Below are 57,671 nucleotides of genomic sequence, written 5' to 3'. Positions count from 1 at the left end.
CAGTTCCTCGACGATCTTATACACTCCGACAAAAGGAACAATCTGCAACAGACTCGACAGGGTCGAGAAGATACTTGCTGTAATCAGCAGACCTTTGCGCTCCTTCGTTACTTGCATTAGTCCCGACACTTCAGATGTGTTGTTCATCTCACCCCTCCTGATATTAATAATCATTCTCAATATAGCTCAGTGCTATATACGCACATTAATATCTCATAGAGCCCTGAATGATCACTACCTCTTCACGGAGCAATAATACCTCATCACGGATTATTGTTGTCTCACAGCATCTTATAAGCCCTATTGGACATATGACCTCGTCGCGTAACTTGAGAATGACTGGTGAAGTATTTACATTCTCGCCAAGCAAAGAAAATTGTTGTTGGAGAAAGTTTTCGTTTTTGATTGTATAGATAAATATGACTTCTTTGATCTGTAACTCCCGTAATATTTTCCATTTTGTATGGATAAATATGTGAAGTAGTTACTTACATCATTTAACTGCCGCCTATTGAACTCAACTATAAGTATGTTATATTAAATTTTATAATGCTATAACATACAAAAGGAGTGATGCAATGCAATCGCCAGTATTAACTATTGGAGAACGGTTAAAAGAAATACGAGCAACGAGAAATCTTACACTTGAAGATGTTTCTAAACTTACTGATGTAAGTAAGCCTATGCTTGGACAGATTGAAAGAGGACAGTCTTCACCAACGATTACAACTCTTTGGAAAATCGCAGTGGGCTTAAAAGTTCCTTTATCTTTATTATTGGAAGAGCTAGAAGATGAGTGCAATGTGGTTGATACACGGTCCAAAGACGCTATCATTGAAAATGATGGAAAAATGAGAGCATTTCCTGTTTTTCCTTTTGACCCTACCCGTAACGTTGAAATATTTTATATCGAATTTGATCCTGGATGTCACCATCCATCTGAAAGGCACCTTGATGGTGTGGAAGAATATGTTTTTGTGGTACAAGGTATGTTAGAGCTGGTAGTCAACACAAAAAAAATTGTTCTAAAAGAAAATCAAGCACTCCGCTTTCGTGCTAATGTTTTTCATTCCTATAATAATCCCTATCAAGAACCATGTGTCATTTACAACATGATTTTTTACCCAAGAACATAGGCAAGTTTCATCTATAATCTTCTAGAAAATATTTAAAAATGAGGTGTGATGATTATGGCAATTGAAAAAGTAAAAGATTTTTTTAAACAATATGGTATGGATTCTGAAATTATCGAATTTGAAGTATCTAGTGCAACCGTGGATTTGGCTGCAACTGCATTAGGTTGTGAGCCAGAGAGAATCGCAAAAACACTTTCTTTTATGGTGAATGGACAAGCTGTTTTAGTAGTTGCTGCCGGGGATGCAAAAGTGGATAACAAAAAATTCAAAGAGTATTTCAAAACAAAAGCAAAAATGCTTTCTCCTGATGAAGCCATTGATATGGTTGGTCATGCCATTGGAGGTGTTTGTCCATTTGCTATTAAAAATGATGTTTCTGTTTATCTAGACATATCTCTAAAACGTTTTGAGACAATCTATCCAGCTTGCGGGAGTAGCAATAGTGCTATTGAACTTACAATAGAACAATTAGAAAAATACTCTAGTTATTCAGAGTGGATTGATGTATGTAAAGGATGGAATGATTGATTTATAGTAGTTCTATATGGGGTAGCGCCAACATTTTGACTGTTATATAAGCTAAGCATCAGCGGACATTTGCTTAAAGCAGGAAAAATCCGCTGTCTTTGTGCCTTAACGTCCCTAGCGTATATTTTCGTTAAAATGTTGGCTGTACCCTCAATCACTCATGGAAAGCTTTCCAGAACGAACCTTCTGTATTAATGATATCCTTGATCTGGACAAAAGGAATCGTAAACGTTGGAAACCCTGCCGCATAGGGTGCGATATCATACGGGTTGAAGTAGAGATGAAGAGCATCCGCTGTGACAAAAAACGGCTGATCCGCACTAATCCCCGTATAGGTGTCCGGAAACACATACGAGTATTGAGGATCATTTTTGATCTGATCCCCCACAATCTGGCTCAACACTTTTACATAGTCACTATTTGGTTTAAATAAATCCTTCAACTCATACAACTGACCATTCGTCAGATTAATGATCGCATAGATCATCGTAGGCATACCATGCGCTGCACCCGCCGGGTAGTTATAACCTGTGAGTTGCAGTTGCAGCAATTGCTGCTGATAAAACGTAATATCAAAATCACCTGTATACGTATAATCCAGCTGCTGATCGGCAGGGATCGGTTTAACTTGGGAGAGTTGCTTCAATTTGGCATTTAGCGCAAGCTGCTCCGCTTGGTTCGTTAATCCCTCCACCTGCGGATAATATACGAGATAGTCCCTGTTTGGTTTGTACTTCTCTTCGCGTACACGGTACGGCGGATGAAGTGGAACGATTGTATTTTGCCGCCAGATGATCTGTCCGGCCCGGTTCACATACGATAAGCGCTGGTCTACATAGGCCTTAATCAGATCTGGTGCCACGACCTCCAGCGTACCCGAACCTTCTACATGTGGATACCCAGCGGCAGGTCTTCCACTCAGATCCAGCAGATAGGTTTGTCTGCCATCCGATGCGGAAGCAAGACCGTTTTTGTAATTGCCTACTTCGCGATATAGGAACTCCGTAAGTCTTCTACCGTTGGTATCTGCAATCGCATACACAGAGCCGATATAAGGCTGCTCCGGGTTAATCGCTTGCCCCAGCGCATAACGATGCTCGCCTAGTTCGCGGATGTCATTATACGCGGGTTGAATGATAAACGATCCTTGCGTATTAATAACACCGTAGATCGATTTGTAATCCTCTGCTGTATTAACAATCGCTTGCCCGTCGTTAAAAGGAAATGCCGATGAAAACTTGGGCTGAATGCGAATATTACCCCTTTCGTCGATGTACCCATATTTGCCCGAGGTTTCTTTTTGAAAAGCAAGCAGTCCATCCCCTAGTGGTCCCACATAGGCATATGGATACGTTGCGAGCCGATGTCCATTGCGATTAATGAGCGCATATTCATTGTCCTTGATCTGCACAACCGCTTTGCCATCTTGAAAATCGTTCGCAGAAGCGAACTGTGCCGGAATCACCTCATTGCCCGACGCATCCAAATAACCATACCGACTCACCGATCCATCTGCCTGACCAGGATTAGAATCGTAAAATAACGCTCGACCGTCGTTCATATTTGAGATATACGGGTACGCCCGTTTGGTCAGGACTGTACCTTGTTCATTAATCATTTTAAATCCTTGAGAATCAATTGTTATCGCCCGTTCTTCGGAAAAGGAATTGATGGAATCGTATACAGGTTGAACGACATACTGCCCTTGAAGATTAATAACGCCGGCACGACCGTCCTTCACAACCACAGCCAATCCATTCGGCTGAAACTCTTGCGCGTCATCCAGTACCGGTTCAAGCCGAATGTGGCCTTGTGCATCCATATACCCCCAACGCGTCCCACTCGTGGTTCGAACGGAGATTGGATATAACCATGTCGCTACCCGGGCATGGCTTACAGGGACCATCGCCTGCTTAATTTTCTTTTCCAGCTCCTGTAGTACCTCTCTGGAAGGATAAGCTTCCGGGAAACTGAGTGCCTTCTGAACTGAAGCGAGAGCTGCCGGATACTGGCCCGCGTGGTACTGAGCATCCGCAAGGTAATACCAGTAAAAGATATAATCAGGATATTGCTGGGTTAGTTGCTCGTAATATTGCACCACTTTTGGATAATAGGTTGCATATACGTCCGGTGCAGGAACCCATTTCCCATTCTGCCATCGGATAATCTCCACACGATAGGCTTCACCTGTGTCATGTATCCAGAGTGCAATCTCCACTTTCCCATCTCGACCATTCGGACCAGGCATATCTATAATCTCTGCATAGCTATAATATAGATCGTCAGGCGCCAGATCTTTGAGCCCTGATTCCGTCCACTCATATACGGCAAGCTTAGACCAAATAGAACCAATCCGCCAACCGATAATAAGATTGTTCCTTGCCGTTGAAGTTACAGGGGCAGCAGTCATTAAAGTCACCCCATACCCCAATCCCTTAATTAGTGCCATCTTGATCCAATGTCCTTGAACAAATTTCAGAATGAGCAAATACAGCTCACCATTCAACTGATAGACTGCAGCAATCTCCGGCATACCGTCACCGGTAAGATCGGCCGCATAGATCGCTGGATGTTGAACAGGTTTATCAATAGTGACGACCGTTGCGCCAGCCGGAATATGTTGATTCACAATTTGCGTTAACAGCGGTTCGCTCATGGACATCTCAGTTTCCTCCCTTATGACCGCATTCGCCTAATGGTATGCGTCATAAATCAGGATATGACATGTAATTCATTTTATATAAGTTGAACTAAAGAATATTCACACTTACCACTCCGTTAACAGAACAGCCTTCTGATTGCACTTATTCCCCGATTCTTTGATTCACTTTTTATATTATCTATCTTGCAAAGTTACTTTCTCTCCATTGATTAGCAGGTAGCTCACATCATTCACCGGAATGGTCTTAGGCGAAATCCACTTAATGAGATCCTGATCCAGCTGGAGGAAACCGGATTCGCCAGTCAACTTTGTACCATCCTTCAGGTGCACTTCAATACTCAGATCCTCCATCCGAATCATACTCAGTGCCTCACCTGTAAGTGTGACACCAACCGGGGAAAGAGTAACATTTGCCTGTAAGCCTCCATTTGTATCAAGCTGAATGTTTCCTGTTTTACTCAAAGCATTTTGACTCAAGTTAAAGGTCGTTTTCCAATTTCCCTGCACAACTTCACTTATGCTCGTAAAGCTGCCTTGAATTCTCAGCTTATCTAAATTGTCAACAGCAGACAGATCATACACATACTCAATGTAATCCCCACCAATGTCTACTCCATTTTTCATGTATCTCCCGTAGCTAATGGAATATTGGGGAATATCGAGCTTTTGGCCTTGCTCATCCGTGAAGTAGAAGTATCCATGATTATACTCGCCAATCTCATTATTGGGATTAATCTGAATGTGTAACTTGCCCTCCACAAAACCTATATTGGAAATATGCATCCAATCAATACCGGAAACGGGGACATTCGTTACATCTTGATGCAGTACGGGAATTGGATCGGTTTCCAATTGAATATCAATTTCACCTCCCAAGCCACTTATACGATCTCGCTCCAGGATTTCATAACTATTGTTTTGCTTTTCTTGTAACAACTGCTTCCAGTCCACTTGTACGTTGTAACCATCTTGTCGAGATGCACCTGACATCAGCGTATTGATCTGAACGGTAATTCGATTTTTGCTGACTTTTCCTTGAATGAGGAATCGGACAATAGCCGTTTGATTCGCATCATCATAATGAATAATCTGAGCGTTGTTTGCATTACCTCCGGTTATCCTGTAATCATATACATCCAGTGTATCGTCAATGCGATGACCCGTCAGATCCGACAATGAAACATAGATTTCCGTTGTATCTCCGTCCCTGACAGCACCTATAACCTCCATTCGAATCCCTTGATCTTCACTCACCTGATGAACAGGCTGAAGAATGCCAATCCGATCTGCACCTAGAAAATGAAGAACAGTAGACAGATCAATGATGCCCACCGATGCAGCTGCCCCTGTAACAAGACATAACGATAACGCAGCGGTTACAGGAATATAGATGGCTTTGCGATACCTTTTTCTTTTATTCATGGACTTCTTTGTCTGTGCGGATGGAACGGATGGATATAATATAGGTGGATACAATGATGAATCTGATCCCGTAAGGGTTTGTGGTTCATTCATCGCCAATTTATCATAGAACAACTTTTTAATATTAAAGAGGTTCTGCTCAGTGAATTCTTTTTCGGATTTTCGCATTTGATCGCCTCCTTTATTTCCTGTTCATCCACCATGTCCTCAATCGTTGCCTGGAGCGATAAAGCTTGTTATGGACTTGCCTAACGTGTAAGGACAATGCTTCCGATATCTCATGGGGTCTCTGTCCTTCGTAAAACCGACGTTTCATAATCTCCCGTTCCGGTTCTGGAAAAGATTCAATCATTTGATTAAGTTCCGTATATGTCTCTTTACTGATCATCTGAACCAACAAGTCATCCGTTTGCACCGAATGAATCTCCTCTTCATATGTAAGCTCAGTTCTTCGATTAAATTTCCGGTAGCGATCAATCGCTTTATGTTTTGTGATTGTTGCAAGGTAATTTTTCAGGCTACTTCGCCCAGACTGGAATGCATCCGGATTCTGCCAAAAAGCAAAAAATGTATCTGCTACGCATTCTTCAATCTCTTCTGTCGATGCATAATGTAGGATGGAATGAGCAATCTTCCATAACAAACCTGCGTAGTGGTTCATCACCCATTCCATGGCTTCAGGATCACGATTCGCTACTGCCTTCCGTATCTGTTCTTCTTCCACGATTAGATGTCCCCTCCCTTCCATGCTCATATGATCACGAGTGCTCGTGTTGATCCGTGCTTCCTACCTATATTCGTTTGGCAAATGACTTTTACTTACTCCACGATAAAAAAAGATTTGCAGTGACCTTGTGGTCTTCTACAAATCTTTTTTTATCCTATAATACATCTTGTAATACATCTTGTTTACTACATCATATCGCTCTCATTGGCCTTCGCTTCGATTACTACCCAATATCACGCCTCTTCTTGTACACTGAGCTGTACATATTGGGTAAGACGACAATACTGAGATAACAGCAGCTCTTCATCCACTTGTCCAAGAGCCACGCTACGCCCTTCCTTGATGAGGTGATTCAACAACTCATGCAGGAAACTCATCTGCAACCGCAAGGATTCCGCTGTGAGCTGCTCAAGTACCTCAATATCCCGGATCGTAAACTGAGATAACCCGCGCAGCAGCAACTCTTCTGACCAGCCGTTAATTTTCTGCATGAACTGATTATATTCTTCCAAGTCTGCCCATCCTCCCATTACCGATATCCAGTTTCAGACTGAGCACCGTTTTGCCCTTCAGGAAACTGATTGGGCTAATCCGTTTTGGTTCCACACGCACAAAGGCATAGAAGTGTTCAAGCGATTGGGAACCATATCCTGACTCCAGTCTTTGGATCATCGCCTGCCAATCAGATGAATACGGGAGAGTGAGTGCCAATCGTTCTCCTTCGGCACTCTCAACCGTCAGGACAAGATCCTGCGTTTGTTTGACAAAGTTATGGTCCACGATTCGAGCAACTTTGATCACTGCCAATCGTTCTTTGGGAGCAGCAAACAAGTCGAATGATCGCGATTCCTCTTGAAGTACTGACGTTACGTCTTGCATGGTTTTGCCCATATTCAACGTTTCCACACCCGTTCGTGGCAAAATCGCAAGCTTGGCACCTTCCCCGGAAGAGATCCGGCGTTCTTCATTCACTTTTACTGAATAGAATTGAACTTCTTCACCCACAAACTGGCGAAAAGTCAGATTAAGCAGCCATGGTGTGAATGCACCATAATGCTCTGTATATGAGAACTGCTGATCATCATAATATACAGCACGTACATCGCTATAGGTGTAGATTTCCTCATCATCGAAACAATAGAAATAATAAGTGATTCCACGAAAACCGGATCGTGTCTCCCAAGCGTCAGCTCCCAGTCCATACAGGTGAAGTGAAGGAACCGTAAAGTATTTACTTCGAAAATTGCCAATGAGCTGACTCTGCTGAATGACAGACACCTTTTCTTCTTCAAGAACCTGGAGTGCAAGATATAGCTTGCTTACCCGATCCAACATGGATTGCATGGAGAAACGTATATGTCTGTTGAAAAACAACTGTAGTTCTCCTTGAATCCCTCGTAAACTGCGTTCTATGTCAGGCAGGTTGCCACTATGAGCAGCGATTGCCAAGGTCTCCAGTTGTGCCATATAGGACTGAGGAAGGCGGGCCAGTCCCGTCTTCAACAATCCTGCCAGCATAACCCGACATTCCTGCACCGTCTGAAGAGAGAACTTGGCTTCGTACACCCGTCCACTTAATGCATCCCTATCATCTAGGCCTTTTAGGTTCCGGTACCGTAACAAAGCTTCAAGCTTGGCCATTTTCCCGGCTGTCTGCTGCACCTTACATAGTGCTTTTGCAAGGTTCGCTTCCTCAGTAAAAGACACCTCGATATTCTGGGTGGTCAGATGAACCGTAAGAAGTGAATCTTCAAAGATCTTAATTTCCTCTGGGTATCTCAGTCGGAAAACAACTTCCTCAATCATGGAAGAACTATACGATTTAATTAACACGGGAAGGTCAGACTCTGTCATCCAGCGGAAGCGAGACTCGATCTCACGTGATACTGTATGCGGAATTTCGCTTGGATCGTCCACGTTTGATACTAAGTTTGATGCTGATTCTGTTACTGATACGTTTTTTGGTACGTCCAACGGATCATTATCCGATATCCCTGAGTCCTTATCCAGCGCATGCTTCTCGTCTGCATTCATTGAATCCTCTGCCGTATATTCCCGTTGATCATACAGAATTGCAATAAGCACATGCTTGCAGATATGATCGGCCGGGCAGGAGCATTCCCAATGATCCAGCGTATTTTCAAGCGTACATTGTGTCCCGTCACTGAGCTGACAACTCACAGATGATGCATTCCATGTGTACGTTACACTTACACCATTGTCCAACTCTTTCAAAGACCTTTTGTACAACCCCTTGTTGGCATACCGAATCAAATAATCCTCCGTACACAGCTTCGAAAAAATCCGGAATTTTTCCTTGAATCCATTCACGTCATCAACGCCCCGTTGCTCTCAGAATGTCGTAGATCGTTTCACTGAACACGCGACCTGGAACGTTGCCTAGAGCAATGGGTTTGTTGTCACCATAGTAATAATATTGCTTGTTATTCGGTTTGAAGAAATGAAGGGATTCCAGGGTAATGTCATCCAATCCCTCGTAATACGTGATGCTCGTACCGCTGAATTGCAATTCTGCAACAAGATCTCCGTACTCTTTATAAAATTCATGATACCAGCCGCCGTCCTGTGCCGGTCCTTTGATCCAACCGTATTTCTCCAGTGCTTTGGGGAAAGCCGTTGGTGAAAAATCAGACTCGGGCAGATGATCGTATTCATTCTTCGTTTTATCCTCATCTTCTGGCTGGTGAATCTCACGATTCAATTGCTCGAATGGCTGCTTGATCTCGTAATCCTCCAACTGCGTTGTCCAACCTTCAAGCGTTGCCTGATCCAGTTCCAACGGGTGTATAAGTCCCACTTGCGCATCCGAAGGCAGATCGACCTCATCTTCATCCACAGAATTGAAGGTGCCGTCCTCCATATAACGGAAGGTGCTGATCAGAGCGCCATCCTCATACGTTCCCCAGATCAGACCAACAGCAAATTTTTGCATGATTACATTTTGTACAAACAATGCTTTCCACTCATCGGCAGACCACAGACGTTGCTTGGACAATGACTCTTCCAGACGTTGTGCCTGAATGTTAACCATGGATTTGAGATCTTTTTTCAGTTGTGTGAAACGTGCCTTGGACTGCGCTGCCAATTCAGGATCATCTTTCTGTGCAGGAGCAGGCAGACTCTTCACGGATTTGCCCGTTTCTTCATTTAAGACAACGACTTGTAAGTCTCCATTGACCTTAACCAGGAAGGAACGCTCTCCGTAACTCAGCTGCATGGTTCCTTTTTCATCAAAACCAAGTGTGGTGACCAGCCGATCCTCCAGTTGTTCCGAGGTAAGTCCCATATTATCGGCTGCCAGTTGCAATGCTTCTTCTGCTGCACCTTTCACCTGACGGTTCTTCACACCACGTTTGATCTTGTCAATCGCCATAAGAGCGGATGGATCTTTCAGATAAGCGAGTACTTTTACAGCATCTGCTGCAATCGCGCCACGACTGTTTTCTGTCCATTCCTTAATTTGCGGAGCCAGAATATTCACAATGTGAATATCGCCAAAGAGTGCTGATACATACATCACCCATTTCTCTTTTGCAGGAGCACCTTCCTGAATCCAGACCTGAAGCAGTTCACTTGCAAAACGAGCGAGCGATGCCTCACTTACGTAATCTCGTAATTCATTCAACCGTTCATTAGGACCGGATGTATGATCCAATGATTGGACCAAAGCATACTGTTTAATCCGCTCATCTAAAGGCTGATTGTCTTCAATACGTATCAGTGAAGGGAGATCTTTCAAGGACAACCAGCTCAGTCTCGACAACTTTTTGGCATCCGCCTGATCAGCGAGTGCAGCATGGGCATACTCTGGACTTAGATCTGCGGTATCCAGCAGAATTTGGATCAAGCTCTTCCAATCGTCGGACTTCTCTTTCTTCAAAAGTTCACCGTACAGTTCCTTGCTGTTTTCCAGACTGCGGATTGCAGTCAGAGCCATTTCTTTGATCGCCACTTTTTTCTCCGAGAGGTATATGAGCGTATACAAGTCCTGATCAGGAATTCGGTTGAATTCCGCTAACGCCACGCCGTTGGCCTTTTTGGAAGAATCCTGCAATCCGGCACGAATCGCTTCGGCCAATATTTTCTTCGATAACTCATCACGCTGTTCAAAGGTAATCTCCAGAATTAAAATGCGTGTATCTGTTGGCAGTTTCTTGTACTGTGTCAGTGCATAGTCCAGATTCTGCTCAATGATTCGGCGGTATTCGTCATGCGGCATCGATTTGTATCTGTAGTCGGTCATGCCATTAAGTGAGATCAGGCTGGTTAGCAATTTCTCACGTTGCACCTCAAGGTCTTGCCCGTAACGTTGAAGCAGCTGCTCTCCACTAAAAGCGTATGAATTGTACATGTCCGAGATAATATCCAGTGTCCAATCGGGATGAGTAGTCAGGATTGCAAACCTGCGCATCGCCTCCGAATCCAAGGGCAGAAAACTAATACTAATGAGGTTGTGAACACGCTTCTTATCCCGATTCAGTTGATTAAACAACCCGCGACTATTTGGGTCCTCCCAATATTCCTCCAGGGTGTTTTCCCCACTTAAGTATCTTGCAATCGCAAGTCCTTGACGTCCCCCGTCCAAAGGATGCCGAAGAGCGTTAAATACCGCTTGCTCCAGTGACCCCTCCGCATTAGGCAATGTCAATCCTTGATCCTCCATGAATCTCTGAATGCAGAGTTTGAGGAATGGCGGTTTGATAATCTCGTATGCTCGAATCGCTTGTTCAGGACGATTCGCGATCGCGGATTGTAACATGTTCCAAGATACCGTGTACGAATTAAGCTCGTCCCGCAACATTTCAACCAACTGATAAGGTTCATCCAGAGGCACAAGTCCAGCAAGCAGATCATTTGGACTCTTGGCTCTAGGGTCCATACTCAGCAAGTAACGGCGAACTTCAAGTGGATAAATCTCATGTAATTGATGTACTGTGTGAAGCAAAACATGCCCAATCTCACTATTTGTATCAAGGAACCGTTGTTTACCTCCACTAATGTTAATCAGGTACAACAAGGCACCACTCACAAGTACCATAGTTTGATGGAATACTGTGTTTGAACATTGCTCTTTTGAAGAGAAAGACGTATTGGGATACAGTTCAGCTATGAGCTGACTACGCTTCTCCTTGAGGAATTCATCCTTCAATTCTTGGGAAGATCCGTTATGCTTTCCTTGAATATTACTGACCACTACAGGTTCAATCAACGTATGTAGCTCGTCCCGCAACTTATCTGGATCATTTGCCATTACATGTTGAAACAACACTGGTAACGATTGAACAGAAGATTGAACCTCTGCAAGATGAGAAGCCGTGTCACTGAGTCTTGAATATAATTGCAGCAGCATTAATGCATTAATTACATCCCGGTAATCCCCTTGACTGTCCGCTTTTTTGGAATCAAAAAGCCACTGGGCACGCTTTAATTTACTCTTTAATTCAGTCAGAATTTCGTTCTCGCCTGCAAACTGTTTGATCTTCTCCAACCGGGCCAACAATCCATCCATGCGATCAGCGCTTTTGCTCTTCCCGCTTAATCCGTAGGCTTCGGAGTCATTTCCCATACAGACAGTAAAGGCATCCGTTCTCCATGAATTTCTTTTGGAATAATTGGATTCCAGATATATCACAATAGCCCCGGCACGGTAAAAGATATCTCCATCGTCTTTTTTGGCAAGCTTCATGAGCAGATCAATCGTTTGATACACATAATGACTCGAATTTCCCATCATATCCGGAAACTTGTCTGTCGTTCCCAAAACGTAATCAATAATTTCGGAGCTTCGATCTGTTTTTAATGAATACTCGTTTGAACAAGTTACTGCGAATTTCTCCACCAAAGTTTCAACTGCGCGGTCTGCGGTAAGCATTACACATTCCTCCTTGAATTTAAGTGATGATCTCGCCAATCCAATCCGCGAGTTCGTTAGGCGTAATTGCTGCTACATGTGCCCCCATATTGGTTAATGTCTGTGCGGCATGTTTGTTATAGACTGAATCCCCGTTAAAATCGAGCGCGGTGAGAACCAGTAGCTTGCATCCTGCATCGATAATATCTTTACAGGCTTTATACATTTGCGCGATCGGGTACCCTTCCTCCAGATCACTGACCAGAATAAAGATGGTTTTGCCTGGATTATCGATTAACGTCTCGCCATATCGCAACGCTTTGGTAATATGTGTCCCCCCACCGAGCTGTACATTCATGAGCACGTCTACGGGGTCTTCCAGTCTATCGCTCAGATCAACAACCTGCGTATCAAATATGAATAATTTCGTGCGCAACGCATTCAAACGGTAGAAGATGCTGGCCATCACCGAACTGTAGATGACTGAATCCAGCATACTGCCACTCTCGTCCACACCAATGATGATGTTCCACTTGTTATGGGGCTGGATATTCCCGTCGAAATACAGACGATCAATTACAAACCTGCGCTTGTTTTTATCGTAATTCTTCAAATTCTTGGTGATGGTTCGCTTGAAATTCAGATTGCGCAATGATCGTACTGAACTCGAGGTATAGCGACTGCGCTTGCCCATGATACTCGCTCGGGTCTGAGATTCCAGCTTGCTGCGTAGCTCTTCAACCACGGTTCGTACGATCTCCTTGGCGCTTTTTAACACCTCACCTTTCATCCGTCCTTTGAACTGCATAATATTCTTGAGCAGATTCATGTTGGGTTCAAGGGATTCAAGCAGCTTTTTGTCCGTTAACAATTCTGTCAGCCCATAACGATCAAGCGCCTGTTTCTCCAATATTTCGACCGTTGGTTTGGGGAATAGGTCCCTGACTTTGTGCAGCCATTTTGGTACAGTCAGGTTAGACGCACCGCGTCCTCCCTCTTTTCGGTAACCTTGTTCTTCACCGTATTCACGGTTATACAGATACCCCAGAATCTCATCGATTTCCGTATATTGAAATTCAGCCGAAGTGTATTGGTCTGTATTACACAACCCTTCTTCCGCCGATTCACCTAGAATCAGACGCCATCGATTTAAGGTTTCAGCAGAATGTTGATCGCCTCGGTTGCTTCCATCTGGATTGGAACTTTCATTGATTTCTCCGGTTCCTTCCGTTGTCCGATTCGCTTCATTCATATTAGCTTCCATGCGCCAAACTCCTTTCGAAGCGCTTCGTCCCATGCTTTGGACTGAATCAGCATCTGCTCATCAACCGCAGGCCTCAACATTTCCTCTGGCTCAACCTGATGCAGACTCGCCACACGCTCGGCAATCAAGCCCGTTTCCATTGGTGTAAAGTAGGTGAATGCCAACCGAAATTCCGGTACCATACTGATGAAATCGTCGTATGACAGCTGTTCAATCAGATAATTCAACTCAGACAACAGCTGATCCTCATATAAAAAAGCGTCACGTGCTACAGTGAATACTCCCTGTAAAAAAAGTGCCGTTTGACGGGTCTGATCCGGTGTACCATGGATATATCCGCGAGCACGATCAACAATCTCATCCCTGGGCCTGTCACCAAGCCCTGAGGAAATAGCCACACACACACCCTCCAGCTGAGCCGGAAGCTGGTGATCCGACAGAAGCTCATTCAGATGTATTCGGAATGTCTCATCCTGAAAATACCCCTCTGATGACTCCGCGAGCATAGCTAGTAGCTTCAATCCCTGAATAATGGCCTCATGTTCATCCGGGTTGGCTCTGGAGAGCTGTAGCAGCTTGTCTACGGCATTCCTGTAGGCCTCGGATACCAGATCAGGGAGATGTTGCTCGTCAGATAATCCCAGCAACCTGCGGTGTTGATGTATTCGGTTCAAGACATGTAGACTGTTACATAAGGAAAGGAAATTCCCGTCGGTTCTCAGCGCTGAGCGGACCTGTTCATAGAGTTTCATCGCTGTGTCTTGAAGCCCCATGAGCAACGCTTGAAGCATGAGTCGGGCAAGTTCACCGCTATGATGATCCGGTATTTCTTGCATCTGTTCTTCCATTTTGCGTGTGGCTGCTCCTACAAGTGTTCCGCCATAGAGGGAGTTCTCTATCAATCTGGCTTCAATGCGGGATGAGTACATATAAACCCAGGTTTCGCGTACGAGATTCATATCACGCTCTGCGATCCAGTCCGGTCCCGATTGCCGTTTCGCGAATTCCGGAACCAGATAGGTGATGCATTGAATCAATTGGCTTATCTGACGATGCTCCGGTTTTGCATACAGATCCAGCACTTTCTTGTGTTGACCTGTTGTGCGAATCTGCAGTTTGTACTCTGTACAACTCGCCTTGAAGTCCTCCACGATGGGAATACTGAATGAATTGGGAGCCACTCTTCCAATGACGTCTCCTGTCAATAAATGCTGCAGCTCTTGCAGCGGTTTATCGGTCGCCAAGGTAAGCTCCCCCTTCACAAAGGAAGAGAGTGCTGCATCCATTAACTCATAGACGCCGCCTTCCCTTTTACCCCGAAGCCCGGCAAGACCTTGAATCATGCTGTACGCCTCAATCGCATCACTGGTTGATACATGCTCGTGTCCGTCCCGTAATTGGCGCATCAGCCGGGATAACAAGTCCAGAGCCGTTAGATTATACGGTGTACTCTTTTTGCGAAGCAGCTGGTTCCAGATCTGATCGTAATAATTCACATAAGGCATGCCGCTCGCATATCCATTGAGCCGATCCGCTTCAGCAAAGGTATAGACCATCGGGTACATTTGTTGGTGAACCGTATCTGGATTAACCGCACTTTGTTGAGACGTTCCTGGTTTACCTTGTCCATCCAAACGTTGGTCTGTATGCTGTTTATCCAATTCTGGCTGTTCCAATTCCGATTCATGTTTCTCTGACATCAATAGTCCATACGTATGAAATCCACCGGTAATGACAAGCACACGGTCATGCTCCTGCACCGCTTGATTAATACGTTGTCTCATATGTGCTTCTCTTGCCAGATCACCTGAAGACTGTAATCGTTCCGTGGAATAACACATTCGGGATAAGGTACAATACGTGAATACATCCTGCACGAATGCCTGAGTGGATTTTTCCAGACCGCCAATTTCAAACACCTTTTCCCACAATTCATCAAAACTGCGACAGTTTGTTTTTTGACACAACCGGTTAATGAAGTCAGACCCCGCAAGCAAGGTTTCGTCCTGGATGGAGATCTCCTTTTGTTCTGTCTGGTCGGATTTGGATGCACGAGTGGAGAAGTGTTGATAGTCCAGATCAATAAACTTCGCCGGAATGTTCAGGCGTTTTGCTTCTTTCAAAGCTACATATTCAGGCGAATACCGAAGCATCGGATAATAGCAGGCTTCTCTCTCCAATTCACTCTCGTAGGTATAGTACAGACTGACAGGAGGTAAGGTTGCCTCATCACTCAGCACCGAAATTAATGGATTACCACTCTCCGGTCCTTCAATCAAAATGATATCCGGATTGTACTCCTCAATTAATCGTAACAAGTGATACGAACATGCAGGGCTATGGTGTCTAATAGGATAATAGACCGTATGACTACTCAGGTTATATACCTGGGACTCGAACAAGGATTGTAACTGCTCAACATCAGGGTCCAGTACTGCTCTTAACCGATCCATTTTCTCTCCTCATAATAGTCCTTCCACATTCCCTCTTCTCTGGAACGTTCTTTTACGACCTTGGAGAAATAGGTTTTGAGAATGGACAGATCCTTGTCGTTTTCCTTTGCAATGGTCCCCAGCATGTTCTGCACCAACCGATCCAGCCCAATAGCTTTATCTTCGTAATAATAGGAAGTCATCGCACTCTGGACATAGACAGACACCGCTTCCGCCGTACTCATGGATGCTTGAGGGGTATCGAGCTTGTACCCTTCCCGTGTCATACCGGTGCGCAGTTCCATGAATGTTGTAGCCAGCAATTCAACCACATCCGGGTTAATTTCAATATCAATTCCACTATGTAACAACAGGCTTCGTGCCTGGGATTCAATGATTTTGGCTTCCATCTTTACGTTATGAATGGGCTTGATCGTTTCAAAATTGAACCGACGTTTCAATGCACCACTCATTTCGTTAACACCTTTATCCCGAATATTGGCTGTAGCAATAACGTTAAATCCCGGTTGGGCAAACAATACACCACCATCCAGTTCAGGAATGCTCATGACCTTGTCACTGAGAATACTGATCAGACTATCCTGCGCTTCAGCTGGACAACGTGTAATCTCTTCAAAACGGGTAAGAATGCCTTTCTTCATGCCGTTATATAACGGTGATGGCACAAGCGCAGCTTCCGAAGGGCCTTTATCGAGCAGCATGGCGTAATTCCATGAATATTTGATCATATCTTCTGTTGTGCCTGCTGTACCTTGAATCGTGTTTAGACTGGTTCCGGATATTGCTGCGGTCAGCAGTTCGCTAAGCATGGTCTTGGCTGTCCCGGGTTCTCCCACAAGCATTAATCCTCGATTGCCTGCCAGAGTAACCACTACACGTTCAATTAACACGTCATTGCCATAGAATTTGCGGGTAATCGTGATCTCTTCTCCATTTAATAACGCAGGCTTATCCCTGCCTATAATAAAATCGCGCACATAGGCGGGAGATAACAGCCAGTTCGGGGGACGTTTCCCCTGATCTTCCTCTCGCAGCGCACGTAATTCAACCTCGTATAATGTCTCGGCGGGTGGTTTAAGCATCTCCATCGTCAAGGTGTCTCCTCTCACGTAAACAGATCGTATGTTCTTATTCCTATCATTTTATCACAGCACTCCAGCAACTACCCGGTAAAACGATAAAAATGGTTGAAACGTCCTTCTTATCAGCACTCTTCCTAAGTCCATGGACATAGCCTCTAGCGCAAATATGAAGGTGAAACATCCTTACAGCCGTGCCAACAGATTGGTTTCGGATCCGAATCAGCATGCTTATTACCCATGCAAACGCATTGTAGGCCATATGACCTTAGGAATCATTACACTTTCCATAATGTGTTTCAACCAAATGAAGCCCATTATTACAAAGAAGACACAGGCCATCAGCAGCCTGTGTCTTCTTATATGTCAAATTTCACCCAACATCTATGAATTTTGATCGAAACAACCAATCTCTTAGAAGTTCCTACTTACATTCTACGCCCGCATGAGGCGGAATACAGCTCGTACCACTCATAACGGGTAAGTTCAATATTCGTTGCATCACGACAGGCCAGAATACGTTCTGGTCGAATCGAACCAATGACAGGTTGAATCCCTGCTGGATGCTTCATTAACCAAGCCAATACAATAGACTCCGGTGTAACTCCACGCTCCTTAGCCATTCGATCAACTAATTGAGCCGTATGCTCAAGTTCAGGACGCTGTCCCTCAACTACCCTGCCAGTAAATCGCCCCTGAGCAAGGGGACCCCAAGCTTGCAGTTGAATATGCTCTGCCTGACAATATTCCATCGTGCCATAGGGAAACACGTTGTCTCTGGCTTGAGGACGATTTACCGTCACACCAGCCTCTACGAATCCGATTTTGTCCAGACTCATCTCCAGCTGGTTCACAATCAGAGGTACTTTACTATGAAGCTGAAGAAGACGAATCTGTTCAGAACCCATGTTGGACACACCAAAATGGCGCACTTTACCGGAATGATGCAGCTCAGCCAGTGCTTCTCCAATCTCTTGCGGATGGGCAAGTGGGTCAGGACGATGTAACAGCAAAATATCCAGATATCCGATTCCGAGCCGTTCCAGGATACCGTCCACACTCGCCAGGATATGTGCACCTGAGGTGTCATAACGCTGCGGTCCTTCATCATCACCCACAAGACGTATACCGCACTTCGACTGTATAATGATCTGTTCACGCAAACCGGGAGTTTCGGATAAAACTCGTCCCAAGACATGCTCTGCCTTACCACGTGTGTAAATATCCGCCAGGTCAAAGTGATTAATGCCGATTTCAATAGCTGCCTCTACCGCTCGATGACCTTCTACGACAAGATCTGAAGTAATGGGGAACCCATCCCATTCACCCCCAAACCGCATACAGCCAAGAACCATTCGACTTGCCGGAATCTGGTGATGATGCAAAGGAAGTTGTGCGTAAGACATGTCAGCGTTCACCTCATTTTCATTTTTACCAAGCATAATAACCGATTCTCTCTACCATGTCTTCTTCCATCTTCCTCTATTTTCCTGCTCTATCATCCATATGAAGAAAAAACAAGGTTTCAAAAGCTTGTGTATTGAATATATAGAGGGTGCAGGTATTATGCAGGAATATGAGAGGAGATTTTGCATTTGAACCCAAATGAACCAAACGAGTCCTCAAAGCCAGCGTTTTTCACCAAAGAATTCACATACAACCCTTACCCGGTATATGAAATGTTAAGAAAAGAGGAGCCTGTTTTCAGACTCATGTTTCCTCACGGGGAATTCGGCTGGATTATTACGCGATACGAGGATGCAGTCCAGATCCTGAAAGATCCTCGCTTCAGCAAAGATATGGTCCGACGTTACGGCGCTGACAATCAAAGCATCTTCTCCAAAAATATGTTGTTCTCCGATCCGCCGGATCATAAACGTCTTCGGGGACTTGTGCAGAAAGCATTCACACCCAAACTGGTCGCAGACATGCGGAGCCATATTCAGGACATTGCTGATGAACTGCTGGACAACCTCCCGTCACAGGAAAAAATGAATCTGATCGATGACTTTGCCTTCCCGCTGCCCATCATTGTCATTAGTGAAATTCTGGGAGTCCCTCTTCAGGATCGTGACAAATTCCGCATCTGGTCCAATACGATAATTGATGCTTCCATAGCCGAGAGCGCCGAGCTGTTTGAGCAGCATGCCAGAGAGTTTACGGATTACCTGACGGCCTGGTTTGCGAAAGTTCGCCAAGATCCCGGCACTGATCTGATCAGCCAGCTCGTCATTGCGGAAGAATCCGGGCAGCAGTTAACTGAACGAGAACTGCTTGGCGTTGTCTCCTTATTAATTATTGCCGGTCATGAAACAACCGTGAATCTGATCGGAAATGGGATTCTCGCCCTGCTGGAGCATCCGGAGCAACGCGAACTGCTCATCAACCAGCCCGAGCTTATTCACAATGCCATTGAAGAGATGCTTCGCTATAACGGACCGGTGGAGTTCAGCACATCCCGCTGGGCTCTGGAAGATATTGAATTCCGTGGACAACGTATCGCTCAAGGTGATCTTGTCATTGTTGCGCTTGATTCCGCCAACCGGGACGAACAGCAGTTTAAGGATGCTGATATTTTCGATATCACACGCGAGAAGAGTTCGCATCTGGCTTTTGGCAAAGGCATTCATCTCTGCCTGGGAGCACCGCTTGCTCGTCTGGAAGGTGAGATTGCAGTCAGCACACTTCTGAATCGTTTTCCAAATATACAGCTTCAGGCAGATGTGAATGAACTGGAATGGAGACCTGGTATGAATGTTCGTGGTGTCAAGGAAATCCCGGTTCAACTAAAATAATGGCTAAATATGAATAAATGAAAGTGAGGCACCTTACATCATGGAAATGAACACCTTGGTATGGATCGTTTTGCTGCTTCTGATCTTTGTGTTACTGGTCAGAGTCACCAGCCTGCAACGCCAATTAAATGAATTGAAAAGAGATGTCGAGCGTCTGGAGAACGGTTCAACCGACAGCGTCCGATCCGACTTCAATTACACCTTGTCGCCGAAAGAAGCATCTCTTTCCCACACAAGCCAACCAGCCCAAACGGATCTGGATCAGGAACTGCTTACACTGATACAACAAGGGAAAAAAATTATGGCGATCAAACGACTGCGTGAAGCCAGAGGTCTTTCGTTGAAGGAAGCCAAAGACTATGTTGATTCTCTCGATCGGTAATATACAACTCACATAACTCTCGGGGGAAGTTACTCCAGACTTTCGGCTGTTAACACAGACGCAGTAGAAAGTCTGGAATCTTCACCGAGAGTTTACTTTTCAAACGACATATGCTACTGTTATTTCTATATTACTAGAAATAAGAAATAAAGACGAAAGGACCGATCATTATGCAATCAAACTCAAATGAGATTGAACAAGTCGTCAAAATTCATAAAGCACTGGGCGAGCAAACACGCTACAAAATCATTCAGATTTTATCGGGCGAAAGCAACCTGTGTCCTGCTGATCTGGAGAGCCGCCTTGTTACGGTTGCGCTATCAACTCTGTCTCATCATCTGAAACAGCTATCCGATTGCGGCCTGCTCACATCGCAGAAGAAGGGTACGTATATCTACTACAGCCTAAACACGGAGACCGCACAAAAGTTTGTTCCCTATCTACTAAATAAATAAAAAATTTGATTTATATTTCTATATAATTAGAAATATTGAAACAATGTACAATATTTATTAGTAAAACTAGGTCACCTAAGTTTACGCTTATACCAATATTCATTATCTAGGTTGTAGCATTACCATTCGTGCAGATGGGGTGCATTCAGAGCATTCATGTCTGGTTCTATCGTCTTTATTTCTATATTTCTAAAAATATAATAATAATCAGAAAGAGGTTATGTTTCCATGTCTTCTACGCTCAAAATCTATGTTCTTGCCTTGGTCAGTTTCCTTGTAGGAACGTCCGAATATGTCATTGCCGGCATTTTGGATCGCATTGCAGATACCATGAATATCTCTTTAATCGCTGCCGGACAGCTCATTACGATTTTTTCACTCGTATATGCGCTCGGTACACCTGTCATTATTGCACTGACTTCGCGCTGGGACCGTCGCAAGCTGTTGCTATACTTCCTCGGTCTATTCGTTGTGGCTAATGTTCTTGCTTACCTGTTGCCGGGTTATGGACTGTTCGTCGCAGCACGAGTGTTGATGGCTTTAGGCGCGGGCGTTGTTGTTGTCACGGCATTAACGGTTGCTTCCCAAATAGCGGCGGAGGGCAAACAAGCTAGTGCAATCGCCACAGTAATCACTGGATTTACGGCTTCTTTGATCGTTGGCGTTCCGCTCGGAAGGCTTGTAGCTGCATCTTGGGATTGGAAGCTTGTTTTTGCCGGTATCGCCGTTCTTGGAGTTCTCGCCATGCTGGTAATCGCGGCCGCCATTCCGCCTTCCAAAGCAGAAGCGCCTGTTCCGCTGAAGAAACAACTGTCTTTGCTCAAACAGCCACGAATTGTTTTGGCACTGCTGGTGACATTTTTCTGGTTAGGTGGTTATTCCATTGCCTACACGTACATTTCACCTTACCTTGTATCCGTTTCAGGAATGAGCGAAGCACTACTCAGTTCAGCTTTACTCGCATTTGGCATAGCAAGTCTGATCGGTTCAAAAGTTGGAGGATTCAGTGCTGACCGATTGGGTGTCAAACGAACACTGATCACAGGCATGACATTGCATATCGTAAGTCTGGTCCTGTTGAATATAACGGCAAGCTCTCATCTCGCTGTCTTCCTTGTTCTAATTTTGTGGTCTTTTGCCGCCTGGTCTTCGGGTCCAACTCAGCAATATAACCTGGTCACCATGGCTCCGGAATCCTCTGGCATTATGCTAAGTCTGAATAGTTCGGTTATGCAATTAGCCATGGCTGCCGGCGCAGGTATTGGCGGAATCGCGGTCAGCAGCGTTTCATTATCATCCATTACCTGGATTGGCGCTGTCGGGGTTGCTGTTGCCGTCATCATCGTTATAGGCTCGTATCGTTCAGCACCTCTCAAAAGTACACAAACCAATACATCGCACAACGTTGCATGATATGAATTTGTAGTACAAAAAACAAACCAAAAAGAGAGGCACTGTACGTATACAGTGGCCTCTCTTTAACCATTTTAACGGCTATTCTATTACCGATAAGCAGGACTCTTATTGGGCCGTAACTGCACCATCGATCGGATATACTGCACCATTGATATAAGGCGCTTCATCTCCAAGCAGGAAGGAAACCAAGTTCGCGATCTCTTCCGGTCTGCCCAGACGTCCGGATGGAATGCTGTCAACAGTTGCCTTGAACACTTCAGGATTGTCTTTACCGAACTGAATGACCATCGGTGTCTCAATTGTACCTGGGGCAATCGCATTTACACGAATGTTGTCCTTGCCATATTCAATCGCAGCTGTGCGGGTCAAGCCCACTACGCCATGTTTGGTTGCTGCGTAAGGTGCAACTGCGGGTACACCAACAATACCGGCCGTAGAGGCCGTGTTCAGAATGGAACCTCCACCTGTTTTGAGCATTTCAGTAATTACATACTTCAACCCGTAGAATACACTTCTCAGGTTAATATCAATAATCTGGTCAAACTGCTCAATTGTATGTTCGATCAGCTTGATACCAGGACCTGCAATACCTGCATTATTAAAGAACATGTCGATTCGTCCGAACTCTTCGACTGTTTTTTTCACATAATTCTCAACTTCAGGTGCTTTACTTACATCTGCTTGTACAAAAATAGCTTTACTTCCCAGCTTCTCAATCTGCTTAACCGTTTCAAGACCTGTCTCTTCGACAAGATCCACAACGACAATGGATGCACCCTTCTCAGCCAGCTTCAATGCTGCTGCTTGGCCCAATCCACTTCCTGCTCCAGTAATAATGGCTACTTTTCCTGCGTGACTCATGTTGATCTCCTCCATGTGTGTGTGTCATCTTGTGATTGGATCGATGAATACGATATGAAACGTACTTACATGCAATGATGCAATATGTAGGTCAAAAATGGCATAAAACCTTCCTGACTTTACCTATTCTAATAGACTTTCGACATAAAAACAAATCATATAATATGTATTCATACTATATCACCTGTCACATTTTCAGCATTTTTATTGAAGGAGCACACAACTATTACGTCTTGTTGCATGCTCCTCTTTTACATATACAATACTTTTTAAGTCGGTATCTCTACAACTTCAAACGGTGCATATCCGCTTTTTGAAACACTTTAACGCAGCAAATTTGTTTTTGCCAATTCAATAATTTCGTCCCCTCGTCCGTTGAGCACGGCTTTCATCATCCATAAGGTGAATCCTTCCGCCTGTTTGATATCAATCTTCGGAGGTAAGGACAATTCCTGACGATTCACCACCACGTCAATCAACACAGGACCATCATGCTGAAGCGCACGCTGTACAGCTCCTTCGAGTTCATCCGGATCCTCAACCCGAATCCCTTCCATGCCCATGGCTTGAGCAACCATCGCAAAGTTGGGATTGACAAGCTCTGTTCCCGATTCCAGGAATCCGGCAGCTTTCATCTCCAGCTCAACAAAACCGAGTGCTCCGTTATCGAACACCACAACTTTAATCGGCAGATTATGCTGTTTCAATGTCAACAGATCACCCATCAGCATCGTAATACCACCATCACCCGACAACGAGATGACTTGTCTGCCCGGATCAGCGACCTGAGCACCAATTGCCTGTGGCAAAGCGTTTGCCATCGTACCATGACTGAATGAACCGAGCAGCCTGCGATTACGAGACATCTCGATATAACGGGCCGCCCATACTGTCGGAGTTCCGACATCACAGGTGAAAATGGCATTTTCAGCTGCGGCATCACTAATGACCTTGGTCAGGTACTGCGGATGAATGGGCTTTTTACCCGGTTTTCCAACGGCCAGCTCGTCCAGATCTTTGCGTACTTTCACATAACGATCCACACTTTTACGCAGATGTTTGTCACTGTGTTCTTCTGTCAGATAAGGAAGCAAAGTTTCAATGGTCGCTTTCACATCCCCACATACGCCGTAATCCAGCTTCGTGCGCCGACCCAGATGGGAAGATTGAATGTCGACCTGAAGGACTTTCGCATCTTCGGGATAGAATTGGCGATATGGGAAATCCGTTCCCAGCATTAATAATACATCACAGTCCATCATGGCATGATAACCGGATGAATACCCAATTAGACCCGTAAGACCCACGGAATAGGGGTTGTCATACTCCAAATATTCCTTGCCTCGTAGCGCAATAACCATCGGGGATTTCAAGCGATCACAGAGCTGCATAAGGGGTTCCCGAGCGCCCGCGCAGCCTGCACCGCACAACAACGTAATTTTTTTGCCTTGATTCAGATACTCCGCCAGTTTAACGAGTTCCGGCTCAGAAGGATGTACCACGGGGTTGGTTGCGTGATACACATGCTCAGGTACAGGAAGATCCGCTGCTTCAAGTCCTGCTACATCCCCCGGCAATACAACGACGGACACACCCGAACGTGCAACTGCTGTCTGAATGGCCATCGTCAGAGAACGCGGCATCTGTTTGGCTGTTGTAATGACTTCACAATAATGACTACATTCCTGAAACAGATACTCCGGATGGGTCGCCTGAAAATATTCACTGCCAATCTCGTCACTTGGGATATGTGCAGCGATAGCGAGTACAGGAACACGATTGCGGTGACAGTCATACAGACCATTAATCAGATGCATATTACCAGGACCACTGCTACCTGCGCAGACAGCGATACTTCCACTGACCTCAGCGTCCGCCCCAGCAGCAAATGCAGCTACTTCTTCATGTCGTACATGAATCCATTCAATCTTCCCAGAACGACGAATGGAGTCGAGTACCGCATTCAAGGAGTCTCCAACAATGCCATATATACGTTTGATGCCAGCGTTCAATAAGGATTCAACCAGAACGTCCGCGACTGTTTTTTTCATAAGTGATGGGTCTCCTTTAATTGCTCATTTTGATTATGTTTCCACTCGGTTAATATACCTATTCTTATACCCCAATCTTCTGAAACCCGAACCAACTCAATATGTATGTCTGGATATATGAAACAAAAATACCCCCTTGAACCGTTATTTCATTGTTAGCAAAATGCCAAAAAATCCGCTTGTCGAATGACAAACGGATTACGGTTAAACTACGTTTATTGTTATTTCATGTGAATTCCCAAATCCAAATCAGACACTAGATAGCAGGCATCACATTGCCACCACTTACCGGGATATAGGCACCTGTGATAAATGAGGACAGATCCGAAGCGAGAAAAGCTACCGCATTGGCGATTTCCTGATCTTCACCCCTGCGCTTCAGCGGCACGGTACGCGTATATGCCTCATCATGTCCAGGCTCACTGGACCGATCACGTTCGCTAATTGTCCATCCAGGTGCAACCTGGTTTACGGTAATCTGATACTCACCAACCTCCTTGGCAAGCACGCGATATACACCATCCATTCCACGCTTACCAGCGGTCTAGGCCGATTGGTGAGCGAAATTTTGCATCGCACATTCCGTATTGATACCAATGAACCGACCGGCTCTGATATCTTGCATATGTGGAATGAAAGCTTTGGCAAGATACACACTCTGCATGACACAGGATTCGAACTGGCTCAAGTAATCTTCAGGAGACTGTTCCAACACCGTTGTCCATTCATATTGAATGACTGCATTGGCAACAATGATATCCACTCCACCGAGGACAGGCTGAATTTCATCACGCATCCGAAATGCTGTATCCTGCTTTGTAATATCCCCCTGTACAATTACAGCCTTACGATCGAGTGCTTCAATCTCACCTTGAAGCTCCCGAGCCTTGGTATCATTATTTATGTAATGTAGAGCCAGATTGGCGCCACAGGCTGCCAACGTGCGGGCGATGACTCTCCCCAGCTGTCCGGTTGCGCCTGTAACCAGAGCCGTTTTTCCTGAGAGATCCAATTGCATAACAGTGAAAACCTCCTTGTATTCGTTTGTTCGAAAACGATTTCGTAAATATGTTATTTTTGTTCATTAATGACGCGTTATTCAGAGAGATATACAGCATTGTTCAATGCTGTATATGGTAGTTCAACTTTTTCCCTATATGTGGAGACTATTAATTATGATGTTGAATAAGATCAATTTCCTGGAAGCGACTGACTTCCTTTTCCCAACGCTCTTCTACATATTGACGGTGAACCGGGTGATTGTTGTATGCATCATACGCAACCTGATCCGCAAAAACCATCGAGAAACTGTAGTCAAACTCATTCTTCTCACTTACCTGTCTCAGAACCTGAAATTGCTCTACCCCAGGAATGACAGCCAGTGCATCCGAACTTTCCTTCAAAAAGGCTTCGGCCTCCGGTGTATCTTTACCCGCGTAAAGTGTAAACGTTACCATATGTGTGATGCTGCTCATCTCTATTTCCTCCTCCAATATGTTCGTACTCGTTTCCTAGTGTACATCCGAATGTGTTGTAAGCGCAATAATTGGTTGAATTAATTTTTAATGTACACAAAAAAACCTCAGGACAAATCCCGAGGTTTTTTTGTAATGTATGGACAAACTTATTTGGTGATGTTGTATTTACGGTTAAATTTATCAACACGGCCACCGATATCCACGTTTCTTTGTTTACCAGTGAAGAATGGGTGGGATGCGGAACTAGTGTCCACACGGATTACTGGGTAAGAGTTACCGTCTTCCCATTCCATAGTTTCGTTAGAGAACTTCGTGGAAGAACTCAGGAATTTGAAATCAGCACTTGCATCGTAAAAAATTACGAGTTGTGTCTTTGGATGGATGTCAACTTTTGGCATAATCTATTTACACTCCTTTAATATGGGTACTTCTTTAGAATCAAACTACATTTTATTATACTCTTTTTTTGGACAAAGTACCAGCAGGTTTTGAGGAATAGCTAAAAAAAATATGATATCTGTGATTTTGCACCTAATCAGGTGTCACGCCGTCCCTTTCTCCAGTACATTCAACATGTACTCCAAAGCCTCCAGTTCATCCCTGCCTCTTGTCTGTAATCTGACAACACTACCATATCGAATGGGTAGTAACGCCATTCCAAGCAGGCTTTTGACATCTACACGATGCTCATGCTCAGACTCCATATACGACAAAATAATATCCGAGGAAAAACGTGACGCTTGAGAAGATACCGACATCAAATCATCCCGATGAAAATCAGCGTGTATCATAAATTCATGTACTCTCACAACCTTCAGTTCCTTTCGCTAAGTACTTATTCACCAATATGGTGTGTATCCATTTATATATTAAAATCTTCATGAATTATACCATGTTATGGGAGCTTGACCCATACTTTTTTTGCAAAAAAAACAAAAAAAGAGTCCTATACCGCAGGACTCTTCCAGGTTGTTCTTACATACCGTTCGGATATACCATGACCTTCAGACTGCCGCTCTTATTGTGTAATGCGCGCTCCATCGCTTGCTGTGTCTCTTCGAGTGAATAACGATCTGTAATCAGGGACATCACGTCATGCTGGCCGGAGCTCAGGAACTCAATTCCTGCCGGATACGTATTGGCATAACGGAATATGCCATAGATATCAACTTCATTGTCCGCAATAAATGGAACATTGAGTGCGATCTCGTCCTGTGCAGGCAGGCCCACAATCGCAAGTTTTCCTCCACGTCGAAGTGAATACAGAGCAGATTGTAGCGCCTTTGGATTCCCCGCTGTTTCCCATGCAGTATCAACACCCACACCACCTGTTAACTCGCGAATCACAGCCAGTGCATCTTCATTCCGCACATTAATGGTATGAGTGGCACCCATGCGGCGAGCTGCTTCCAGCCTAACTTCCTCCAGATCCGTTACAATGATCTTCTCTACACCGAAAGATTTGGCAGCAGCCACGGCCATGAGTCCAACGGGACCCATGCCCATAATCGCCAGGGTTGTACCCGGAGCCAACTTGCTACGGCGTGCAGCGTGAATACCAACAGAGAATGGCTCGTTCATAGCTGCTTCCTCATAAGACAGGTGATCCGGGATCGGGAATACCATATCTTCACGTATCATCATGTATTGTACAAATGCCCCATCCACCGGAGGGGTCGCTAGAAATTGTACATCCGGACACAGGTTATAACGACCTTCCTTGCATGCCGAGCAACGTCCGCAAGTCACCCCAGGCTCAATAGCAACCCGATCCCCTGTTTTCAGACGTGATACGTTCGAGCCGACAGCAGCAATGATCCCCGCACACTCATGACCCAGAATGATCGGTTTCTCCACCACAAATCTGCCAATGCGTCCATGTTCAAAATAATGCACATCCGAGCCACACACCCCGACGGCCATTACCTGGATTAACACCTCATCCGCTGCCGGTTGCGGGACGGGTTGTTCCTCAATAATAATGTGTCCTGGCTCTGTCATGATAGCAGCTTTCATGGTCTCGGGCAGTTGATATTGTCCCATACGGTTCTCCTCCTCATGTATGTCCATGCTGTCTATTGTACATCAAAGAAAACAAGGTATCTTCTTTCTTCCTAATTACCAATCAATAGATTGTTCGACCTTGTTCATCCGCTATGCCGCTCTTGCGATAGAAGTACGTATTGATCATGTCCCGCCATTCCTTGGCATGTTCGGCCTGGTTGTCCTGTAATGAAGCAACTTTACTGAAAATAACCGGGTCGATTTTGCCCTCCAGCCCTCTCCATGTCTCGGCTAACGCCTGCGCCTGCGCAACACCTTCAAAGTGTGTATCATAAATATGCTGAATGACCGTTTTACCCGAATGCAGAACATGTGTGTACGGCACGTGATGGAAAAATAAGATCAGCTCATCCGGACAGGTGTCTACAGACTCATAGCGATCAGCATTCTCAGGGTGATACTGTGAAGTGTATCCTGTACCGCTGTTCACGGTTCGATCTACACCAATGCCATGACAATCGGCAAAGTGATACGTTCCCCATTTGGAATACTCGTATCCATCTACATTCGGCCCGTAATGATGTTCCGGATTAACCATCCAACCCACACCGAGAGGCGCAGTATAATTCTCATAGATATCTAGTGAATTCAAAAGCATGCCCGTAACCTGCCGCACAACTTCGTCTTCATGTCCAAATGTGAGTCTCACCCACTCATCAGCAATCTCTTCCGCGGACAGCTCCGGGTTCCACGCAAGTCTTCCATATCCATATAGATTCGCCTGCGCGAGTGGATGTCCTGTCCAACAGGCATCTGCACCAATATTGGATACTGCGGCGAAGCCACTGTATGGTCGTTTATACAGAGAACCGTCCGCGATTCGCTTGATCTCTGAACCTTCGCCTTTGGCGTATGTGTCAAAGTCTAATACTTCTTTCCACTGGGGAACCAGATAACAGAGATGACGTTGTTGCCCGGTATACTCCTGTGTAATCTGAAATTCAATCACCTGATTTGTATTTTCCATGGCGCCGAACAGCGGGGATACTGCCTCTCTCACCTGAAAGTCCATCGGCCCGTTTTTGATTTGCAAAATGACATTTTCGGCAAAACGCCCGTCCAGCGGCGTAAAGTGGTCATAGGCTGCACGTGCACGGTCAGTGGAACGATCCCGCCAGTCCTGCTTGCAGTTATAGACAAAGCAACGCCAGATGACCAATCCACCGAATGGCCGAAGGGCTTCAGCCAGCATGTTCGCACCATCGGCATGATCACGGTTATACGTGAATGGTCCCGGACGATTCTCGGAGTCTGCCTTGATCAGGTAACCGCCAAAATCCGGAATCGCTGCGTACACCTTGGCCGTTTGAATGTTCCACCATTCCCGTACCTGCGCATCCAGCGGATCAGCCGTACGCAAACCACCAATCTCAATTGGACTTGCGTAGTTGGCGCTCAGGAACAATCGAATGCCATACGCTCTGAATTCAGCGGCAACCTTCGCCACATCACTAAGATAACGTTCCGTCAGAAACAGACTCTCACGGCGGTGTACATTGACGTTGTTGATCGATATGGCATTGATTCCCGTGGAAGCGAGCAAACGTGCGTAATCCCGGATGCGTCCCAAGTCCAGCGTGAATTCCCCGTTATCATAGAAAATGGATTCTCCTGCGTAACCCCGTTCAATGCTGCCGTCCACATTATCCCACTGATTAATCATTCGTAGTGCATTGGTAGGCTGCTCTATAATGAAGCTCCACTTACTCACAGCGTCATCCGCCTTACTTGCAATTCCTTGATCCATTGTCAGTTCCCGAAGCAGATGGAATGCACCATACAACACACCTTGAGGAGTCTCTGAACCAATGACCAGTACACCCTCGGTCTCGTTCTCACGAATGATGTACCCTTCTCCTTGAACAGTTGAACGCTCTGTCTCACTGAACGACCCAGCCACGGAATCGCTCCCTGTCCAAGTGCCGATTCGTATTGCGGGAGCGGAAGCGAGATTGTCCCGTTCATTTTCCTGAGCATCAGACAGATGACTGACCGACGGTTTCACGCCATATAACCTCTCCAGTCCCCGTGAAAGTTCGGTCAGAGCTGTTGTGATCACTCCATGGTTCTCTTCCGCCAGTATAAGTTTGCTCCATGCAGGAGCCGTCTTTTTGGTAAACTCATTCGCTCTTGGCAATTCAGAGTGATACCCCAGCCACGCATCGTACTGTGGACCCGACAAAGCAGATTGAACGACGGATTGGCTCATTGTACCGCCTCCTTGCTGGCATAGATCTGCCCAAGGTGATTCCCTTTTCCTTCGAGTAGCCATAGAATCGACGTTACACCACGCGGATAGTACTTGCTGCCAACCGCCACACCAGACAGGATCTGATCACTCCAGCACCAGTAGGATTCCTCCGGATGCAGCAGCCAGTTGACATGAGCCGCGTCTGCAGCCTTGCCTGTCTCATTCCATTCCACACCCAGCAGCTCTCTAGCGATAAACTGGGACAGATAGATTTTGCTCAGCCACGAGTTATTGCTTGTTGAGGACAGTTTCCAGCCCCCATCTTCGAACAGACATGTTCCCGGTACAAGAACCGTCTTCAGATGAGTTTGGAGTGCTTTCAGATAAGGTCCAAAACGACCATTGACATCCAGTGCTGCTTCACAGCCTGTAAAGTACGGGAACACCAAACCTTCAATCGCCGGAATGATTCGAGAATCATTATTTTCTGCAATAACAGCTGGAATGTAGCCGCCATCAGTCAACTGTGCAGCGATACTGGCAGCACAGCGATCGGCTTGAAGCCCTGCTTGATGGGACAGATCGGCCAACTTCTCAGTTGCGAACAGCTTCTCCAATGCAACATAGACCGCCCAACATTTACCCGCCAGATAGATATTATTGCGAGACTGACCAAGTGACACATCCAGGCTGTCGTAAGTTGTAATCTCCGCTCCACCTTGGGTACGACTGCTATCCAGACCCATCAGACCGTTACGCTGCTCTGCGTCGGGATGGTCACGATTAAGCATGCTTTCGAAGCAATCCTCGATAACAGGCAACATGTTTTTCACAAAAGCTTGATCCTGTGTCTGTTCAATGTATACTGTCGCGCAGCAGAGCCAGTTCACCAGCTCCTCGTGGCTCATCTGTGAGAAACAGTCGTCAATGCCAACCAACTCATATGCCGAGTGTCCAGGGCGTGAGAACACATTGGCAACACCAATATCATGGGTAAAGGTAATTCCGCCCGGATATAACTTCTCTTCCCCCGGGAAACGAACCTGATCCGTATAACTGTATCGTTTCACAAACCACTCCAGCTCATTACGCACCGTCCATGGATTCAAGGCAAGCTCGAAGTACAACTGATCAGCCGTCAGATCAAGTGTGTTCATCATCCGATACTCCCCTTCGTTCACCACCCAGAGTGGCTCACCATCGGCATCCAGCAGTTGAGTACTCGCATAATAGCTGTGAATGGAATGAGCAAGCATGAATGATTGATCTTCGGTCAAAGCAGCCGATCCAAGGCGCTGTTCAACCTCTCCACAGGATGCGGTCAACTCACTGAAGCGTTGTAGTGCATACTCTCCTGCTGCCTGAATATCGGAGAAATAGTGCGTATACCAATACGTTGTGTCCATGCCGGTCGTCACAATGCCCCCGCGATAGAAACATACTGCAAATTGATACGTACGTTTCTCTCCAGCCGGCACCTCCATCAGTAGTGCAGCGGTTGAGCCAAGTCCAAATGCCAGATTCTCCCGATGTTTCTCCTGCAACAGTTTCTCCAGCGTAAATCCGCGTGCGGGCCACAGTCCATCATCTGCTGACATAATCGCTGTAAGTCGACCTTGTCCCACACCTGTGATGGAGCCACCTTCCGGTCCCCCAATCAGACGCATCGCAGAGTACGGATCATTGCCCTGATAGCCAAAGTAGGCTTTGCGGGGTTGTTGACCTGCCGTATTGTCAATCGTCATCTCAACCAATACGGCAGGTACGAGTGCATCCATTAATTCTTCACGATCCCCATTCGTTGGATCAGGTACTGGACGTACAGGCGAGTAGATACGGAACGTCAGATCTCCAGCAGTCCACGTATCCGTACCTGAGGTAAATTCACGTGTAATATCTTCATCGCGAAAAGCCGTAATAAGAGGTTGTGGAGCTTTGGTCGCGTTTGTCGACGCCGGGTCCCCATTCTCCAACTTCTCTACATCATAGCGGCTGCTCTCATCCTCGGAAGCTTCATAAAAAGGAAGTGCCTGATAATTGTCGCCATCGCGAGATTGTAATCCAATATATACATTCTGGTCAGCCGGCTTGCCGAGTTCAAGACCCAGCCCGCCTTTGGCTCCTTTGTAACCCAGTGTAAAACTCGCAAAAGCACCAATCGGTGCGTGATGTGCATTATAAAAGATGGATTTGGACGTATTCATGAATCATAACCCCTCTCAGAATGGTTGCATACGTTTTCATTAGCCCCATCCTAACACGTGGTTCCACCTCCGACCATGATCAAATCAATCGGATATTTACCCAAATCAAGCTGATAGACTATAATAGATTAAAGCGGTTACAAAAAAAAACATTCCATTTGATATACGTGCGTAATCAAAATCACATTTTTTGAACAATCTCTTATGAAGGAGGATCTTCCATGTCTTCAACGTATTTGCCTCCTACTTTGGGAGAAAGTGTCCATGAAGTTTTTTATCCAGATGTGCAAACAACGGTCAATCTGTTCGCCATTCATTTACGAAGTGTAGGTGTGGACTGGGATTATCCGGCACATGAGCACCCTCAATATGAATTGAATTATGTCACGGAAGGCGAGCAACGCATGATGGTGAATGGTACCCTATACATTCAAAAGGCTGGCGAACTGCTCCTGATTCCTCCGGGAAGCATTCATTCCAGCCAGAGCCATAACGGCAAGGGATTCACGTATTTTTGCATGCATTTTGACATTGATGATCAGTTGTTCTTATCGTTGCTGGCGCGCATCAAACAAGTGCGATTCAGTGCGGATAGTCCGGTTACACAGCAGATTGAGCCGGTTCTGCGCAAATTGATGTCATCTGCGGATGATGAAACAGCAAATACGATGGTACAGCGTATGCAGCTTCAATCTGCGGTATTTGAACTATTTGGCCATCTGTGGGAGGCGGTCTCGAAAGAGGCAGCTCACTGGTTTACCGACGGACACGAGAAGATCGAACTCGCCCACCAGATTCGTAATCGGTTGCAAGGCCTGATGAGTCAGCAATTCAAACAGGGACACGAGTCCAACGGTCACTATGGCATTGATGATATTGCAGCAGAGCTGGGCATCAGTTCTTCTCACTGTAATCGCGTGTTCAAGCAGGTGTTTGGTCAGTCTCCTCGTGCTGTATTATCCCAGTTGGTTTTGCATGAAGCGAAGCTTCTTCTGGGCAATCCGAAGCTGTCCGTTCAGAATATTGCCGTCATGCTTGGTTATAAGGATATTGCCCATTTCAGTCGTCAATTCAAGCGCTGGTCCGGCATGTCACCCTCCCGTTACCGACAGGAACAGCCTGCTCTGGAATAGGTCCAGTAGCAGGCTGTCGGGCTTGATTCAACTTTTTCATAATTCGATTCAAGATGTTCTCTGTATTTAATATGAAGTGTTATTTCAACAAACGCTTAATCAGCTTCAGCTTGTTATCATACGGTGGATACAGAATCGGCAGATTCAACTTGGTGCTTTTTTTCAGTACACTTTTGAGATGAGAGAAGGTTTCGAAACTGTACTGCCCATGATACGAGCCAACACCAGAATGACCAACACCGCCAAACGGCAGACGTGGATTCGCTACATGAGTGATGGTATCGTTAATGCAGCCGCCTCCAAAAGAAACTTCACGCAGCACTTTGTCCTGAACCCGGGTGTCGGAAGTAAACAGATACAAGGCGAGTGGTTTCGGCCGCTTTACGATTTCTACAATGGCTTCATCCAGGTTACGATAACTAATGATTGGCAAAATGGGTCCAAAAATCTCATCTTCCATCGTTGCTGCATCCCAGGACTCCGCATCAATTAAAGTAGGTTCAATGAAGCGATCTTCCTCATCCGAAGCTCCCCCATATATCACTTTGGCCTGATCCCGCTCAATCAAAGTCGTCAGACGTTTAAAATGTCCCTTGTTCACGATTCGCCCATAGTCCTTGTTGTGCTGGATATCTGAACCAAAGAAAGACACGATTGCTGCCTTCATCTCTGTAATTAACGGTTCCTTCACGCGCTCATGCACAAGTAAATAATCGGGTGCGATACAGGTCTGTCCTGTATTGAGCAGTTTGCCCCATATAATGCGCTCAGCTGCTACTTTGATATCCGCCTGTTCATCCACGATGACAGGGCTCTTGCCTCCAAGTTCTAAAGTAACGGGAACGAGATTTTTGGCAGCTGCCTCCATCACAATCTTGCCTACCGGTACACTGCCTGTAAAAAAGATATAGTCGAATGGCGCGTTAATCAGCGCTGTTGTTGTATCTTTTGCACCATCGAGCACTTGTACGTATGCCGGTTCGAACACACTCGCAATCATTTCACGTACAACAGCGGACACCGCAGGTGTATTCTCTGACGCTTTGAGCACGGCTGTATTACCTGCTGCAATAGCACCAACCAATGGTTCGATTAAGAGTTGAAAAGGATAATTAAACGGTCCGATAATCAGAACCGCCCCGTAGGGTTCGGGTATGATATAACTTTTCGAACCCAGGAGCGCCATTTGCGTTTTCACTTTAACGGGTTTCACCCATTTATTCACTTTACGAATGGTGTGTGTGATGCTATCCATCATAAATCCGATCTCGGTTGTGTAGGATTCGAACTCACTTTTGCCCAAATCCTGATACAGAGCTTCTGTCAGTCTGGATTCGTACTTTTGAATAGCCTGCTTCAGTTGGGTCAGACGTGCAATTCGAGCTTCTGCCGATCTTGTTGCCCCGGAACGAAAGAACTGTCGTTGCTGCTCCAAAATCTGTTCAACTTCCTGACTGGTTACTTCCTGTATAGTCGTTGTCATATATACAGACTCCTCTATTCATTATTGATCAAGCGTTTAAACTTACGAACCTATAAGACACATGCAAAAGCATGTTTTATCACTATTAATCTACAGACACTCTTCTTCCAAAGCAGCTACCAGTTCCTTCAGCAGTTCCACCGATGCATTCAATGAAGCCGAATAATAGCGCTGTGTGCCCTTCTGCTCCACAGATATAAGCCCTTTCTCTAACAACAGCTTGAGATGATGAGATATGGCTGGCCGGGATAGGCTGGATTGTTCGGTAATTTCATTCACCGTCATTCTGCCCTTCTCGGTAAGTGTCAGCAAAATGGATTGACGATGGTTGTCACTTAAGACCTGAAATAACGGAATACAGGTTTGAAAAACGCTAATTGCTTTTTGTCCCATGCTTTCACCTCTATACTATTTCTTCTTCATTATTTCTACGTATATTTCTCTGTTTGATGTCTGTTGGTTTAAACATTCGAACCTAATGATTGAATTGTACTCTTTAATCACTTGAACTGCAAGTGAACCATCAACTAAATTTAATATAATGTCTTATAAAGCGCTTCCATACTACCATACAAGTATGGTAGTATGTCATTGAAGGAGTTGAAGTTGTGGAATATACCCCAAAGTTATCATCCAGAGCCGGTTTGTTGCCTGTTGCGAGCAATATGTCTTCCATGAATAATAAGCAATCTTACTCAACGCGAGATGTCGTTTACTTCACGCTGAAACAACTCATTTTGAGTTTGAAAATGCCTCCGGGAACAGCTATTTCTGAGAAGGAAATTTCGCTGGAGTTCCAGGTAAGCCGGACACCTGTTCGAGAAAGTTTTGTAAGGCTTGCACAGGAAGGTCTGCTGGAAGTGTATCCACAGCGCGGCACATACGTCTCTCTGATTCAGGTCGATCTCGTTGAGGAAGCACGGTTCATGCGTGAACAGCTCGAACGAGCCGTAATCAGGCTCGCCTGCGAGAACTTTCCGAACGAACAGATGGTAGCTCTTGAACAGAACCTTGCGTGGCAACAGGAATGCAGGGTCAAACCGGATGATGAACGAATGTTCCAATTGGATGAGGAATTCCATAGCACTCTTTTTGCAGGCTGCAACAAAAGCAACACCTGGACTGTTATCCAGCAGATGAATGTACATTTGAATCGAAGTCGCATGTTACGCCTGTCCTCGGACCACCAGTGGGATCACCTGATTGAACAGCACCGGTCTATGGTCAAGGCCATTCAGCAGCATGATGCCGACACAGCAGAGCGACTGATGCAGGAACATTTGCATTTAACTGTCACCGATTTGGCTGTCCTGCAGGATACATATCCGTCCTATTTTCAATGACTGAATTTTTCTTCCTACTATTCATGATGAGGTGAACGTGATGAGAATGGTTTTTCGCTGGTTCGGCGAAGGCAATGATACGGTAACGCTGGATCATATCCGGCAGATTCCGGGTGTTGAAGGTATTGTGTGGGCACTGCACGATGTTCCTGCTGGCGAGGAATGGCCAATGGACAAAATACTCGCTGTCAAAACAGCAGCAGACAAGGCCGGGTTACATCTGGATGTCGTTGAGAGTGTGAACATCCATGAGGATATCAAGTTGGGCCTGCCATCAAGGGATAAATACATTGCAAATTATATTAAAACAATGGAGAAACTGGCTCAGGTGGGTGTGAAGGTCATCTGTTACAACTTTATGCCGATCTTCGACTGGCTTCGCACGGATATGCACAAGGAAATGGAGGATGGCTCAACTGCCCTCTTCTATGAGCACAGTAAACTCGCAGATATAGAACCTCTAGAACTCGTTCGACGCATTACGGAGAACTCCGCACTCACTATGCCAGGTTGGGAACCGGAACGATTGCAGTATTTAACAGGTCTGTTCGAAGCCTACAAGGATGTAACCGAGGATCATATGTGGGAGCACGCACGTTATTTCCTGCAAGAGATTATGCCTACAGCCGAACGGCTGGGGATTCGAATGGCCATCCATCCGGATGACCCGCCATGGCCAATCTTTGGATTACCAAAGATTATTACAAGTCAGGAGAATGTTCGGAAATATTTGAATCTTTATGATAGCCCTTACAACAGCGTGACACTATGCAGTGGCTCTTTGGGAGCGAATGCTGATAATGACATTATCGGGATGATACACGAGTTCAAGGATCGGATTCCATTTGCCCACATTCGTAATGTAAAAATCTACGATAACGGCGACTTTATCGAAACCTCACACCGCAGTCAGGATGGAAGTGTTGATATTGCAGGGGTTGTTGAGGCTTATCACGATATCGGTTATGAAGGTTATGCAAGACCCGACCACGGTCGTCATCTCTGGGGAGAACAGTGCCGACCTGGTTATGGACTCTATGACCGGGCTTTGGGGATCATGTATCTCTGGGGTGTCTGGGATTCCCTGCAAAGGAGGGCAAAAGCATGAGTGAACACCAATATGAACGCTCATCTCGTCTCGAAGGCAGAACGGCAGTAATCACCGGAGGTGCTGGAGTATTATGCCGCTCCATGGCGGAAGAACTCGCTCGGCACGGTGCAAGTGTAGCCATCCTGAACCGCACGGTGTCCAAGGGACAGGAAGTTGTATCTGCGATAGAAGCTGCCGGTGGCAAAGCGATTGCTATTGCCTGTGACGTAACCCAGGCCGATAGTGTGCAAGCAGCGGCAGATGCGGTGCTGGAACAGCTCGGACCATGTGATATTCTGATCAATGGCGCGGGTGGCAATAACGCCAGTGCCAACACCACCAATGAAATTTTCAGATTGGAAGATCTGGAACAGCAGAACGTCACGACGTTTTTCGATGTGAGTGTAGAGGGGTTTCGTCAGGTGATGGATTTGAATTTTGTCGGTTCTCTCATCCCTACTCAAATCTTTGCAAAACATATGATAGAGCGCGATGTTCCCGCCACTGTCATAAACATTTCTTCCATGAGCGCCCCATCGCCCATGACGAAAGTTCCAGCGTACAGCGCTGCGAAGGCAGCCATTAACAACTTCACGCAGTGGCTCGCCGTTCATCTGGCCGAATCCGGTATTCGTGTCAACGCTATTGCACCCGGGTTCTTCCTGACCGAGCAAAACCGTAATCTATTACTGCAACCTGACGGCTCACCAACGGAACGTTCCAGTAAAATTATTGCTCATACTCCTATGCGCCGCTTCGGCAAACCGGAAGACCTGCTTGGCACATTAATGTGGCTTGCGGATGAAAGACAGTCCGGCTTTGTCACTGGCACAGTCATTCCGGTAGATGGCGGATTTATGGCGTATTCCGGTGTTTAACGATTAACGTGTAAATGAATCAGTTCAACTAATATAGAGAATTTTTAGAGACCGAAGCTTGGGATACATACCCAGGTTTCGGTTTTTTGCGTTTAAGCATAAGATCCTCCAGCATAGGAAAAGCTTGTTATAATACATGTTCAAAAGCAAACTTTTTAAACAACCTCTTAATACAGCTACGGTGAAATAAAGGAAGGTGATACATATATGATGGAAGAAACATGGGTTGTTGCCGTACGGTCTATTATTGCCTTTCTGACCCTGATCATCTATACAAGGGTGCTGGGCAAACAGCAGATGGGTAACTTGACGTATTTTGATTACATTAACGGTATCACAATCGGTTCCATTGCGGGGACTTTTGCAACCGATCTTTCCTCCAAGGCGTGGATTCATTTTGTGGCCTTGACCATTTTCACAATCATTACGATCATCTTTCAGTATATTACGCTGAAAAATCGCACCATCTCCAAACTGATGGACTCTGATCCAACATTGATCATCCAGAACGGTAAAATTCTTGAACAGAACCTGAGTAAAATGCGAGTCAAATTTGATGAATTGACCATGATGCTGCGGCAAAAGGATGTATTTGATATTACAACACTGGATTATGCGATTCTGGAACCGGATGGCAGCCTCTCGGTTGTTTTGAAACCTGAGAATCAACCGGTAACCGCCAAAGACATGCATATGCACCCGCCTAAGAGCAAGCTGATGACCGAGATTATCATTGATGGCCTGCTGATTAAGCAAAATCTGGAGGAAAGAAATAAAGATATCAACTGGCTCAGTGAACAGCTTAAAAAGCAAAAGATCACGATACAGGATATTGCTTTTGCCGCCATATTACCCAATGACAAATTGTATGTGGACCTGTTCAAGGATAAGATCACCGAAAAAATCGATATGGGCGATTATGAGGGACCTTTCTAAACTCTTTACATCAAGGAGGCGGTTGAATGAAAACGCGTTTTTGGCTGTTATATGTGCTTCCGATCTTCCTCATTCTTGTGTTCGTTGCAATTATGGCTAGTGGAGCCTTTCTCAAAAAGCCCTTTGGCAACGATGATCGCTTGCTTGAATCTATACAAACGTTAGAGAAACAGGTTGAGGGGAATAAATGGACTGAAGCCAAGTCTCAAGTTAATTACGCAATGAAGGCCTGGGATAAAGTCGTCAACCGCATTCAGTTCAGTGTGGAACGTGAAACGATATATGATATTCTGGGCACGCTTGCTCGGATCAAGGGCGGCGTTGCGGCAGAGGATGATAAGGCGATTATGGAAGAGATTTATTACTTTTATGTGTTATGGGATAATCTTGGAGATTAGGTTCAATATCTTTAATATCAGGCTTGAATATAAGAAGTAAGTCCAACAACAAAAGGCACTATCCTTTTATGAAGAAAGGAAGTGCCTTCTTTGCTTTGATATAACTTTATATCCATTACGCTCTTCGTAATCCCCGAGACCGTGACGATCGCGAAGTACCTTCTTTGCGGAAAAAGAGACCGAGTGCTCCCTTGGCACACCACAGTGCAAACAAAGCGAACAGCGTGCCCCAAAACAGCGCGGGAAGGAATGTCTGTTGAGCGAGATTCGCTGCATCCCCTGCCCGTGAAGGCTGAGTCCAGGACATAAATCCAACGTATACAGCACTAACAACCGACTCTTCCAGCGTAAGAAACGCCAGTAACAGATAATAGTACTTCACGATCTTGGCACCAAAAATCATAATGACAACGTTCAGTACGATGAACCCGGTCAGCCATAACATGCCGAACTCCCCTCTTACATATAACAGGAGCGACACCAGAGCGACAGCCGTCATAATACCAAGTCCCCACATGTGCAAGCCTTTGCGGTATAAGTAAAACAACAGCAAGGCGAACAGTGATGCACTGATATATCCCGCCAGAGAAACCAGGATCGATCTGCCTGGCGTCAGCATGGAAGAGTAAGTTACACCACTATGATCAGCGTATAATTCAATGCGCAGCACTTTACCGGACAATACCAGTGTCATTAGTGCATGACCGAATTCGTGAATCATCGTATCCAGGTTACGGAACAAGGACGAAAATGGGATGAATCGTGTAAGAAAGACGGAGCCTAGTAGAAAAAGTATCGTTTTGACCCACTTATTCAATCGTGTATACCTCCTTTACCTTAAAGTAAACAATCAAGTAAACAAGCCTATCCTTTATACTACGCTTTTTTCACTCGATTCGTTTCGGCTTCCAAACTGTAAGGCACAGTGCTCCATCCACCAGCAGAAGCTCCGATTGTGTCCAATGAAAAAAGAAGATAGATCATAGCGGCCCTTTTCGGCCTCTAGCGTAACGAGCAGTCGATTCCGCATCCGACGGAGGGCATAGTGCACGAATTGATCTGCTACCTCACTTTGTATCAGGGTAACATAAGCATAAAGGGAATGATCGACAGGTTCATCAAGCGGACTCACCCCTGCACATGAAAATTCCGTCCTCACGCCCGCACTCTGAAGTATGGACAATGCCTTCACGAGTTCGGCATCAACTTCAACACCGTTCCAAATCTCTGTTTTCTTCGCGGATACTGTATGTTTATCACGTTCCGTCCAGTGCATCAGCTCCAGCTTACGCCGTCTCCACAGATGGGCAGGCTGTTCACTTAACAGCACTTCATGTTCCTCATTTAAATTCATGCAATGTGTCCTCCTGTTCTGCTTGATCCGGTCACCTTATTCAACAAAGAGAGAGCACATCACTGTGCTCTCTGCTTTGCAAAAAGGCAAAGGAATGGCGATCCATTCCTCAGCATGTTGTATTATTGTACCTTTTTCGGTGACAGGCATCAAACTGATTTTAAATTATTCGTTTAGTGCCAGTTTCAGAGCCTCCAGATTCTGTCTCATCACGCTAATGTAGTCCATTCCCGCCGCAATTTCTTCCTCGGTGAGTCCCTCAATCGGATTCAATACAGCCGTCTTGGCCCCCACTTCACTTGCGATTGTCTCAGACACTTTGGATGAAACCAGTGTTTCGAAGAAAATCGTTTTCACCTGATGCTCTTTTGCAAAATCAATGACAGATGCCATCTGTGCTGCCGAAGGTTCTTGCTCAGGAGACAATCCTGCGATGGGCACCTGTTGTAATCCATATTCCTTGGCAAGGTAGCCAAATGCAGCGTGTTGTGTGATGAAATCCTTGCGTTTGCTATCCGTCACAGCCGCCTTGAAGTCCTGATCCAGTGACCCCAATTGAGTAATGTAAGCATCTGCATTCTGCTGGAACTGTTCAGCATGTTCCGGGGCAGCCTGCGCCAAACCTGCTTCAATATTCCGCACTTCCTTTACAGCCAATGCAGGTGACAGCCATACGTGGGGGTCGAGTCCACCGTGATCATGTCCTGCTTCTGCCTCTGCGTCATGATCATGGTCGTGTTGTTCAGTAGTCGCTTCATCCGCTTGATCGTGATCATGTGCTTCCCCAGCGGATTCATTGGCATGGTCATGCGTATCCGTTCCATCGGAATCTTCATGATGGTGATCATGCTCTCCACCTTCAAGCAGGTTAATTCCTTTGCTCGCTTCCACTTGAATGAGTGAAGCATTGCTCAGACTTCCGGTGACCTGATCAATCCAAGATTCCATGCCCGCACCATTGTATACAAGCACATCCGCTTTTTCAATGCTGGCAATATCTTGTGGTGTGGGCTCCCAATCATGAGGCTCCATTCCTGCTGGAACGAGTGTATGCACATTGGCCAGATCACCTGCCACATTTTTGGTGAACTCGTACATCGGGTAGAAGCTGACCTGCACGTTTAATTTTGCGGTTTCCGTCTTGACTGGAACGGAAGTGCCTGTCGAAGCTGTATTTGCATCAGAAGCGGATTTTTGCCCGCAGCCTGCGACGATAAGTGTGAGACTGAACAACAATCCGAGCGTTGCTTTTTTACTGAATTTCATGTGATGTATTCCTCCTAGAATGGTTGACCAGAATGACGTGCTGTGATTTCGTTTCTTTGCGGTGACGCTTGCGGTTATATCGTGCAATCAGCTTTTGCGCTGATATTCCAGTCAATAGGATAACCAACAGGATGAGTGCAATTGTTCCTCCCGGTGGTGTATTTAGATGGTAAGATGTTGTGAGCCCGCTAAAAATACCGATTAATCCTGTAATTACCGCGACAATAATCGCTGCTGTGAAACTGCGAGACACTCTCAATGCCAAGGCAGCAGGTAATACAATGAGAGCAGACACCAGCAACACACCGACGATCGGCATGGCTGAAGCTACAGTCATTCCTGTCAGAATGGCAAATGCAAACGATAAACCTCTTACCTGAACGCCCCCAATGGAAGCAGTCTCTTCATCAAAGGTAAAGCTATAGAGCGGTCTCCGGAGTAAGATGAAAAAAAGTAAACCAATGACACATACACCTGCCATCATCCACAACTGTATATCGCTAACCGCGACAATAGATCCGAATAAGTATGAGCTGAATGTCTTGGACAGATTGGTTTTAAGACTCATCAACACTACAGCAAGAGCCAGTCCTGAAGTCATGATGATCGCCACAGGTACCTCGCTGTAGGTTCGGTAGCTTCGCCGTAGTTGTTCAACCAGTAATGCACCGATAATTGCAATGATGAATCCGCAGATCACGGGGTTAAGATTCATGACCGAACCGAGCGCAACCCCTGCGAGTGAGACATGGGATAACGTGTCTGCCATAAGGACCTGCCGCCTGAGCATCAGATAGACCCCGAGAATTGGAGCGATGACTCCAATCAGTCCACCTGCCCAGAAGGCACGTTGCATGAATTCGTACTCAAACACTGCCATTCCTCACTTTCTTGCCGCTCCAAAGTAATCGTTCGATCCAATCGATTCCCCATCTCTTCCAGTCCGTGAGTAACCATAATAATCGTTATCCCATGAGCATCAACATAGTGGCGCATCAGATTGTAAAATCCTTCACGGCTGTGGCGGTCCATCCCCGTGGTTGGCTCATCCAGTACCAGAACCTGCGGTTGCCCAGCCATAGCTCTTGCAATACAGATCCGCTGCTTCTGTCCACCAGACAGCTCACCGACGCGTGTATTCCGATATTCCCACATACTAACTTCCCGCAGACTGCGTTCAACGATGGCATCCTGCTCTGCTGTGAATCTGCGGAATAATCCCAACCTGGTGTAACACCCGGACCGGACCAGTTCATTCACCATACTGGGAAATCCACTATTAAACGATGCCACCTGCTGGGGCACATAACCGATATTGGACTTGTTCCCACGTTTCAACTGCGGATTCATATGTATCGTGCCGCTCCAGGGCTTCAATAGCCCTAGCAGCAGCTTTAACAGGGTCGTTTTGGCAGAACCGTTGGGACCTGTGATGCCTATGAACTCTCCCACATGGATATCCAGCGACAGTTGATCAATGACCGGCTCTTTGCCATATCCAAATACAACATCACGCATGGAGGATAGTATCATGCCTTTCCCTCTTTTCGTAAATATTACGATTAAAAAATAACAAAAAATTTTATCTGGTTTCCCGGTGGATCGTCATTTTCTTCAAACGTGGTGAGTACTTCTTCATCTCAAGTCTCTCGGGATGGTTACGCTTGTTCTTGGTTGTTGTGTAGTTGCGGTCCCCACACTCGGTGCAGGCTAAGGTTACAATGACTCTCATGGTGGTTGCCTCCTCTTGTTTAATCGTAATAATTACTATTTAATGATATTAGTCTATAGCTTTTCTTTTGTCAACTCTATATCTGTTACAGTAAAATTTTGTATGCACAATATAATTTCATATGATATACTGCTTTGGTATCATTATACTTTACCTACGGAGGAACTAGATGAAGATCAAAAAATCAACTTTTATTGGGTCATTGGTAGCATGCAGTTTGGCTTTCGGTGCCCTGGGTGTAGCAGCTTCAAACGGAATTCAAGATATTGAAGCAGCACTTGACAGCAACATTAGCTTTAAAGTAAACGGTTTGTCTTGGACACCCAAGAATGAAGCTGGAGACAAACTGAATGCACTGGTATATGACGGTGATGTATACTTGCCTGTAAGTACCACAGCAGAAGCGCTGGGAGCCAACGTATCTCTGAATGTTAGCAACAAAGTTGTAAGTATCACTAATTCAGGTAGCGGTAAGTCAAGCAGTTCGAGTAGTAATAACAGCAGTACAGGTACCAAAGGTTCTGAAGATTCAAGTAAACCAAGTAGTTCAAGTAACTCAAGCACTTCTGGCTCAATCAAGATGACTGGAACTGACGCTCAGATGATAGTCAAATTGCAAAAAGAATCTTTAACATTGATCAAAATGTATGGTAATGCACTTAAAACAGGTAGCACTAGTGAATTTGATAAATACATAGATGCTAAAGTTATTGAAAATCCCGAGATCGACATTTTTGATCTGGGTAAGCAATCCCAGAAAGATAAATTTAAGACTACAGTCAAAGGTATCATTGCAGCAAATGATAAAAAAACGCTGACTAAATATGCAGATCAGTTGATTAACATCAAATCAGCTGATTTTAAAGTGATTGCAATGAACGATAAAACCAAAACAAGACACAGTTACAAAGCCATTTATTATCCACAAGGATGGACGGGTTCCTATGGAGTGTACCTTACCTTTGTGTTTAGTCCGCAAAAAAGCGGCAATGGTGATTTTTATCTTGGCGATTTGTACTTTAGCTAAAACCCTTAATACAATATAAGCATTGATCTTCAGGGGCACTATTGCACTTGAAGATCTTTTCTTTTCACTTCAACTCCACGCGAGAAAAGGATCTTTCAGTTCACGCCAGTTCATCCGCATCTCCTCCTCCGTAAGAAGAGTCTCATCCAATGTACGTTCAATCTCAGCCCGGTCCATGTCAATGCCGATAAATACCAATTTCGTCACCCGGTCACCCCACTCATCATCCCAGTCCGGTATGCTTGGCAGCGTGTCGCCAAAATGAAGTTGCCTTTCCTCCTCACTCATCGCACCTACCCATATTCCTGCTGGCGCAAGCTGCTTCGATGTGCCTGCATGACTGAAAGAGATTGCCATATGGTTCCTTGTTGCCAACCACATCAGACCTTTGGATCGCACGATGCTATCTGGATATTTCGCAATCCAACGCAGCAACCGTTCCGGGTGGAATGGACGTTTACGATGATAGACAAATGAATGAATTCCATATTCTTCAGTCTCCGGCGTATGTTCCTCTTTCATTAATTCGCGGATCCAACCTGCGGACTGGCTTGCTTTTTCAAAATCAAAACGTCCGGTATTCAATATCTCTCTCGGATCAATCCGCCCATGTGTCGTGCGAATCAACTTAGCTTCCGGTTGCATTGCATGTAGTGCCTTCTCAAGCTTCGAAAGTTCTTCCTCCGATACTAGATCACATTTGTTCAGAATCAGCACATCACAGAATTCCACTTGATCCGTCAGCAGATGAACGATTCCGCGAACATCGTCCTCCCCCGCTTCCTGTCCACGATCCTTCAGTGTTTCTTTGGAATAAAAATCACGCCAGAACTGGGCAGCATCGACAACCGTAACCATCGTGTCGAGACGAGTGAATTTCGTCAAACCAATGCCAAGTTCCTCGTCGATATACGTAAACGTCTGCGCAACAGGTAACGGCTCACCAATACCCGTAGATTCTATTAATATGTAGTCAAAAGAACCATCCAAAGCCAGCCGCTCGACTTCTTTCAGCAGATCCTCCCGCAATGTGCAGCAGATGCAACCATTGGACATCTCTACAAGCTTCTCATCAATGCGCGATAACCCTCCACCATCTCGTATTAAACCCGCATCAATATTAACCTCACTGAGATCATTGACGATAACAGCAACCCGCATCCCCTCGCGGTTATGAAGCACATGATTGAGAAGTGTCGTTTTGCCTGCACCCAAATATCCACTAAGTACGGTTACTGGAACCCGCTGTTGAACCTGTTGATCTGACATTTCTGCTTCCTCCACTCTGTTTAAGTTGAAACTTTAATCGTAATTATTACTATTAATAATGATCAATCCGAACTATACCGTAGTTTTCTTTGGATTGTCAACTCTAATATGATGAAAAATCTTGATTAATCGTAAAAATGTTGATTAGAACATAGGAATGATGTATGTTGCCGCACGTACAAGCATATATTTTAGCAAAGTCCTAGTTGTGGAGGTCTGTTTCATGAAAATGGCAGCCAATCTGAAGCTCCTGTCCTTCCTGATCCCTTGTGCATTTCTTGTTCCCGTGTTGATCACAATGGCTCCAGACTTGAAGGAAGCATGGAACAGTGAAGCTTTGCAAAATATGAAAACCGTATTCATAGGTATTTTCCTTGAAGCCGCACCTTTTCTGCTCATGGGTGTGCTATTGTCCTCGCTCATGCAGTGGTTCGTATCTGAAGAAATGGTCCGTAAACTCACGCCAAAAAATCCGATAGGCGGTGTGCTGGTCGCAGGACTACTCGGTATTATTTTCCCCATCTGTGAATGTGGCATGATCCCGGTAGTGAGAAGGTTGATGCACAAAGGCATGCCAGCCTATATCGCAGTTACGTTCATTCTGAGTGGTCCCGTAGTCAATCCCATCGTATTTACCGCAACCTTGCTCGCCTTTCCCTCCCATCCTGAGATTACCATTGCCCGCATGGGACTGGCCTTTGCTGTAGCGGCTTCCATAGGCATGCTTGTGTATGTGTTTGTTCGTCGAAATCCTCTTCGGATGCCAAAAGTCGCAGCGACAGAGGTTAAGACACATCCTGGTTTTAAAATGGCGCAACCTCACGCGCACGCAAATGCACATGATCATAACCATGTAAAAAACTGGCGCAGCTTCTTCATTCATGCCGGAGACGAATTTGTCGATATGAGCAAATATTTGGTGATCGGTGCCTTGATTACAGCCTGCATCCAGACATTCATTAGCCGCAGTGATCTGATCTCACTTGGTAATGGTCCTGTTGCCTCTTACGTGTTCATGATGGGTTTTGCTTATGTACTGTCTCTCTGCTCCACGTCCGATGCTTTTGTGGCTTCTGCGTTCTCACATACGTTTGCACTGGGGCCGCTGGTATCCTTCCTTGTACTTGGTCCGATGCTGGATTTCAAAAGCACGCTCATGCTACTCTCCACCTTCCGTACCCGATTTGTTATTGGTCTAAGTCTAGCGATTATTACGCTCGTTTTTGCCGGCTCGTGGTTGATTAACCTACTGGTATAAAGGTTGAGCAACATACTTCATGGCCTGAATGGTTAATCACATGAACTTTCATACTAACTATGAATAGAGATGAGGTGATGATTATGAACCACACTGTCTATACGATGACCAAACCTCCTGTTCCAAGGTCACACGTCATCCAATGGCATAACCTGATCCGTGCAGGCTGGATCGGCGGGGTGGCAGTGTACATTATTCAGTTGAATTCAAGTGATTCGCTTCATTATTATTTGGCTCCTACCATGCAAAAACTGCTATTATGCTGCCCTGTTCCCTTATTGTTTATTGCAGTTATCATGGCGTGGCATGGACTGTTCGGCAGTAACGAGGTTCATTGCGACTGTGAACATCCACCTCCTTCCGGTTTCCTACGCAGCTCGTTGGTATATGGTCTTATTGCTATCCCCTTGTTGCTGGGGTTTCTGTTACCTGATCGGGCGCTCGGCAGCTCCATGGCTAGCCAGAAAGGCATGTCTCTCACTTATTCCCCTCCCGAGATTCGTCGCAAAGAGCCTTTACCTGATCCGGCAACGCAATTGAATGTACAAGATCTCACGCAAAAACCAACGACCGTTCAGCCTGCATCGCCTACCAAAGTACAATTCATTCCCCCAGACGAGTATAGCCGCGAATTCGCTGAACTGGCGGAGAAGTTGTATGTAGAACAGGTCATCCGAGTCTATCCCGAGATCTTCTCTGAAACCCTCGGCACGATCGATATGTTCCAGCGACAATTTGCAGGCAAAGATATCTCCTTAACCGGGTTCGTTTATCGGGACAAAAGCATGGATCATGAATCACATTTTGCACTGGGACGATTTCTGGTCATGTGCTGCCCTGCTGATGCGGCTCCCTTTGGCGTGATGATTCACATCCCCGAAGCGGATAGCTTCCCTACAGACAGTTGGGTACAAATCGATGGCAGCATCGAGTCTGCACAGGTGAACGGTAAGGATACGATTGAGATTCGGGCCACAAAGGTGACACCTGTATCCGAGCCGTCCACTCCTTATATTTATACCAATGCGGACTCGGTGATGGCGTATGAGAAAATAAAGAGCCCGTAGTTGCTTGTAGTAACAGCATGCTATTCAACGAAAAAAGCCCCAAAGCTATGGATTACATCGCTTTGGGGCTTTCATGTTCAGTCAGATACGAGATTACATCTCGTCTTCTCTGATTGTATTATTCCGTTACGATATCATGAACCAATACAGGAGCATCGGCATGATCCGCAATTGTAATGTTTTCTTTGATCTTCGCGATGACGTCTGCTACGTCTTCACGATTGGCATGGATCGTAACGAGGGACTCACCAGCTTTGACTGGGTCACCCACTTTTTTGTTCAGCATCAGACCAACCGCGAGATCGATCTCAGACTCTTTTGTTGCACGGCCTGCGCCGAGCAGCATTGCTGCAGTTCCGATTTCGTCAGCGACGATTCCGGCAACATAGCCATCTTTATCTGCTGGGACTTCAACGAGATATTGTGCTTGTGGCAAACGATCTGGATGATCCACAACCGAAGCGTCTCCGCCTTGGTTTGCCAAGAAATCTTTGAATTTCTCCAGTGCTTTACCGTTCTGGATCACTTCTTTCAATTTCTCCTCAGCGTGCTCCAAGGAATCTGCCTTGCCAGCAAGGAATACCATTTGACGTCCAAGTGCCAGACACAGTTCTTCCAGATCTTTTGGACCTTTACCTTGCAGGGTGAGGATGGCTTCTTTCACTTCAAGCGCGTTACCAATCGCCAGGCCCAGTGGTTGGGACATATCGGAGATAACAGCCATCGTTTTACGACCAACATTGTTACCGATGCTTACCATGGCATGTGCCAATTCTTTAGCATCTTCCGTTGTTTTCATGAATGCACCAGCACCCGTTTTAACATCCAATACGATTGCATCAGCACCTGCTGCAATTTTCTTGCTCATGATGGAGCTGGCGATCAGTGGAATGGAGTTAACGGTAGCTGTTACGTCACGCAGTGCATAGAGCTTTTTGTCTGCTGGCGTTAGGTTACCACTTTGTCCGATAACTGCAACCTTGTGTTCGTTTACGAGACGAATGAACTCTTCTTTTTCAAGCTCTACGTGGAAACCAGCAACGGATTCCAGCTTGTCTGTTGTACCACCCGTGTGACCAAGTCCACGTCCGGACATTTTGGCAACAGGAACATCCAGCGCAGCAACAAGCGGAGCAAGTACCAATGTTGTTGTATCGCCCACTCCTCCTGTGGAGTGCTTGTCTACTTTGATGCCTTCGATAGCGGACAGGTCAATAGTTTCACCGGAATTCACCATCGACATCGTCAGATCGGCGCGTTCCTTGTCTGTCATATCTTTGAAGAATACCGCCATCGCCCAAGCGCTGACTTGATAGTCGGGGATTTCTCCTTGTGTGTATCCTTGAACAACAAAATCAATCTCAGCTGTTGTCAGTTCTTTTCCGTCGCGTTTCTTAGCAATAATGTCTACCATTCTCATGATGATCTCTCCTTGTGTGTGTATTGATTGTATTGAACACTTTGTTGTTAGTCCGTTACGGCTCCGGATCGTTCCTCCGATCGCTGTTGTCTCCAAGTTTTTTGATCCATTTTGCAATGGGAAAACTCGGAGACAAAGGCGAACGCTTTGCTTCTTCAGAATCGATTCCGGGTCCTTCACTCCGTGCTTAAAACAAAAGTTTCGATTAAAATCAAATGATTATGAATATAAAATGCAACAATTACAGTGTGATTGCTGTGTCCAGGGCAACTACCATCATGTCGTTAAACGTTTTTTGACGCTCTTCGGCAGATGTTTCTTCGCCTGTCAGCAAGTGGTCACTTACCGTCAGGATCGTCAGTGCGTTAACACCAAACTTGGCAGCGATGGTGTATAGTGCTGTTGTTTCCATCTCTACGCCGAGTACGCCGTGTTTCATCAACTTCTCGGTTACGGAACGGTCATCGCGGTAGAAAGAATCGGAGCTGAATACGTTACCAACGTGAATCTTCATACCTTTAGCTGTTGCACGGTCATAGGCTTCTTTCAGCAGGGAGAACGTAGCAATTGGTGAGAAGTCATAACCACCGAATACGTGTTTGTTCATGCTGGAATCTGTACATGCTGCTTGTGCAAGGATGACGTCACGTACACGTACATGCTCCTGCATACCGCCACAAGTTCCTACACGAATCAGGTTTTTTACGCCATATTCGCTGATCAATTCGTTAGCATAGATTGCAAAGGACGGAATTCCCATCCCTGAACCTTGCACCGAAATGCGGTGTCCTTGATATGTACCTGTGTAACCGAGCATCCCACGAACCTCGTTGTAACATACAACATCTTCGAGGTACGTATCTGCGATATATTTCGCGCGCAAAGGGTCACCTGGCAAAAGGATCGTTTCTGCAATATCTCCGGGTTTTGCTCCAATATGTGTACTCATGAATGAATCTCCTCCAGTTATACAATTAGTCTATTATGATGGCAGGACCGGAGCAGCTTAAACCACTCCGACCTCCCCTATCCAGTTTTTGAAAAACTTATTTCAAATCCTTCAGGAAGCTGGTGCCGTATTCCGGCATTTTCACTCCAAAGTTCTCGGCTACGGTTGCGCCAAGGTCAGCAAATGTGCTGCGCAGATCAAGCTTTTTGCCCTCGCTGAAGCGTGGAGAGTAGGCAAGCAGAGGTACATATTCACGTGTATGGTCTGTACCGCGGTAGGTTGGATCGTTACCATGGTCAGCTGTAATCAGCAGCAGATCATCATTGGTCATTTTGGCAAAAATCTCTGGCAGCCGTGCATCATAGTCTTCAAGTGCCTGAGCATAACCTTGCGGATCACGACGGTGACCGTACAGGGCATCAAAATCAACCAGGTTCAGGAAGCTGAGTCCAGTGAACTCTTCATCCATTGTTTCAGACAACTTGTCCATGCCATCCATGTTAGAGACGGTACGAACAGCCTTGGTTACACCTTCGCCATCATAGATATCTGCGATTTTACCCAAAGCAATCACATCAAATCCGCTATCTTGCAGTTCATTCATAACAGTACGACCAAAAGGTTTAAGCGCATAGTCATGACGATTTGCAGTACGTTTCCAGTTACCCGCTTCACCTACAAATGGACGTGCAATAATGCGGCCGAGCATATACGGATCTTCAAGTGTAATTTCACGGCAGAACTCACAGATCTCATACAGCTCTTTCAGTGGAACAACGTCCTCATGTGCTGCAATTTGCAGAACCGAATCGGCGGATGTATAAACGATGAGCGCGCCAGTTTCAACATGCTCTGCACCCAGCTCATCCAGAATTTCCGTGCCGCTGGCCGGTTTGTTACCGATCACCTTGCGACCCGTTTTCTCTTCAATGCGTTGAATCAACTCATCAGGAAAACCATTCTCGAACACACGGAAAGGTGTATCAATGTAAAGACCCATCAGCTCCCAGTGACCTGTCATTGTGTCTTTGCCTCTGGATGCTTCCTGCATCTTGGTGTAGTACGCTTTAGGTGCATCCGCTACAGGGACACCCTCGATTTCTTTGATGTTGGACAGTCCGAGACTGGCCATGTGAGGCATTTTCAGACCTCCGCGTTCACGTGCAATGTGACCGAAGGTATCTACATCAAAATCATCAAATTCTGCTGCATCCGGCGCTTCGCCGATCCCTACAGAATCCATAACGATCAGATGTACTCTTTTGAATGTTGACATAACCTAAGCACTCCTTCCAATAATCCGGTTTACAAGAACAGTCCAGTAATGATCGCTGACAGCACGCTGACAAGCGAAGCACCGTAAAGCAGCTTCAGACCGAAGCGGGCGACCACATTACCTTGCTTTTCATGGAGTCCCTTCACCGCACCAGCAATGATACCGATGGAGGAGAAGTTGGCGAACGACACGAGGAAGACAGATACGATACCCGTTGTTCTGGCAGACATTGCAGTCTCCTTCAAATTAAGCATAGCTACGAATTCGTTGGATACCATTTTGGTTGCCATAATACTTCCTGCCTGAATCGCTTCTTTCCATGGAACACCCATGATGAAGGCAAATGGTGCAAACACATAACCAAGTAGCTCCTGGAACGAAATGCCAAGCACCGCGCTGAAAATTCCGTTAACAAGTGCGATCAAGGCAACAAAACCGATTAACATCGCAGCTACGATGATAGCAACTTTGAATCCATCCAGGATGTATTCGCCGAGCATTTCGAAGAAGGACTGTTTCTCCTCTTCCTGTACTTCCAATATATCTTCTTCCTCTGTAACCTCATAAGGATTCACAATAGAAGCAATGATAAAACCGCCAAACAGGTTCAGTACAAGAGCTGTAACCACATATTTCGGCTCGATCATGGTCATATAAGCACCAACAATCGACATCGATACCGTGGACATCGCCGAAGCACACAAGGTGTACAGCCGATGTTTTGGCAACAACCCAATTTGTTTTTTCACAGAAATGAACACTTCAGATTGCCCCAATACAGCCGAAGCAACCGCGTTATATGATTCCAGTCTGCCCATTCCGTTGATTTTGCTTAATACCAGACCAATATATTTTATAACAAAAGGCAAGATTCGGATATACTGCAATATACCGATAAGGGCGGAGATGACAACAATCGGCATCAATACGCTGAGGAAGAACGGTGCCCCCCCGCTTTCGGCACCTACAGTAGTCAAACCCCCAAATACAAATGCGATACCTTCATTCGCATAGTCGAGTAAACTTTTAAATACGGTCGCGAAACCGCCAATTAAAAAAGTACCCACTCCTGTATTCAACAGAGCATAAGCTAGTATAACTTGCAAAACAATCATGATAGCCAGCGGCCGGTAACGAATCTGCTTTTTGCCGTTGCTTGCGATATAAGCCAGTCCAAAAACAACGAGTAAGCCGATAATGGCAATTAGAAATTTCATTTGATTTCTCCTTTGAAGGTAGTTAAGCCGGATGTGAAAATTCAGCTCAAAGGTTTTTCATGCGTGTAATGAAATAAACCTTTCAGAAAACAAGTAAAGCGCTTACAATAAATTCGTTTTATATCAATTTTCAGGCTAAAAAAATAAAAAGGCTTTTTCAGGCTTGAAACTTGTTCTCCATATTAATGATTAACATGAAGAACAAGTTTAATCCCGTGAGGCAAAGCCTAGATGTTATCTAACGAGTCAGATTACAACGAATTAGTAAGACGATGAAGACTGTTCGCCCTGCATGATCTTCACACCAGAACTTGCACCGATACGAGTTGCACCCGCTTCGATCATTTTTTGCATATCTTCCAGGCTACGTACGCCACCGGAAGCTTTAACGCCAACATCAGGACCTACAGTACGACGCATCAAAGCGATATCTTCTGGCGTTGCTCCACCTGTGGAGAAACCTGTAGAAGTTTTAACAAAATCAGCTCCAGCTCGCACAGCTGCCTGACAAGCACGTACTTTCTCTTCATCCGTCAACAGACAAGTTTCAATAATAACTTTCACTAAAGCTTTACACGCAGCCGCTTCAACAACAGCACGAATATCTTGTTCAACGAAATCATCTTTGCCATCTTTCAAAGCACTGATGTTGATGACCATATCGACTTCAGTTGCACCTTTAGCAATCGCATCTTTCGTTTCGAAAGCTTTTGTCTCCGATGTAGATGCTCCCAGAGGGAAACCAATAACGGTGCAGATATCTACGCCAGAACCCTGCAACTGCTCAGCAGCATAAGCAACCCAGCCTGGGTTAACACATACGGAAGCAAACTGATATTGCTTTGCTTCTTCGGTTAACTTGGCCATTTCACTTTGCGTTGCGTCCGCACGAAGCAACGTATGGTCGATCATTTTAGCTAATTGTGGTGTAGTCAATTGAATCTCTCCCTTATCTGAACTAGTTATTTTCTATACCCTTACACTAACATGAACATATGTAAAAATCAACTTGAACTTTTGTTCACAGTTACACTTACATTTCTTCTTCGTTATATTTTCTTCCTAATAAAGCAAAACATCCGCCCTTTTTACGTGGCAGATGTTGTCATCCATATTCGTTTGAAATTAAAATCGAAGTAATGCCTGCGCTGTGTACTGGTCCGTGACCAGAATATTTGCGTAATGACCTTTGAGCGCGGCGTGAATGGCTTCAATTTTGCGTTGTCCCCCGGCAACAAGGATTGATTTTTCCTTATTTCTCAACTCGGCTAGATCAATTCCAACGGTTCTGCTGTTAATCTCTTCACTGATCAACTGACCTTCCGCGTCGAAAAAGCGTGAACAAATGTCACCTGCACCGGAGTTCATCAGCAATTGTTGCTCTTCTTCATTGAAGTAACCGAGCCTGAACAATAATGCATCTTCCTTCACAGTACCCACGGTAAACAAAGCAATGTTGGCCTGTCTGCCAAGTTCCACGATTCTGCCGATATGTCGATCCGCTTCCACCATGTTTTTTACTTCAATGTTGTCGAAAATCACAGGCAGCGGCAGATATCTTGGTACCGTATGGAATGCCTCAGCGAACAAATGAACAATCTCAGCGGCATAGGTATTGACATGGGAGTGGCTTACGCCCCCCTTCAATTGCACGACTTCGACACCTTTAACCTGCTTGGGACGAAGTTGGCGTGCTACAGCATGCATGGTTGTTCCCCAAGTCACCCCGATAATATCAGCATCCTGAACCGTCTCTTGAAGATAATCCGCTGCTCGTTTACTGATATGCTTCTGTATTTCCTCATCACTCTTCAACGGGGCAAAACACACAAGTGCCGTATCCAGATCATATTTCGACTTAAGTTCTCCGGCAATGATGTCGATATCCTCCAACGGGTCCATAATTTCAATCCGCACGTATCCACGATCTTTGGCGTACTGAAGTAACCTTGATACGGTTGGACGCGACACGCCCAGCCTTGCGGCAATATCCTGCTGGCTATAATCGGACTGATAATACAATTTCGCTGCTTCAATGCTTAATCGTTGCTTCTCCAGGTCCATTCCCATGTGCGCTCATCTCACTCATCCTATTGTCTTTGGAAAACAAATACTCGTCCTGTATATTATACATGGATTGAGTATCTGGTCACTATATAGCATGCAATTCAGTATCATGATCAATCCATACATATCCCTTTCTTACGTATAAAACGGGGCAAACGATGCATACTATTGCGGTCGCTTCATCATTGCAGAAGAATGCTTCACCCCATTAATCGCACAGAGAGGAAGAACAACATGTCTACCTTATTGTATATTACTGCCCATCCTCATGATCATGAAACCTCCTTCAGCATGGCTACGGGCAAAGCATTTATTGATGCGTATCGTGAAAGTCACCCTTCTGATGAGGTTGTTCACCTCGATCTGTATCGCTCGGATATCCCCCATATCGATGCGGATGTCTTCAGTGGTTGGGGCAAACTGCAATCGGGCAGTGATCTGACTGCCGAAGAGCAGACCAAAGTAAGTCGTTTGAATGAACTGTCGGATCAATTTGCCTCAGCAGATAAATATGTTTTTGTAACCCCGATGTGGAACTTCTCGTTTCCTCCTATTCTGAAGGCTTATGTCGACTCGATCTGCGTAGCTGGCAAAACATTTCGTTATACCGAACAAGGTCCTGTTGGACTGTTGTCCGACAAAAAAGCACTGCATATTCAGGCGCGCGGTGGCATTTATTCCGAAGGCCCAGCGGCTCAGATGGAATCCGGTCATCGTTACTTAAGCATTATCATGTCATTCCTCGGTGTGCCGAAGCTTGATGGCATTTTTGTTGAGGGGCACAATCAATATAAAGATCGTGCAGATGAGATCAAGCAACAAGCTATCGAGCAGGCAACTACTTTCGCAAAACAGTTTTAATAGAAGTAGTTCAAAAAGTCCGCTTTTGAACACTCACTTAAAGTGTAGTAAACAATTAAAACATAAACAAAACCCGCGTGTGACCCAGGAGATAATCCCAGGGAACACGCGGGTTTTCAATGTATAATCAACCTAGAGCTTATTGATGTCCAGCGCTGGCACGGCTCATGGTTTCAAGTTTACGTGTGATCGCATGACGGTCTACTTTCAATCCCCAGATCATTTCAATAATCTGCTCTTTCTCCTCAGGACTGTCGGCATGCTTCAATTGCATTAACAGATCATGCATTTGTTCATTAATGCCTTCGAATTGAATCCATAAATCCTGTCTTACCTCTTTGGAATCCAGATGATGATTCGCATCGACTTCTTCCTTCAATGCTTGCAGAATAGCATCTTTCCATTCGTCATCACCTAGCTGTTTCGCAATGTTCAGGAGATCCAGATAATCGTCAACAAGAAGTGAGTTCAATTCAGCATGTGTTTTCATCGTTTATTGCATCCCCTTTTCGTCTATTTACCAAGTATTATACTCGGTATTTCAGGATATGCAATAGCTGTCGGAAAAAGTTGATTTATGTAGCCTGTCCCTTCAACCTGTGAACAA

The 57,671-nt window shown here is 45.5% G+C and carries 52 protein-coding genes and 1 pseudogene (2 of these 53 only partly in view); 16 read left to right on the top strand and 37 right to left on the bottom strand.

Translation table 11 applies throughout. The features are described from left to right. On the bottom strand, window positions 1–147 hold the start of the coding sequence (locus tag MHB71_RS08205) for an ABC transporter ATP-binding protein (protein ID WP_340029272.1). Its footprint begins 1,653 nt before the window's first position; the window shows 147 of its 1,800 coding nt (coding positions 1–147); its start codon is at window positions 145–147; its stop codon lies off the left edge, out of view. 431 nt (window positions 148–578) lie between these two features. On the opposite strand from MHB71_RS08205, the gene MHB71_RS08200 reads away from it, so the two are divergent. Both MHB71_RS08200 and MHB71_RS08195 read left to right on the top strand, forming a co-directional pair. Further along, a complete protein-coding gene (locus tag MHB71_RS08200) occupies window positions 579–1,136 on the top strand; it encodes an XRE family transcriptional regulator (RefSeq protein ID WP_036673696.1) in 558 nt (185 codons plus the stop codon). Window positions 1,137–1,190: 54 nt separating this feature from the next. Then, window positions 1,191–1,664 carry a YbaK/EbsC family protein gene (locus tag MHB71_RS08195; RefSeq protein WP_036673697.1) on the top strand — a complete coding sequence of 158 codons (474 nt, stop codon included), beginning with the start codon at window positions 1,191–1,193 and terminating at the stop codon, window positions 1,662–1,664. A gap of 154 nt (window positions 1,665–1,818) precedes the next feature. Here the strand turns inward: MHB71_RS08195 and MHB71_RS08190 are convergent, their stop codons facing one another. The 10 genes from MHB71_RS08190 to MHB71_RS08145 all read right to left on the bottom strand — a co-directional run bounded on the left by MHB71_RS08190 (window position 1,819) and on the right by MHB71_RS08145 (window position 18,549). After that, complete coding sequence (locus tag MHB71_RS08190; RefSeq protein WP_340029271.1) at window positions 1,819–4,326, bottom strand: WG repeat-containing protein; 2,508 nt, start codon at window positions 4,324–4,326, stop codon at window positions 1,819–1,821. Window positions 4,327–4,500: 174 nt separating this feature from the next. Next, entirely contained in the window at window positions 4,501–5,916 is a 1,416-nt protein-coding gene (locus tag MHB71_RS08185; protein ID WP_340029270.1) for a hypothetical protein, read from the bottom strand. Between the two features lie 13 nt (window positions 5,917–5,929). Beyond that, entirely contained in the window at window positions 5,930–6,472 is a 543-nt protein-coding gene (locus MHB71_RS08180; RefSeq protein WP_340029269.1) for a sigma-70 family RNA polymerase sigma factor, read from the bottom strand. Between the two features lie 236 nt (window positions 6,473–6,708). Next, a complete protein-coding gene (locus MHB71_RS08175) occupies window positions 6,709–6,987 on the bottom strand; it encodes a hypothetical protein (protein ID WP_340029268.1) in 279 nt (92 codons plus the stop codon). Further along, entirely contained in the window at window positions 6,974–8,806 is a 1,833-nt protein-coding gene (locus MHB71_RS08170; protein WP_340029267.1) for a hypothetical protein, read from the bottom strand. Before MHB71_RS08170 ends, MHB71_RS08175 begins: the two co-directional genes overlap by 14 nt. A 4-nt stretch (window positions 8,807–8,810) precedes the next feature. After that, window positions 8,811–12,368, bottom strand: coding sequence for a DUF4132 domain-containing protein (locus MHB71_RS08165; RefSeq protein ID WP_340029266.1), 3,558 nt, complete (start codon window positions 12,366–12,368; stop codon window positions 8,811–8,813). 19 nt (window positions 12,369–12,387) lie between these two features. Next, window positions 12,388–13,611, bottom strand: a complete 1,224-nt coding sequence (locus MHB71_RS08160; RefSeq protein WP_315372916.1) for a VWA domain-containing protein — start codon at window positions 13,609–13,611, stop codon at window positions 12,388–12,390. Continuing rightward, complete coding sequence (locus MHB71_RS08155) at window positions 13,596–16,064, bottom strand: DUF5682 family protein (RefSeq protein ID WP_340029265.1); 2,469 nt, start codon at window positions 16,062–16,064, stop codon at window positions 13,596–13,598. The genes MHB71_RS08160 and MHB71_RS08155 overlap by 16 nt, the downstream gene beginning before the upstream one ends. Next, on the bottom strand, window positions 16,052–17,152 hold the full coding sequence (locus MHB71_RS08150) for an AAA family ATPase (protein ID WP_340029264.1): 1,101 nt from the start codon (window positions 17,150–17,152) through the stop codon (window positions 16,052–16,054). The genes MHB71_RS08155 and MHB71_RS08150 overlap by 13 nt, the downstream gene beginning before the upstream one ends. A 419-nt stretch (window positions 17,153–17,571) precedes the next feature. Continuing rightward, window positions 17,572–18,549 (bottom strand): aldo/keto reductase, encoded by a 978-nt coding sequence (locus tag MHB71_RS08145; RefSeq protein ID WP_340029263.1) that lies wholly within the window; start codon window positions 18,547–18,549, stop codon window positions 17,572–17,574. 189 nt (window positions 18,550–18,738) lie between these two features. Here MHB71_RS08145 and MHB71_RS08140 point away from each other — a divergent pair, with 189 nt between their 5' ends. From MHB71_RS08140 to MHB71_RS08125, 4 genes are all read left to right on the top strand, one after another. Further along, entirely contained in the window at window positions 18,739–19,938 is a 1,200-nt protein-coding gene (locus MHB71_RS08140; protein WP_340029262.1) for a cytochrome P450, read from the top strand. A 40-nt stretch (window positions 19,939–19,978) separates the two neighbouring features. Further along, complete coding sequence (locus MHB71_RS08135; RefSeq protein ID WP_036673706.1) at window positions 19,979–20,320, top strand: ribosomal protein L7/L12; 342 nt, start codon at window positions 19,979–19,981, stop codon at window positions 20,318–20,320. Window positions 20,321–20,490: 170 nt separating this feature from the next. After that, entirely contained in the window at window positions 20,491–20,775 is a 285-nt protein-coding gene (locus MHB71_RS08130; protein WP_036613842.1) for a metalloregulator ArsR/SmtB family transcription factor, read from the top strand. A gap of 228 nt (window positions 20,776–21,003) precedes the next feature. Continuing rightward, entirely contained in the window at window positions 21,004–22,188 is a 1,185-nt protein-coding gene (locus tag MHB71_RS08125) for an MFS transporter (protein ID WP_338706193.1), read from the top strand. Window positions 22,189–22,296: 108 nt separating this feature from the next. Here MHB71_RS08125 and MHB71_RS08120 read toward each other — a convergent pair whose 3' ends face one another. The 9 genes and pseudogenes from MHB71_RS08120 to MHB71_RS08080 all read right to left on the bottom strand — a co-directional run bounded on the left by MHB71_RS08120 (window position 22,297) and on the right by MHB71_RS08080 (window position 33,040). Beyond that, a complete protein-coding gene (locus MHB71_RS08120) occupies window positions 22,297–23,052 on the bottom strand; it encodes a glucose 1-dehydrogenase (protein ID WP_076250445.1) in 756 nt (251 codons plus the stop codon). Window positions 23,053–23,375: 323 nt separating this feature from the next. Then, complete coding sequence (poxB, locus tag MHB71_RS08115; protein WP_340029261.1) at window positions 23,376–25,103, bottom strand: ubiquinone-dependent pyruvate dehydrogenase; 1,728 nt, start codon at window positions 25,101–25,103, stop codon at window positions 23,376–23,378. A 256-nt stretch (window positions 25,104–25,359) separates the two neighbouring features. Then, window positions 25,360–26,121 (bottom strand): annotated as a pseudogene (locus MHB71_RS08110) (SDR family oxidoreductase). A 151-nt stretch (window positions 26,122–26,272) separates the two neighbouring features. After that, the gene (locus MHB71_RS08105) at window positions 26,273–26,578 is read right to left on the bottom strand and encodes a Dabb family protein (protein ID WP_340029260.1); all 306 of its coding nucleotides are present in this window, start codon (window positions 26,576–26,578) and stop codon (window positions 26,273–26,275) included. Between the two features lie 149 nt (window positions 26,579–26,727). Then, window positions 26,728–26,979 (bottom strand): type B 50S ribosomal protein L31, encoded by a 252-nt coding sequence (locus MHB71_RS08100; protein WP_036613829.1) that lies wholly within the window; start codon window positions 26,977–26,979, stop codon window positions 26,728–26,730. A 144-nt stretch (window positions 26,980–27,123) separates the two neighbouring features. Beyond that, window positions 27,124–27,390 (bottom strand): HPr family phosphocarrier protein, encoded by a 267-nt coding sequence (locus tag MHB71_RS08095; RefSeq protein WP_026081056.1) that lies wholly within the window; start codon window positions 27,388–27,390, stop codon window positions 27,124–27,126. A gap of 166 nt (window positions 27,391–27,556) precedes the next feature. Then, window positions 27,557–28,624 (bottom strand): NAD(P)-dependent alcohol dehydrogenase, encoded by a 1,068-nt coding sequence (locus tag MHB71_RS08090; RefSeq protein ID WP_340029259.1) that lies wholly within the window; start codon window positions 28,622–28,624, stop codon window positions 27,557–27,559. Window positions 28,625–28,706: 82 nt separating this feature from the next. Beyond that, window positions 28,707–30,854 (bottom strand): alpha-glucuronidase family glycosyl hydrolase, encoded by a 2,148-nt coding sequence (locus MHB71_RS08085; RefSeq protein ID WP_340029258.1) that lies wholly within the window; start codon window positions 30,852–30,854, stop codon window positions 28,707–28,709. Further along, complete coding sequence (locus MHB71_RS08080) at window positions 30,851–33,040, bottom strand: glycoside hydrolase family 52 protein (protein ID WP_340029257.1); 2,190 nt, start codon at window positions 33,038–33,040, stop codon at window positions 30,851–30,853. Before MHB71_RS08080 ends, MHB71_RS08085 begins: the two co-directional genes overlap by 4 nt. Window positions 33,041–33,261: 221 nt before the next feature. Here MHB71_RS08080 and MHB71_RS08075 point away from each other — a divergent pair, with 221 nt between their 5' ends. Further along, complete coding sequence (locus tag MHB71_RS08075; RefSeq protein WP_340029256.1) at window positions 33,262–34,173, top strand: AraC family transcriptional regulator; 912 nt, start codon at window positions 33,262–33,264, stop codon at window positions 34,171–34,173. Window positions 34,174–34,252: 79 nt separating this feature from the next. Here MHB71_RS08075 and MHB71_RS08070 read toward each other — a convergent pair whose 3' ends face one another. Together MHB71_RS08070 and MHB71_RS08065 are read right to left on the bottom strand one after the other, a co-directional pair. Beyond that, entirely contained in the window at window positions 34,253–35,656 is a 1,404-nt protein-coding gene (locus MHB71_RS08070) for an aldehyde dehydrogenase (RefSeq protein WP_074095359.1), read from the bottom strand. 90 nt (window positions 35,657–35,746) lie between these two features. Further along, entirely contained in the window at window positions 35,747–36,049 is a 303-nt protein-coding gene (locus MHB71_RS08065) for a metalloregulator ArsR/SmtB family transcription factor (RefSeq protein WP_017688208.1), read from the bottom strand. 272 nt (window positions 36,050–36,321) lie between these two features. Here MHB71_RS08065 and MHB71_RS08060 point away from each other — a divergent pair, with 272 nt between their 5' ends. From MHB71_RS08060 to MHB71_RS08040, 5 genes are all read left to right on the top strand, one after another. Then, window positions 36,322–36,999 (top strand): GntR family transcriptional regulator, encoded by a 678-nt coding sequence (locus MHB71_RS08060; protein ID WP_026081054.1) that lies wholly within the window; start codon window positions 36,322–36,324, stop codon window positions 36,997–36,999. Between the two features lie 40 nt (window positions 37,000–37,039). After that, a complete protein-coding gene (gene uxuA / locus MHB71_RS08055) occupies window positions 37,040–38,107 on the top strand; it encodes a mannonate dehydratase (RefSeq protein ID WP_036673719.1) in 1,068 nt (355 codons plus the stop codon). After that, on the top strand, window positions 38,104–38,967 hold the full coding sequence (locus MHB71_RS08050) for an SDR family oxidoreductase (RefSeq protein ID WP_340029255.1): 864 nt from the start codon (window positions 38,104–38,106) through the stop codon (window positions 38,965–38,967). The genes uxuA and MHB71_RS08050 overlap by 4 nt, the downstream gene beginning before the upstream one ends. 207 nt (window positions 38,968–39,174) lie before the next feature. After that, complete coding sequence (locus tag MHB71_RS08045; RefSeq protein WP_083684362.1) at window positions 39,175–39,903, top strand: DUF421 domain-containing protein; 729 nt, start codon at window positions 39,175–39,177, stop codon at window positions 39,901–39,903. 26 nt (window positions 39,904–39,929) lie between these two features. Continuing rightward, window positions 39,930–40,301, top strand: coding sequence for a DUF4363 family protein (locus MHB71_RS08040; protein ID WP_340029254.1), 372 nt, complete (start codon window positions 39,930–39,932; stop codon window positions 40,299–40,301). A gap of 115 nt (window positions 40,302–40,416) precedes the next feature. Here the strand turns inward: MHB71_RS08040 and MHB71_RS08035 are convergent, their stop codons facing one another. The 6 genes from MHB71_RS08035 to rpmG form a co-directional block, all read right to left on the bottom strand. Next, complete coding sequence (locus MHB71_RS08035; protein WP_036613817.1) at window positions 40,417–41,118, bottom strand: M50 family metallopeptidase; 702 nt, start codon at window positions 41,116–41,118, stop codon at window positions 40,417–40,419. 54 nt (window positions 41,119–41,172) lie between these two features. Continuing rightward, complete coding sequence (locus MHB71_RS08030) at window positions 41,173–41,655, bottom strand: hypothetical protein (protein WP_036673725.1); 483 nt, start codon at window positions 41,653–41,655, stop codon at window positions 41,173–41,175. A 165-nt stretch (window positions 41,656–41,820) separates the two neighbouring features. Further along, complete coding sequence (locus MHB71_RS08025) at window positions 41,821–42,921, bottom strand: metal ABC transporter substrate-binding protein (RefSeq protein WP_340029253.1); 1,101 nt, start codon at window positions 42,919–42,921, stop codon at window positions 41,821–41,823. After that, window positions 42,908–43,801, bottom strand: coding sequence for a metal ABC transporter permease (locus MHB71_RS08020; RefSeq protein WP_340029252.1), 894 nt, complete (start codon window positions 43,799–43,801; stop codon window positions 42,908–42,910). Before MHB71_RS08020 ends, MHB71_RS08025 begins: the two co-directional genes overlap by 14 nt. Beyond that, window positions 43,747–44,454: a metal ABC transporter ATP-binding protein gene (locus tag MHB71_RS08015; RefSeq protein WP_340029251.1), complete on the bottom strand. Its 708-nt coding sequence runs from the start codon at window positions 44,452–44,454 to the stop codon at window positions 43,747–43,749. The genes MHB71_RS08020 and MHB71_RS08015 overlap by 55 nt, the downstream gene beginning before the upstream one ends. Window positions 44,455–44,503: 49 nt before the next feature. Next, on the bottom strand, window positions 44,504–44,653 hold the full coding sequence (rpmG, locus tag MHB71_RS08010; RefSeq protein WP_036613813.1) for a 50S ribosomal protein L33: 150 nt from the start codon (window positions 44,651–44,653) through the stop codon (window positions 44,504–44,506). Between the two features lie 169 nt (window positions 44,654–44,822). Here rpmG and MHB71_RS08005 point away from each other — a divergent pair, with 169 nt between their 5' ends. Beyond that, entirely contained in the window at window positions 44,823–45,680 is an 858-nt protein-coding gene (locus tag MHB71_RS08005; RefSeq protein WP_340029250.1) for a hypothetical protein, read from the top strand. A 69-nt stretch (window positions 45,681–45,749) separates the two neighbouring features. Here the strand turns inward: MHB71_RS08005 and MHB71_RS08000 are convergent, their stop codons facing one another. Beyond that, a complete protein-coding gene (locus MHB71_RS08000; protein WP_340029249.1) occupies window positions 45,750–46,949 on the bottom strand; it encodes a GTP-binding protein in 1,200 nt (399 codons plus the stop codon). Between the two features lie 223 nt (window positions 46,950–47,172). Between MHB71_RS08000 and MHB71_RS07995 the strand changes: the two genes are divergently transcribed. Further along, window positions 47,173–48,207: a permease gene (locus MHB71_RS07995; RefSeq protein WP_340029248.1), complete on the top strand. Its 1,035-nt coding sequence runs from the start codon at window positions 47,173–47,175 to the stop codon at window positions 48,205–48,207. Window positions 48,208–48,290: 83 nt separating this feature from the next. Continuing rightward, the gene (locus tag MHB71_RS07990) at window positions 48,291–49,274 is read left to right on the top strand and encodes a TIGR03943 family protein (RefSeq protein ID WP_340029247.1); all 984 of its coding nucleotides are present in this window, start codon (window positions 48,291–48,293) and stop codon (window positions 49,272–49,274) included. A 118-nt stretch (window positions 49,275–49,392) separates the two neighbouring features. Here the strand turns inward: MHB71_RS07990 and MHB71_RS07985 are convergent, their stop codons facing one another. The 6 genes from MHB71_RS07985 to MHB71_RS07960 form a co-directional block, all read right to left on the bottom strand. Further along, window positions 49,393–50,694, bottom strand: coding sequence for a pyrimidine-nucleoside phosphorylase (locus MHB71_RS07985; protein WP_036613808.1), 1,302 nt, complete (start codon window positions 50,692–50,694; stop codon window positions 49,393–49,395). 241 nt (window positions 50,695–50,935) lie between these two features. Continuing rightward, window positions 50,936–51,643 carry a purine-nucleoside phosphorylase gene (deoD, locus tag MHB71_RS07980; RefSeq protein ID WP_017688193.1) on the bottom strand — a complete coding sequence of 236 codons (708 nt, stop codon included), beginning with the start codon at window positions 51,641–51,643 and terminating at the stop codon, window positions 50,936–50,938. Between the two features lie 97 nt (window positions 51,644–51,740). Beyond that, window positions 51,741–52,919 (bottom strand): phosphopentomutase, encoded by a 1,179-nt coding sequence (deoB, locus tag MHB71_RS07975; RefSeq protein ID WP_047843308.1) that lies wholly within the window; start codon window positions 52,917–52,919, stop codon window positions 51,741–51,743. A 29-nt stretch (window positions 52,920–52,948) separates the two neighbouring features. Continuing rightward, complete coding sequence (locus MHB71_RS07970) at window positions 52,949–54,136, bottom strand: NupC/NupG family nucleoside CNT transporter (RefSeq protein ID WP_036613804.1); 1,188 nt, start codon at window positions 54,134–54,136, stop codon at window positions 52,949–52,951. A 261-nt stretch (window positions 54,137–54,397) separates the two neighbouring features. Then, complete coding sequence (gene deoC / locus MHB71_RS07965) at window positions 54,398–55,048, bottom strand: deoxyribose-phosphate aldolase (RefSeq protein WP_340030139.1); 651 nt, start codon at window positions 55,046–55,048, stop codon at window positions 54,398–54,400. A gap of 213 nt (window positions 55,049–55,261) precedes the next feature. Then, window positions 55,262–56,200: a sugar-binding transcriptional regulator gene (locus MHB71_RS07960; RefSeq protein ID WP_062836066.1), complete on the bottom strand. Its 939-nt coding sequence runs from the start codon at window positions 56,198–56,200 to the stop codon at window positions 55,262–55,264. 237 nt (window positions 56,201–56,437) lie between these two features. Between MHB71_RS07960 and MHB71_RS07955 the strand changes: the two genes are divergently transcribed. Further along, window positions 56,438–57,064, top strand: a complete 627-nt coding sequence (locus tag MHB71_RS07955) for an FMN-dependent NADH-azoreductase (protein WP_340029246.1) — start codon at window positions 56,438–56,440, stop codon at window positions 57,062–57,064. A 139-nt stretch (window positions 57,065–57,203) separates the two neighbouring features. Here MHB71_RS07955 and MHB71_RS07950 read toward each other — a convergent pair whose 3' ends face one another. After that, window positions 57,204–57,554, bottom strand: a complete 351-nt coding sequence (locus tag MHB71_RS07950; protein ID WP_036613800.1) for a hypothetical protein — start codon at window positions 57,552–57,554, stop codon at window positions 57,204–57,206. An 85-nt stretch (window positions 57,555–57,639) separates the two neighbouring features. Beyond that, window positions 57,640–57,671: the end of an MFS transporter gene (locus MHB71_RS07945; RefSeq protein ID WP_127549137.1), read on the bottom strand. It continues 1,156 nt past the right edge of the window; the window shows 32 of its 1,188 coding nt (coding positions 1,157–1,188); its start codon lies beyond the right edge, outside the window — the gene reads right to left on this strand; its stop codon occupies window positions 57,640–57,642.

Source organism: Paenibacillus sp. FSL H7-0940 (assembly GCF_037979415.1).
Taxonomy (GTDB): Bacteria; Bacillota; Bacilli; order Paenibacillales; family Paenibacillaceae; genus Paenibacillus; species Paenibacillus amylolyticus.
The sequence above is the reverse complement of the archived record's forward strand: the minus strand, read 5'-3'. Positions and strand labels throughout refer to the sequence as shown.

Bases quoted from the DNA above. Each gene is read 5' to 3' on its own strand.
- MHB71_RS08200 (WP_036673696.1), top strand. From the start codon at position 579: ATGCAATCGCCAGTATTAACTATTGGAGAACGGTTAAAAGAAATACGA.
- MHB71_RS08195 (WP_036673697.1), top strand. From the start codon at position 1,191: ATGGCAATTGAAAAAGTAAAAGATTTTTTTAAACAATATGGTATGGAT.
- MHB71_RS08190 (WP_340029271.1), bottom strand. From the start codon at position 4,326: ATGTCCATGAGCGAACCGCTGTTAACGCAAATTGTGAATCAACATATT.
- MHB71_RS08185 (WP_340029270.1), bottom strand. From the start codon at position 5,916: ATGCGAAAATCCGAAAAAGAATTCACTGAGCAGAACCTCTTTAATATT.
- MHB71_RS08165 (WP_340029266.1), bottom strand. From the start codon at position 12,368: ATGCTTACCGCAGACCGCGCAGTTGAAACTTTGGTGGAGAAATTCGCA.
- MHB71_RS08160 (WP_315372916.1), bottom strand. From the start codon at position 13,611: ATGGAAGCTAATATGAATGAAGCGAATCGGACAACGGAAGGAACCGGA.
- MHB71_RS08155 (WP_340029265.1), bottom strand. From the start codon at position 16,064: ATGGATCGGTTAAGAGCAGTACTGGACCCTGATGTTGAGCAGTTACAA.
- MHB71_RS08150 (WP_340029264.1), bottom strand. From the start codon at position 17,152: ATGGAGATGCTTAAACCACCCGCCGAGACATTATACGAGGTTGAATTA.
- MHB71_RS08145 (WP_340029263.1), bottom strand. From the start codon at position 18,549: ATGTCTTACGCACAACTTCCTTTGCATCATCACCAGATTCCGGCAAGT.
- MHB71_RS08135 (WP_036673706.1), top strand. From the start codon at position 19,979: ATGGAAATGAACACCTTGGTATGGATCGTTTTGCTGCTTCTGATCTTT.
- MHB71_RS08130 (WP_036613842.1), top strand. From the start codon at position 20,491: ATGCAATCAAACTCAAATGAGATTGAACAAGTCGTCAAAATTCATAAA.
- MHB71_RS08125 (WP_338706193.1), top strand. From the start codon at position 21,004: ATGTCTTCTACGCTCAAAATCTATGTTCTTGCCTTGGTCAGTTTCCTT.
- MHB71_RS08120 (WP_076250445.1), bottom strand. From the start codon at position 23,052: ATGAGTCACGCAGGAAAAGTAGCCATTATTACTGGAGCAGGAAGTGGA.
- poxB (WP_340029261.1), bottom strand. From the start codon at position 25,103: ATGAAAAAAACAGTCGCGGACGTTCTGGTTGAATCCTTATTGAACGCT.
- MHB71_RS08105 (WP_340029260.1), bottom strand. From the start codon at position 26,578: ATGAGCAGCATCACACATATGGTAACGTTTACACTTTACGCGGGTAAA.
- MHB71_RS08100 (WP_036613829.1), bottom strand. From the start codon at position 26,979: ATGCCAAAAGTTGACATCCATCCAAAGACACAACTCGTAATTTTTTAC.
- MHB71_RS08090 (WP_340029259.1), bottom strand. From the start codon at position 28,624: ATGGGACAATATCAACTGCCCGAGACCATGAAAGCTGCTATCATGACA.
- MHB71_RS08085 (WP_340029258.1), bottom strand. From the start codon at position 30,854: ATGAGCCAATCCGTCGTTCAATCTGCTTTGTCGGGTCCACAGTACGAT.
- MHB71_RS08080 (WP_340029257.1), bottom strand. From the start codon at position 33,040: ATGAATACGTCCAAATCCATCTTTTATAATGCACATCACGCACCGATT.
- MHB71_RS08075 (WP_340029256.1), top strand. From the start codon at position 33,262: ATGTCTTCAACGTATTTGCCTCCTACTTTGGGAGAAAGTGTCCATGAA.
- MHB71_RS08070 (WP_074095359.1), bottom strand. From the start codon at position 35,656: ATGACAACGACTATACAGGAAGTAACCAGTCAGGAAGTTGAACAGATT.
- MHB71_RS08065 (WP_017688208.1), bottom strand. From the start codon at position 36,049: ATGGGACAAAAAGCAATTAGCGTTTTTCAAACCTGTATTCCGTTATTT.
- MHB71_RS08060 (WP_026081054.1), top strand. From the start codon at position 36,322: ATGTCTTCCATGAATAATAAGCAATCTTACTCAACGCGAGATGTCGTT.
- uxuA (WP_036673719.1), top strand. From the start codon at position 37,040: ATGAGAATGGTTTTTCGCTGGTTCGGCGAAGGCAATGATACGGTAACG.
- MHB71_RS08050 (WP_340029255.1), top strand. From the start codon at position 38,104: ATGAGTGAACACCAATATGAACGCTCATCTCGTCTCGAAGGCAGAACG.
- MHB71_RS08045 (WP_083684362.1), top strand. From the start codon at position 39,175: ATGATGGAAGAAACATGGGTTGTTGCCGTACGGTCTATTATTGCCTTT.
- MHB71_RS08040 (WP_340029254.1), top strand. From the start codon at position 39,930: ATGAAAACGCGTTTTTGGCTGTTATATGTGCTTCCGATCTTCCTCATT.
- MHB71_RS08030 (WP_036673725.1), bottom strand. From the start codon at position 41,655: ATGAATTTAAATGAGGAACATGAAGTGCTGTTAAGTGAACAGCCTGCC.
- MHB71_RS08025 (WP_340029253.1), bottom strand. From the start codon at position 42,921: ATGAAATTCAGTAAAAAAGCAACGCTCGGATTGTTGTTCAGTCTCACA.
- MHB71_RS08020 (WP_340029252.1), bottom strand. From the start codon at position 43,801: ATGGCAGTGTTTGAGTACGAATTCATGCAACGTGCCTTCTGGGCAGGT.
- MHB71_RS08015 (WP_340029251.1), bottom strand. From the start codon at position 44,454: ATGATACTATCCTCCATGCGTGATGTTGTATTTGGATATGGCAAAGAG.
- rpmG (WP_036613813.1), bottom strand. From the start codon at position 44,653: ATGAGAGTCATTGTAACCTTAGCCTGCACCGAGTGTGGGGACCGCAAC.
- MHB71_RS08005 (WP_340029250.1), top strand. From the start codon at position 44,823: ATGAAGATCAAAAAATCAACTTTTATTGGGTCATTGGTAGCATGCAGT.
- MHB71_RS08000 (WP_340029249.1), bottom strand. From the start codon at position 46,949: ATGTCAGATCAACAGGTTCAACAGCGGGTTCCAGTAACCGTACTTAGT.
- MHB71_RS07995 (WP_340029248.1), top strand. From the start codon at position 47,173: ATGAAAATGGCAGCCAATCTGAAGCTCCTGTCCTTCCTGATCCCTTGT.
- MHB71_RS07990 (WP_340029247.1), top strand. From the start codon at position 48,291: ATGAACCACACTGTCTATACGATGACCAAACCTCCTGTTCCAAGGTCA.
- MHB71_RS07985 (WP_036613808.1), bottom strand. From the start codon at position 50,694: ATGAGAATGGTAGACATTATTGCTAAGAAACGCGACGGAAAAGAACTG.
- deoD (WP_017688193.1), bottom strand. From the start codon at position 51,643: ATGAGTACACATATTGGAGCAAAACCCGGAGATATTGCAGAAACGATC.
- deoB (WP_047843308.1), bottom strand. From the start codon at position 52,919: ATGTCAACATTCAAAAGAGTACATCTGATCGTTATGGATTCTGTAGGG.
- MHB71_RS07970 (WP_036613804.1), bottom strand. From the start codon at position 54,136: ATGAAATTTCTAATTGCCATTATCGGCTTACTCGTTGTTTTTGGACTG.
- deoC (WP_340030139.1), bottom strand. From the start codon at position 55,048: ATGATCGACCATACGTTGCTTCGTGCGGACGCAACGCAAAGTGAAATG.
- MHB71_RS07960 (WP_062836066.1), bottom strand. From the start codon at position 56,200: ATGGACCTGGAGAAGCAACGATTAAGCATTGAAGCAGCGAAATTGTAT.
- MHB71_RS07955 (WP_340029246.1), top strand. From the start codon at position 56,438: ATGTCTACCTTATTGTATATTACTGCCCATCCTCATGATCATGAAACC.
- MHB71_RS07950 (WP_036613800.1), bottom strand. From the start codon at position 57,554: ATGAAAACACATGCTGAATTGAACTCACTTCTTGTTGACGATTATCTG.